This is a genomic window from Flavobacterium hercynium (assembly GCF_002217285.1).
GTDB classification, from domain to species: domain Bacteria; phylum Bacteroidota; class Bacteroidia; order Flavobacteriales; family Flavobacteriaceae; genus Flavobacterium; species Flavobacterium hercynium.
The window spans coordinates 1-57,671 of record NZ_MUGW01000037.1 but is presented as its reverse complement, the minus strand read 5'-3'; the positions used below and the strand labels follow the sequence as shown (position 1 = coordinate 57,671).

At 33.8% G+C, this 57,671-nt stretch carries 52 protein-coding genes, 1 pseudogene and 1 riboswitch (1 of these 54 running past the window's edge); of the genes and pseudogenes, 21 read left to right on the top strand and 32 right to left on the bottom strand.

Features of this window, described 5'->3' with window-relative positions; genetic code table 11:
* Together map and B0A66_RS17245 are read left to right on the top strand one after the other, a co-directional pair.
* Nucleotides 1-623 carry the 3' portion of a type I methionyl aminopeptidase gene (gene map / locus B0A66_RS17250; RefSeq protein WP_089051104.1) on the top strand. It extends 142 nt beyond the left edge of the window, so the window shows 623 of its 765 coding nt (coding positions 143-765); the start codon falls outside the window, past its left edge; it ends in the stop codon at nt 621-623.
* A 219-nt stretch (nt 624-842) separates the two neighbouring features.
* The gene (locus B0A66_RS17245) at nt 843-2,309 is read left to right on the top strand and encodes a glycoside hydrolase family 130 protein (protein WP_089051103.1); all 1,467 of its coding nucleotides are present in this window, start codon (nt 843-845) and stop codon (nt 2,307-2,309) included.
* 102 nt (nt 2,310-2,411) lie between these two features.
* Here B0A66_RS17245 and B0A66_RS17240 read toward each other — a convergent pair whose 3' ends face one another.
* The 3 genes from B0A66_RS17240 to B0A66_RS17230 form a co-directional block, all read right to left on the bottom strand.
* Nucleotides 2,412-3,923 carry a glycoside hydrolase family protein gene (locus B0A66_RS17240; protein WP_089051102.1) on the bottom strand — a complete coding sequence of 504 codons (1,512 nt, stop codon included), beginning with the start codon at nt 3,921-3,923 and terminating at the stop codon, nt 2,412-2,414.
* Between the two features lies 1 nt (nt 3,924).
* Complete coding sequence (locus tag B0A66_RS17235) at nt 3,925-6,102, bottom strand: HAD-IIB family hydrolase (protein WP_089051101.1); 2,178 nt, start codon at nt 6,100-6,102, stop codon at nt 3,925-3,927.
* Between the two features lie 215 nt (nt 6,103-6,317).
* Entirely contained in the window at nt 6,318-6,665 is a 348-nt protein-coding gene (locus B0A66_RS17230; RefSeq protein WP_089051100.1) for a hypothetical protein, read from the bottom strand.
* A gap of 197 nt (nt 6,666-6,862) precedes the next feature.
* Between B0A66_RS17230 and B0A66_RS17225 the strand changes: the two genes are divergently transcribed.
* A complete protein-coding gene (locus B0A66_RS17225) occupies nt 6,863-7,465 on the top strand; it encodes a hypothetical protein (RefSeq protein ID WP_089051099.1) in 603 nt (200 codons plus the stop codon).
* 321 nt (nt 7,466-7,786) lie between these two features.
* Here B0A66_RS17225 and B0A66_RS17220 read toward each other — a convergent pair whose 3' ends face one another.
* The gene (locus tag B0A66_RS17220; RefSeq protein ID WP_089051098.1) at nt 7,787-8,113 is read right to left on the bottom strand and encodes a nuclear transport factor 2 family protein; all 327 of its coding nucleotides are present in this window, start codon (nt 8,111-8,113) and stop codon (nt 7,787-7,789) included.
* A 160-nt stretch (nt 8,114-8,273) separates the two neighbouring features.
* Between B0A66_RS17220 and B0A66_RS17215 the strand changes: the two genes are divergently transcribed.
* A complete protein-coding gene (locus B0A66_RS17215; protein WP_089051097.1) occupies nt 8,274-9,371 on the top strand; it encodes a hypothetical protein in 1,098 nt (365 codons plus the stop codon).
* A gap of 63 nt (nt 9,372-9,434) precedes the next feature.
* On the opposite strand, the gene B0A66_RS17210 is transcribed toward B0A66_RS17215, so the two are convergent.
* From B0A66_RS17210 to B0A66_RS17195, 4 genes are read right to left on the bottom strand one after another with little or no spacing between them, the layout of a single operon-like run.
* Nucleotides 9,435-9,962 (bottom strand): PPC domain-containing DNA-binding protein, encoded by a 528-nt coding sequence (locus tag B0A66_RS17210; protein ID WP_089051096.1) that lies wholly within the window; start codon nt 9,960-9,962, stop codon nt 9,435-9,437.
* A 28-nt stretch (nt 9,963-9,990) separates the two neighbouring features.
* Entirely contained in the window at nt 9,991-12,228 is a 2,238-nt protein-coding gene (locus tag B0A66_RS17205) for a xanthine dehydrogenase family protein molybdopterin-binding subunit (RefSeq protein WP_089051095.1), read from the bottom strand.
* A 20-nt stretch (nt 12,229-12,248) separates the two neighbouring features.
* Nucleotides 12,249-13,268 carry an FAD binding domain-containing protein gene (locus B0A66_RS17200; RefSeq protein WP_089051094.1) on the bottom strand — a complete coding sequence of 340 codons (1,020 nt, stop codon included), beginning with the start codon at nt 13,266-13,268 and terminating at the stop codon, nt 12,249-12,251.
* Nucleotides 13,261-13,746, bottom strand: coding sequence for a (2Fe-2S)-binding protein (locus tag B0A66_RS17195; protein ID WP_089051093.1), 486 nt, complete (start codon nt 13,744-13,746; stop codon nt 13,261-13,263). The genes B0A66_RS17200 and B0A66_RS17195 overlap by 8 nt, the downstream gene beginning before the upstream one ends.
* Nucleotides 13,747-14,047: 301 nt before the next feature.
* Here B0A66_RS17195 and B0A66_RS17190 point away from each other — a divergent pair, with 301 nt between their 5' ends.
* Together B0A66_RS17190 and ligD are read left to right on the top strand one after the other, a co-directional pair.
* On the top strand, nt 14,048-14,332 hold the full coding sequence (locus B0A66_RS17190; protein WP_089051092.1) for a hypothetical protein: 285 nt from the start codon (nt 14,048-14,050) through the stop codon (nt 14,330-14,332).
* 30 nt (nt 14,333-14,362) lie between these two features.
* Complete coding sequence (gene ligD / locus B0A66_RS17185; RefSeq protein ID WP_089051091.1) at nt 14,363-16,912, top strand: DNA ligase D; 2,550 nt, start codon at nt 14,363-14,365, stop codon at nt 16,910-16,912.
* Here the strand turns inward: ligD and ku are convergent.
* The 6 genes from ku to B0A66_RS17160 form a co-directional block, all read right to left on the bottom strand.
* Nucleotides 16,909-17,679 (bottom strand): non-homologous end joining protein Ku, encoded by a 771-nt coding sequence (gene ku / locus B0A66_RS17180; protein WP_089051090.1) that lies wholly within the window; start codon nt 17,677-17,679, stop codon nt 16,909-16,911. The genes ligD and ku overlap by 4 nt on opposite strands.
* Nucleotides 17,680-17,690: 11 nt before the next feature.
* The gene (locus B0A66_RS17175) at nt 17,691-18,059 is read right to left on the bottom strand and encodes an STAS/SEC14 domain-containing protein (protein WP_089051089.1); all 369 of its coding nucleotides are present in this window, start codon (nt 18,057-18,059) and stop codon (nt 17,691-17,693) included.
* Nucleotides 18,060-18,168: 109 nt separating this feature from the next.
* Nucleotides 18,169-18,447 carry an MDR/zinc-dependent alcohol dehydrogenase-like family protein gene (locus tag B0A66_RS23225; RefSeq protein ID WP_317044367.1) on the bottom strand — a complete coding sequence of 93 codons (279 nt, stop codon included), beginning with the start codon at nt 18,445-18,447 and terminating at the stop codon, nt 18,169-18,171.
* Nucleotides 18,414-19,271, bottom strand: a complete 858-nt coding sequence (locus tag B0A66_RS17170; protein ID WP_317044366.1) for an NAD(P)-dependent alcohol dehydrogenase — start codon at nt 19,269-19,271, stop codon at nt 18,414-18,416. The genes B0A66_RS23225 and B0A66_RS17170 overlap by 34 nt, the downstream gene beginning before the upstream one ends.
* 135 nt (nt 19,272-19,406) lie before the next feature.
* The gene (locus B0A66_RS17165; protein WP_089051088.1) at nt 19,407-20,903 is read right to left on the bottom strand and encodes an aminotransferase class V-fold PLP-dependent enzyme; all 1,497 of its coding nucleotides are present in this window, start codon (nt 20,901-20,903) and stop codon (nt 19,407-19,409) included.
* A gap of 65 nt (nt 20,904-20,968) precedes the next feature.
* Entirely contained in the window at nt 20,969-21,961 is a 993-nt protein-coding gene (locus B0A66_RS17160) for a TlpA disulfide reductase family protein (RefSeq protein ID WP_089051107.1), read from the bottom strand.
* A gap of 274 nt (nt 21,962-22,235) precedes the next feature.
* A riboswitch (SAM riboswitch) is annotated at nt 22,236-22,336 on the bottom strand.
* Nucleotides 22,337-22,727: 391 nt separating this feature from the next.
* Here B0A66_RS17160 and B0A66_RS17155 point away from each other — a divergent pair.
* The 3 genes from B0A66_RS17155 to B0A66_RS17145 all read left to right on the top strand — a co-directional run bounded on the left by B0A66_RS17155 (nt 22,728) and on the right by B0A66_RS17145 (nt 24,402).
* Nucleotides 22,728-23,108, top strand: coding sequence for a response regulator (locus B0A66_RS17155; RefSeq protein ID WP_089051087.1), 381 nt, complete (start codon nt 22,728-22,730; stop codon nt 23,106-23,108).
* Between the two features lie 180 nt (nt 23,109-23,288).
* The gene (locus B0A66_RS17150) at nt 23,289-23,747 is read left to right on the top strand and encodes a DUF1810 domain-containing protein (protein ID WP_089051086.1); all 459 of its coding nucleotides are present in this window, start codon (nt 23,289-23,291) and stop codon (nt 23,745-23,747) included.
* Between the two features lie 121 nt (nt 23,748-23,868).
* The gene (locus B0A66_RS17145; RefSeq protein ID WP_089051085.1) at nt 23,869-24,402 is read left to right on the top strand and encodes a GNAT family N-acetyltransferase; all 534 of its coding nucleotides are present in this window, start codon (nt 23,869-23,871) and stop codon (nt 24,400-24,402) included.
* A gap of 199 nt (nt 24,403-24,601) precedes the next feature.
* Here the strand turns inward: B0A66_RS17145 and B0A66_RS17140 are convergent, their stop codons facing one another.
* The 3 genes and pseudogenes from B0A66_RS17140 to B0A66_RS17130 form a co-directional block, all read right to left on the bottom strand.
* On the bottom strand, nt 24,602-26,842 hold the full coding sequence (locus B0A66_RS17140) for a DUF6055 domain-containing protein (protein ID WP_089051084.1): 2,241 nt from the start codon (nt 26,840-26,842) through the stop codon (nt 24,602-24,604).
* A 455-nt stretch (nt 26,843-27,297) separates the two neighbouring features.
* Nucleotides 27,298-27,762, bottom strand: a pseudogene (locus B0A66_RS17135) (transposase); the annotation flags it as partial.
* A gap of 135 nt (nt 27,763-27,897) precedes the next feature.
* Entirely contained in the window at nt 27,898-28,275 is a 378-nt protein-coding gene (locus B0A66_RS17130) for a hypothetical protein (RefSeq protein WP_089051082.1), read from the bottom strand.
* Nucleotides 28,276-28,718: 443 nt separating this feature from the next.
* Here B0A66_RS17130 and B0A66_RS17125 point away from each other — a divergent pair, with 443 nt between their 5' ends.
* From B0A66_RS17125 to B0A66_RS17100, 7 genes are all read left to right on the top strand, one after another.
* The gene (locus tag B0A66_RS17125; protein WP_089051081.1) at nt 28,719-30,572 is read left to right on the top strand and encodes a type VI secretion system Vgr family protein; all 1,854 of its coding nucleotides are present in this window, start codon (nt 28,719-28,721) and stop codon (nt 30,570-30,572) included.
* A gap of 12 nt (nt 30,573-30,584) precedes the next feature.
* Nucleotides 30,585-30,755 carry a hypothetical protein gene (locus B0A66_RS22940; protein WP_165766636.1) on the top strand — a complete coding sequence of 57 codons (171 nt, stop codon included), beginning with the start codon at nt 30,585-30,587 and terminating at the stop codon, nt 30,753-30,755.
* Nucleotides 30,739-31,611, top strand: a complete 873-nt coding sequence (locus B0A66_RS17120) for a hypothetical protein (RefSeq protein ID WP_089051080.1) — start codon at nt 30,739-30,741, stop codon at nt 31,609-31,611. The genes B0A66_RS22940 and B0A66_RS17120 overlap by 17 nt, the downstream gene beginning before the upstream one ends.
* Nucleotides 31,612-31,615: 4 nt before the next feature.
* Nucleotides 31,616-32,287: a hypothetical protein gene (locus tag B0A66_RS17115; protein ID WP_089051079.1), complete on the top strand. Its 672-nt coding sequence runs from the start codon at nt 31,616-31,618 to the stop codon at nt 32,285-32,287.
* Nucleotides 32,288-32,300: 13 nt separating this feature from the next.
* The gene (locus tag B0A66_RS17110) at nt 32,301-32,978 is read left to right on the top strand and encodes a hypothetical protein (protein WP_089051078.1); all 678 of its coding nucleotides are present in this window, start codon (nt 32,301-32,303) and stop codon (nt 32,976-32,978) included.
* A gap of 113 nt (nt 32,979-33,091) precedes the next feature.
* Nucleotides 33,092-34,231 (top strand): DUF2931 family protein, encoded by a 1,140-nt coding sequence (locus B0A66_RS17105; RefSeq protein ID WP_165766635.1) that lies wholly within the window; start codon nt 33,092-33,094, stop codon nt 34,229-34,231.
* A gap of 6 nt (nt 34,232-34,237) precedes the next feature.
* Nucleotides 34,238-35,053 (top strand): hypothetical protein, encoded by an 816-nt coding sequence (locus B0A66_RS17100; RefSeq protein ID WP_089051076.1) that lies wholly within the window; start codon nt 34,238-34,240, stop codon nt 35,051-35,053.
* A 188-nt stretch (nt 35,054-35,241) separates the two neighbouring features.
* Here B0A66_RS17100 and B0A66_RS17095 read toward each other — a convergent pair whose 3' ends face one another.
* The 11 genes from B0A66_RS17095 to B0A66_RS17045 all read right to left on the bottom strand — a co-directional run bounded on the left by B0A66_RS17095 (nt 35,242) and on the right by B0A66_RS17045 (nt 49,478).
* On the bottom strand, nt 35,242-36,639 hold the full coding sequence (locus B0A66_RS17095) for an MATE family efflux transporter (protein WP_244283523.1): 1,398 nt from the start codon (nt 36,637-36,639) through the stop codon (nt 35,242-35,244).
* A gap of 63 nt (nt 36,640-36,702) precedes the next feature.
* Complete coding sequence (locus B0A66_RS17090) at nt 36,703-38,505, bottom strand: IucA/IucC family protein (RefSeq protein ID WP_089051075.1); 1,803 nt, start codon at nt 38,503-38,505, stop codon at nt 36,703-36,705.
* A 10-nt stretch (nt 38,506-38,515) separates the two neighbouring features.
* A complete protein-coding gene (locus B0A66_RS17085; RefSeq protein ID WP_089051074.1) occupies nt 38,516-39,115 on the bottom strand; it encodes a GNAT family N-acetyltransferase in 600 nt (199 codons plus the stop codon).
* Nucleotides 39,116-39,127: 12 nt separating this feature from the next.
* Nucleotides 39,128-41,527 carry a GNAT family N-acetyltransferase gene (locus tag B0A66_RS17080; RefSeq protein WP_089051073.1) on the bottom strand — a complete coding sequence of 800 codons (2,400 nt, stop codon included), beginning with the start codon at nt 41,525-41,527 and terminating at the stop codon, nt 39,128-39,130.
* 57 nt (nt 41,528-41,584) lie between these two features.
* Nucleotides 41,585-42,703 carry a heparan-alpha-glucosaminide N-acetyltransferase domain-containing protein gene (locus B0A66_RS17075; RefSeq protein ID WP_089051072.1) on the bottom strand — a complete coding sequence of 373 codons (1,119 nt, stop codon included), beginning with the start codon at nt 42,701-42,703 and terminating at the stop codon, nt 41,585-41,587.
* A 2-nt stretch (nt 42,704-42,705) separates the two neighbouring features.
* Nucleotides 42,706-44,037, bottom strand: a complete 1,332-nt coding sequence (locus tag B0A66_RS17070) for a lysine N(6)-hydroxylase/L-ornithine N(5)-oxygenase family protein (protein ID WP_208862599.1) — start codon at nt 44,035-44,037, stop codon at nt 42,706-42,708.
* A gap of 11 nt (nt 44,038-44,048) precedes the next feature.
* A complete protein-coding gene (locus tag B0A66_RS17065) occupies nt 44,049-45,581 on the bottom strand; it encodes a pyridoxal phosphate-dependent decarboxylase family protein (RefSeq protein ID WP_089051070.1) in 1,533 nt (510 codons plus the stop codon).
* Between the two features lie 172 nt (nt 45,582-45,753).
* Complete coding sequence (locus tag B0A66_RS17060) at nt 45,754-46,380, bottom strand: LuxR C-terminal-related transcriptional regulator (RefSeq protein ID WP_089051069.1); 627 nt, start codon at nt 46,378-46,380, stop codon at nt 45,754-45,756.
* Nucleotides 46,381-46,608: 228 nt separating this feature from the next.
* Nucleotides 46,609-47,217, bottom strand: coding sequence for a thioredoxin family protein (locus B0A66_RS17055; protein ID WP_089051068.1), 609 nt, complete (start codon nt 47,215-47,217; stop codon nt 46,609-46,611).
* A gap of 2 nt (nt 47,218-47,219) precedes the next feature.
* A complete protein-coding gene (locus B0A66_RS17050; protein ID WP_089051067.1) occupies nt 47,220-47,702 on the bottom strand; it encodes a TlpA disulfide reductase family protein in 483 nt (160 codons plus the stop codon).
* Between the two features lie 189 nt (nt 47,703-47,891).
* Nucleotides 47,892-49,478, bottom strand: coding sequence for a S8 family peptidase (locus B0A66_RS17045; protein ID WP_165766634.1), 1,587 nt, complete (start codon nt 49,476-49,478; stop codon nt 47,892-47,894).
* Nucleotides 49,479-49,739: 261 nt separating this feature from the next.
* On the opposite strand from B0A66_RS17045, the gene pdxR reads away from it, so the two are divergent.
* On the top strand, nt 49,740-51,152 hold the full coding sequence (gene pdxR / locus B0A66_RS17040; protein ID WP_089051065.1) for a MocR-like pyridoxine biosynthesis transcription factor PdxR: 1,413 nt from the start codon (nt 49,740-49,742) through the stop codon (nt 51,150-51,152).
* Nucleotides 51,153-51,190: 38 nt separating this feature from the next.
* On the opposite strand, the gene B0A66_RS17035 is transcribed toward pdxR, so the two are convergent.
* Nucleotides 51,191-51,454 carry a DUF2024 family protein gene (locus B0A66_RS17035; RefSeq protein WP_089051064.1) on the bottom strand — a complete coding sequence of 88 codons (264 nt, stop codon included), beginning with the start codon at nt 51,452-51,454 and terminating at the stop codon, nt 51,191-51,193.
* A gap of 86 nt (nt 51,455-51,540) precedes the next feature.
* Entirely contained in the window at nt 51,541-51,768 is a 228-nt protein-coding gene (locus B0A66_RS17030; RefSeq protein WP_089051063.1) for a thioredoxin family protein, read from the bottom strand.
* Between the two features lie 213 nt (nt 51,769-51,981).
* Between B0A66_RS17030 and B0A66_RS17025 the strand changes: the two genes are divergently transcribed.
* From B0A66_RS17025 to B0A66_RS17010, 4 genes are all read left to right on the top strand, one after another.
* Nucleotides 51,982-52,713: a YggS family pyridoxal phosphate-dependent enzyme gene (locus B0A66_RS17025; RefSeq protein WP_089051062.1), complete on the top strand. Its 732-nt coding sequence runs from the start codon at nt 51,982-51,984 to the stop codon at nt 52,711-52,713.
* A gap of 30 nt (nt 52,714-52,743) precedes the next feature.
* A complete protein-coding gene (locus B0A66_RS17020; RefSeq protein ID WP_089051061.1) occupies nt 52,744-53,454 on the top strand; it encodes an AAA family ATPase in 711 nt (236 codons plus the stop codon).
* A 6-nt stretch (nt 53,455-53,460) separates the two neighbouring features.
* A complete protein-coding gene (locus B0A66_RS17015; protein WP_089051060.1) occupies nt 53,461-54,096 on the top strand; it encodes a hypothetical protein in 636 nt (211 codons plus the stop codon).
* A gap of 259 nt (nt 54,097-54,355) precedes the next feature.
* Nucleotides 54,356-54,571: a hypothetical protein gene (locus B0A66_RS17010; protein WP_089051059.1), complete on the top strand. Its 216-nt coding sequence runs from the start codon at nt 54,356-54,358 to the stop codon at nt 54,569-54,571.
* 83 nt (nt 54,572-54,654) lie between these two features.
* Here the strand turns inward: B0A66_RS17010 and B0A66_RS17005 are convergent, their stop codons facing one another.
* Nucleotides 54,655-55,236: a Crp/Fnr family transcriptional regulator gene (locus B0A66_RS17005; protein WP_089051058.1), complete on the bottom strand. Its 582-nt coding sequence runs from the start codon at nt 55,234-55,236 to the stop codon at nt 54,655-54,657.
* Between the two features lie 56 nt (nt 55,237-55,292).
* A complete protein-coding gene (locus tag B0A66_RS17000; RefSeq protein ID WP_089051057.1) occupies nt 55,293-56,603 on the bottom strand; it encodes an alpha/beta fold hydrolase in 1,311 nt (436 codons plus the stop codon).
* Nucleotides 56,604-57,671 lie beyond the last annotated feature (1,068 nt).

The following is a 57,671-nucleotide window of genomic DNA, read 5'->3' as shown; positions in this document are numbered from 1 at the left end:
AAGATCTGGGAGCAAAATCAGCTCCATACGAAACATACGGTTTTCCGGGATGGACTTGTATTAGCATGAATAATGAATTTTGCCATGGCATTCCTTCTGATAAAACGATTCTAAAAGATGGTGATTTAATAAATATTGATGTTTCAGCAGAATTAAATGGTTTTTGGTCAGATAATGGAGGATCTTTTGTAATTGGGCAAGATATCAATCAACATCAAAAATTAATAGAAGCTTCAAAACAAATTCTTCAAAAAGCAATTTATAGTATAAAAGGCGGTGTTCGCATTTCGGATATTGGATTTCTTATAGAAAACGAAGCTAAGAAGAAGGGATACAAAGTCATTAAAAATCTTACCGGACATGGTACAGGCAGAAGTTTACATGAAGAACCGCATGAAATTGCCAATTACAGAGATCGATTTAATCTTACCCGATTCAAGAAAAACTCTGTTGTTGCTATCGAAACGTTTATTTCTACAACTTCTACAATTGCAGAAACTTTACAAGATGGCTGGACAATGGTTGGAAACAAAGGTGGTTTTATGGCACAACACGAACATACAATAGTCGTTACTGATGGAAAACCAATTATACTTACTGAGATGAATGAAATATGGAATTAAGTTTTTTTTCAATTGTGAGTTGTGAATTGTGAATTGTGAATTGTGAATTGCGAAATTATCAGCTTGGAACTCGAAACTTCAAACCATAAACTACAAACAACAAAACCGTATACACTATCGCAATTTTGAAAAAATAAGTTTTTTTTCTTTAACAAAATCATTAACTTGTATAGAAATAATTAAAATACAGGATTTTATCTTGTTTAAAAAAAGAAAACTATGCGATTATCAGTCCTCCGTAAAAATATAAAATTCACTCCCGATTCTAAAAGAGTAGTTACACGCTATTTTATGAACGGTGAAGAACGGACTCAGCAAATGGTTAAGCGCATAATGACGCTTGACGAAAAACAGGTGTCTGAAACACTGGAACAAACACTTCGCGAATTTGCCAGACGCCACAGAAACATATCTTCGATATTCTTTAAACACTGCGAAAAAATAAGGGATGTAATTGAAGGCATGCAGATTGATTATGAAAATATGTCTCTTAATCGTAAAATGCTTATTGGTTCTTATTGTACCATGGAATATGCGATAGAATCTGCAGCTATTTTTAACCCTTCGATTGTTGAAGATTTTGACCAATCCGGTCTTGAAGCGGGAGAAAAACGTGTTATCATTTCATTTAGGGCTACCGGTGAAGGTCATATTTCGTCAATTGTCTTTAGAAGAGGAATTCTTGATAAGAATAACAATCTTCAGGTAATGAAAAATGGTCACCATATTGATAAGGCTGAGATTTTACACAAAACGTTTTTCAATAAGGAACGTTTTTTATTAAAATTATCTGAAATGCATACGACCGACAAGTATATTACGCAAATCATGGATAATTTGCCTGAAGAATTTGAGTATGCAGTACTGAAAAATATTGTAAATAATACCTTAAGTGATCCTACTATACGCGAAGAAAGAAGAGTTGCGCTAAATGAAATTTTATGGTTGGCAAAATCTTTTTATGATCTAGAATTTAAACATGATTCTGACATTACAGAACGTGTTATATTTCCAATTTCTGAATCTGAAAGCCGCGGTATCGAAGATGCTCGTTTTGTGCGCTTCATTGATGATGATGATTCCGTTAGAGTTATGGCAACTTATACAGCCTACAATGGTCACACCATTCTACCTAAACTGATTTCAACCGAAGATTTTTATACTTTTAGAGTAATGCCTTTGCATGGTGCAGGAGCTCAAAATAAAAATCTGGCTTTGTTTCCAAGAAAGATTAAAGGAAAATATGCAATGCTTGCCCGAATTGATGGGGTAAACAATTACATTATGTTTTCTGACCGCGTAACACAATGGAATACGCCTATCCTGCTTCAGGAACCACGTTATACCTGGGAGTTTACACAAATAGGAAACTGTGGATCTCCTCTTTGGACAAAAGAAGGCTGGCTGATCATTACGCATGGTGTGGGTACGATGCGTCGTTATTGTATTGGAGCGTCATTACTTGACCTGGAAGACCCAACTAAAGAAATTGGAAGACTAAGCGAACCTTTGCTTTCTCCGCTAGAAGACGAACGTGAAGGTTATGTTCCGAATGTTGTTTATTCTTGTGGTGCAATTATACACAACGACAGCTTAATACTTCCTTACGCTGTATCTGATTATTCTTCTACTTATGCTATAGTAGATTTGGCTGAATTATTAGATGCTTTAAAGAAAAGTAAATAAAACCAAATAACTATAAAACTAAAAATGATTTTTGCATTATAAACGGTTACTAAACCTGCTATAACGCAAAAATCATTTTTTATTATCTAACAAACAGCACTTTTACATTGGTGTTTTCTTAAGATATTCATCAAAAGATTTATTAGGATCTGATGTTGCATATTCATTTTCTGGTTCTGGAATAACATGAATTTTAGAATCTGTTACGGATACAACCGCTGAACAAACGTAAACTCCAATTTTACCATCACTGTATTTAAAATCCAGTAACGTCAATTTTACAAAATCATTGATCGATAATTCATAATAATTTCCATAACGAATGATCTTGAAATAAACTTCTTTGTTTTCTACTATTTCAAATAGATTGGTTTGAATGTTTTCAAAGACAAAATTATTTTTTACGTCTTTTTCATTAAATCCCCATGCTCTAAACTGCACAAAACCATTAACAAAATCAAGTGAAATGTAGTAAGCGGTTCCTTCTTCGTCACACTCTATAACAAAACCTGTTTTGCCCATTCCTTCTACTGCAAGCGTACCTTCCCATACAAAATCGCTTGACGGTTTATCAAAGCAAAAAACTTCGTAACCGCTTCTACAGCCAAATACCCATCTGCTTTCGTTCTCTAATGTAAAACTTGCCGAAGGATTACATAAAATAGGTACTGGAAGCGGTAAGTGTTTCTGCAGAATAGTTCGCCTGTACAGCGTATTCCAATGATGATATGATTTTAATAAAAGTCTTCCGTTTTTGTCTACATCTAATTGTTTTGGAGGTGGTATAACACGATGTGTATTTACATTTCCACCAATGAAATAAAAATTATAAACCAGATAATAATCGCCTTCTTTCACAATTCTGGCGGCATAATTACCTTGTGGCATCAATACATTATTATGAAAAGCATGATATTCGCCCATAAAATCAGGAGCAAACCAATAGCGTACTTTTATATCTTCGCGAATTGAACCTAGCAAATAATGCATTCCGTTTATTTCTATAACGCAAGGACATTCTACATCATCATACACATAAGGCATGTGTAACGGTTTTTGCAGTACATAAGTATCATTCTTTCTTTTTGCCACGCCAATACAGCCTCTTCTGTACGTTGGTCCAACAGCGCTGCGCGCACAGATTAATAAATAATCATCTCCTTCGAACTGGTATTTAAAAGGATCTCTGAAACTTAGCCATTCTCTGGGATTGTTTTCGTAACTTTCATAATAAGGCGCCTCACTCTCAAACGGAAGTCCGTACTGGTTTTCTTTTTCCCAATGCACTAAATCTAATGATACTGCTCTTCCTATTTTTTGGATAATTCCTTTATCCTGCCTTTTTAAACCTGTATAATACATTTCGTAACCTTCTCCTTCAGAATTTTTACTAACATGCATTGTCCAAAGCATATCATCATCCCATTCTCCGGGATCGCCTACCCATAAGGCATTTTTTACCCTTTTCCATGAAAGACCATCCTTTGAAATTGCATGCGCAATATAATCGTGATTTGGAATAATCAAATGAAATAAATGATGAACACCATACTCGTCTATAAATACATCTACATCACCTATCTCCCAATTACTAAATCCTGAACCTGAATACATACTATTTTATAATTTTATAATGTTTTAATCCTTCTAAAATACCCGCTGAAGCAGCATCTTTTGCCATAAAAATACTTTTGGATGTTTCGTAGTGATCGAGTTCAGCACTTCGATTCCCTACGATAATTCCTCTGATAGGTCCTCTGAACATATCGATATCATTTCCTGAATCTCCTGCTGCAATAACATTTGATAAAGGAATTGACCATTTACGGCATAAAAATTTAATAGCATTACCTTTTGATGCTCTTTTGGGAATGATATCAATAAATTTTCCGTGACTCGGAATAATATTTACCTTATACCATCCTGTTCCTAATGCTTTAATTATCTGATCGTAATTGTATTTTTCTATATCATAATAATACGAAATTTTTAATGGATTTTGCCCTGCTTCTTCCTGTAATCTCAACCAGGGAATATCTTTTAGGCGGTTTACAATATCATCTCTCTTCCACTGTCCTGCCAGAAACTTTGCCCAGCCTTTGTCTAAAATATACTCTTTCCCGTTGGTGTAATAGATTTCGGTACCTACGGAACAAATAACAAAATCGGGTGAAGGAAAGTCTTCTTCTTCTATAACTTGTTTGACCAAATCTAAATTTCTTCCCGATGCCATTGCAAAAGCCATTTTATCTGTCCGATTTACTAAATGTGCTTTTAATTCCTGTAAACCCGGATTATTTAATTTGGGTTCAATCAGTGTTCCATCTATATCTGAAACTAAAAGATGCTCCACTTTTCTTTTTAATCGTTCAATATTGATATTAGGATAATGTTGCTTTTTGATCCCTGAACCAGATGACATTGTCAAATTTTCCTTTACTAATTCAATATAATGATTAACATGCGTTAACCAGCTGTAATGTTTTTGAATATTGATTGCTCCGTTATTGGAATAATATCGCCATTGATTTTCATCTGTCAGAATATTTCGCAATGCTTTCTTGATTTCTTTTTCATCCTGTGGATCAACCAATTCTCCATTTTGACAGGTGGGAAGAATTTCTGAAGGACCTCCGTTCTTAGTTACCACTACCGGTAATCCTGAACTTGCTGATTCAATAACCGTAAGACCAAAATTTTCATGAAGTGCCAGATTTACAAATACACCCCGCTTTTCTGCTGCATAACGGTAAATAATAGAAACTTCATTTTCTACATCATGCTTTTTTGGAATCGCCATTTTACCGTACAAATCATACTTATCCATCAAAAGCAGTAAATCAGTTAGAACATCTTTTTCAGATTCCGGCATTTTCGAAATATCTCTTCGAATTCCTGCAAAAATAACCAGGTTGGCAATACTTTGTAGTTCTTTATCTTTTCCATAAACCTCAATTAGAGTATGAAGATTTTTATGGCGATCTGGCCTCGAAAGGGCTAAGATAAAGGGTTTGTGTGGATTTATTAAAAATTTAGAAATCGATTCGGCGACCCAGTATTTTCGTTGCTCTTCTTCCATTTGTTTGTTTGAATCCTGTTCGACATGATAATAAGGAACAAACTTTCGAGTATCAATTCCGGGTGAAATAGCATGGTATTTACCTACATCAAAATTTTTATAAGGCTGATAGGTTTCAATTTCCTGCTCTGTCGAAGTAACGATGAATTCAGAGAGTTCAAGTGTCTTTTCTTCTGCTGCTATCCTTTGCCTAAACTTAAATTTCTTTTCGAGTTCTTCGTCCGGGATTCCGGCTTCAATAAGTTTTTTCTTTTTGTAATATCCTAAAGAATGTCCGGTATGCGCAAAAGGAATATTTAGAATTGCTGAAAGTTCTGCCGCTGCATAACCGGCGTCTCCGTAGTGAGAGTGAATCCAATCCGGAAATATATTATAAAACTTAATGTGTTGTACCACACCGTTTACAAAAGTATCCAAACCTTCCCATAATTGTTCTTTTGCTTTGTATTTTTTTCCCAGAAACGGAATTCTTCTAATATCAAATTTGTCATTTACTTTTTCAACCGCTACCGCATATTCGGGAGAGAGATTAGGATCGTCTATTAATCGTGTAAATAAATCAACGTGTTCTACATCCTCGTGCTGTGATAAAAACTCTGCGAGCTCATAAACATATTTGGTTTGTCCTCCATTATCGGCATCTCTGCCTATTTCGAGTCCGGAACCCTTTAAAAGTCCGTGAATATTAATTATCGATATCCGTAATTTTGTCATTTTGCTGTTACTGTTTGAATTTTTAAGGTACAAAAAAATACCCGTTTTACCCTTGATTATATAAATTTTGAAGTTTTATTAACATTATTCACATGGTGAATATTAATGTTTTACATCTTTTGGGTGTCACTTTTAGACACACAAAAACCTGAAATGATAGTCATTACAGGTTTTATTTTTTAAGTGAAAAAGCAAAATTTCACTTTAGTACTATTTTATTTGTTTTTAGTAGTCTTCTTTGATGTTTTTGAAGTGTTGATACTGTCTTTTGAATGTTTTTCTGATGGACCTGAATCTGTAGCACCGTCGTTCGGACTTTCACCTGGACCAATTCCTGTACCGGTTCCGCCATCCTCTGTTCCAACTGCTTCATTAGCATTAGCACTATTCGTTGTACTAAAACCACTTACACCCGCTGTATCTGATACTGTTGTGGTAGTATCAGCAGGAAGTTGTCCTGTTTGGACTTCATCGCTGTAACCATCTTTATTATCTTTACAAGAAAATAATATTCCGGTCAGGACAAGTACCATTATGACTTTAGTTTTTAATAGCATTTTCATAATAATTTCTTTTTTGTTTGTACTATCTCAAATTTAAAATTATGAATACCAAAAATTTTACATAATTATCCTTTTCTTTTACAGATACTTCCGGAATATATCATTTTTAATAATACTTCTCTCTTCATGCAATAAATGCGACAATTACAATGTTTATGTACATACGGAATGCCGTTTTTAAATTAAATATAAAGTATATGAAAAGAATATTGTTTTTAACTATAATGATAACTGTTTCTCTGCAAGGATTTGCACAAGAAGAATTGAATAATAAGTTTACTCCAATTCCGCCTAAAGATGCAAATGCTAAAAAAGAAGTTGTTCCTCCAAAGGAAGTTGCACCTCCAAAAAATGATCCGCCAACAATTGTAGAAAAGCCGGATCCTTTAAAAATTAATCCTGAGGAACTTTTTAGAGATACAAATTTGTATAAACCAGAGGCGAATGTTGAAGGTATCTATTACAGACGTAATCAATATTTAGGAGGATTTAGAACTAAAGCCATTACTTCGACAATTCGTTATCGTGATGCTGCTTTTGTAGATGGTGATAAGATTAGAATATTACTTAATGATGAAGTAGTTGAAGCCGAAGTTAGTTTAGTGGGTGAATTTAAAGATTTTAAAATTAAGCTAAAACCGGGTATTAATAAAATTGACTTCGAAGCTTTAAACGAAGGTTCTGCATCACCAAATACTGCAGAATTTCAAGTTTTTGATGATAAAGGTACTGTTATCGAATCCAGTCAATGGAATGTGGGTACAGGGTATAAAGCTGCTATTATTTTGTTTAAGGAATAGATTTTAGACTTACTTAGACTTGCTTAGACTTACTTAGACTTACTTAGATTTCTTAGATTTCTTAGATTTCTTAGATTCTTAGATTCTTAGATTTTTGGATTGAAAGATTATAAGATTGAAGGATTTAAAAAATTAAAATGAATTTACTAGATAAATTATATTGAATGATGAACCTCCAGTTTTTAGCTGGAGGTTTTATTTTAAATAAGCAAAACATCATCCTAAAATGATTACACGTTTAAACAGTTAAACAATCCAACACGATTAAACAAATAAACAAATAAACAGTTAAACAGTTAAACAATCCAACGAATAAACAACTCACTCTAAATAGGCATCAATCCTCACTATAAACCCTTCGTTGTTGAAGGTAAAATCCAGGCCTCCTTTTTCGTGACCGAAATTGCCTTTAAAATCAACTTTTGCTTTACTGCTGAAACTATTTACAATTTCAATATTTTCTAGTTTTGTATTTGTATTATAGCCTACAAAATAGGTTTTAAGGTATTTTTCTACACCACTTTTTCCAGTAAACTTTTCCCCTACTGAGACATCGTCTATTATCGCATTTTCTGCAAATAATTGTAATGTCTGTTCTACATCAAAAGTATTTATCGTTTCTATAAATCCTTGTATACGTTTTTCCATTTTTAAATTATTAAAGATTTAAATTATAATGCAAAATTGCCTGAAAAAAAAGGCTGTAAAGTAGCCAAAATGATTTAAAATGTAGTCAAAATGACAATGTCTGCCTAAGGTATTGGTATAATTTGTACTTTCGGAAACCAAAACCAAATCAACCTTCTAAATGGATCATTTTAACTCACGACCAACCTCAGCTAAGGAGGTCGTTATTTCTTATTCTCTTAATTATGCTTTGGCCAGAATAGCGGCATATTCTATTCTCGTATTTGCAGGTTTTTATTTGATTTCTACCATCAAATTTGATTACGCCAATTATAAAAGAGCTGATTATGCTTATTTAGCGATAGCGATAGGAATGATTTTTTATTTCGGAAATGATATTATAAAAGAAATTTCAAAACTAAAAAAGAAACTTATACTCTCAGACAAAGGAATTACTGTCGAAAATATTTTCCATTCCTGGAAAAGCATTCGCAAAGAAACCGTGACCAAAAAAGAAGAACATTCTAAAAGTGCAGGATTTGATTATGTAGGTGCAATATTGCAGTTTACCAGTTCTAAAGGAACAGTAGAAGTTAATCTCTTTGCTTATAAAACCGATGAGGAGACTGTTACAAAACTTATAAAAAGCTTCCGTAATCAGTACAATCAAGCCAACAGAGTTGAAACGGTTTCCAGCAATAATGTTTTTAATAACCTAATTGGTTTTGATGCGTACTTAGATCTTAAGGAAAAAGAGGCCATTAAAAAAGAAGAAGAAATTCTTAGGCTTGCAGAAGCAAACGAAAATGATTTAATAGAATACTGCCGAACTGATGTTTATAACAAACTCGATCAGTTAGAGTTTCTCTATTATGTTTTATCTGAAGATTATAAACGTTGGGAAAGCTTTCTGGTTGCCGAATTCATCCGAATGTTTGAAATGTCTAAAAAAAGCGATGACGCTACAGCATTAATTGAATTGATTGAAACCATCACTCAAGATGATAACGAGACGCTGGAATCTCAAAAAATAGCGCAATATCTTAGCAAAGAATTAGATAATAAAAATCCGAAAATTCAATTGAATGCTTTGTTTTTAATAGAATATTGGATCGATGAAAACACAGATCAGACAATTATTTCTAAAATCAAATCGAAATTACAGGATCCTGACAGAAATGTTAGATGGAATGCCTACAGACTAATAAAAGACTGTGCTTTTATAGAAAGCAGCGACATCAAACTTTCATTTATGGATAAGATAAAAGGCAGATTCTAAGAACAAGAAAAAGCTCCGATTTAAGAGAATTGGAGCTTTTTCTATGTTTTTCTTTAATGACTTCTAGAGTTTTGCGCAAGGAAGCTGTAATACGTTTGCGTTGAGTGGCTGCTCGATTTTTCGTTCTAATTTTTCCTGATGCTGCGTAATATAAATTTCCATTGATCCTGTACCAACATGCAATTCCAAAATGTGTCCGCCATAAGCATCAAATTTATCATCTGTTGCGACACCATGCACGTGTATAGAAGGTTTTCCATCACTCCACGCAATTGATCCTGTCAGACTTCCCATTTCCACTTTTGAAAAGGTTTTAGGATTAAACTTCTTTTGACTAAAATCATAAAAACCAAATGTAACCTCGCGTGCAAAACCGATTCCGGTAAAATTTGCAGATGGAATTTGTTGTTCCTTAACCAAATTTTCAATAGCAGCAAGTACATTATCATTTTCACGCAACACCATCAAATATCCTGAAGCCGTTTTGATATAACGACACTTTGAATCCTTATTTTTTTCCTGTGCCTGTACTAAACTTGTTGCTAAACATAGAAACAATAGTGCTGTTGTTTTTTTTACTAATCTGATCATGCGTATTAATTTTTAAATTATTTCTTTTCTAAAGTAATTTGTCAAAATGTATCGGGAGATCATTTATGCGTTTTCCTGTGGCATGAAAAATGGCATTCGAAATCGCAGGCGCCATTCCCACTATACCAATTTCTCCAATTCCTTTTACCCCTAAATCATTTACAAAGTCGTCTTGTTCATCAACAAATAATACTCCTAATTCTGGAATATCAGCATGAACCGGAATATGATATTCTGCTAAGTTGGCGTTCATGTATTTCCCAAATCTGTGATCAGTAATCGTTTCTTCATGAAGCGCCTTGCCTATTCCCCAAATCATACCTCCTAAAATCTGACTTTCTGCTGTTTTAGGATTAATAATTTTTCCAGCTGCAACTGCTGTTACAGCTCTCTTTACTTCTATAATTCCTAATGTTTCATCTACTTCTACTTCTACAAAAACAGCGCTATGAACCGCTCTTGCTTTTTTCCTGTATTGTAAAGGATTGGGCATTGAAGTATTGGTTGTTTTTATTTCTTTACCATCATTGGTTTTAAAAACATCTTGTACCGTACATTTTAATTTAGGATCATTTGTGACAATAATGCAACCATCACTAAACGTTACTTCTTCAAATTTAACTTTTTCTAAAGGAGAACCTTCTATCTTTTTGGCTTTTTTAAATATTTTTTTGTTCAGTGCTTTACATGCCGCTTTTACTGCCGGACCTACAGTTGCAACGGTAAAAGAACCGCCTTGTATGGGTGCAAAAGGCATTTTACTGTCGGCATATAAAAAAGTGACATCCTCTATCGAAAGACCTAATTCATCTGCTGCAATCTGTGTCATTACAGTTAAAGTTCCGGTTCCTATATCAGTAACAGCACTTTTAATTGTAACTTTTCCGTCACTTGTCATTATTGCCTGTGCACGTGCTAAAAGTCTGTTGGCATCCCAAATACCAGTAGCCATACCGTAGCCAACCAGCTTATTGCCCCGTTTCATACTTAACGGTTTTGGATTTCTCTCTTTCCATCCAAATTTTTCAGCGCCTTTTAGATAACAGGCTCTTAATTCTTTACTGGAATATTCTTTACCTGTAGTCTTATCTATTTCCGAATAATTAATCAGCCTTAACTCAAGAGGATCTAAATTTAGCTGGTATGCCAATTCATCCATTGTTATTTCGATTGCGTGCATACCTGTACTTCCTCCTGGAGCTCGCATATCTAGTGGGGTATATACATCCAGCGGAACTAATTTATGTTCCAAAAGTGTATTTTCTGCAGGATAAAGCATAGCAGACCAATTGACTACTACTTCTACATAATCCTCAAATTGCGATGTTTCTCCTATTGCTTTATGATTTATGGCGTTGACCTTTCCGTTAGCATTGGCACCGAATTTTGTGTATTGCAATGTTGGAGGGCGATGTCCAAAAGTATACATTTGAGCTCTGTCTAAAGTAACCCTTACATTTCGTTTTAGTTTTAATGATGCCATTACAGCCATAAACAATTGATATTGTGGTCGCAAACCAGATCCAAAGGCACCACCAACAAAAGGTGCTATAACCTGAACATTTTTCATTTTCAAACCAAAAACATTGGCAACATAAAGCTGAGAATTTATAGTTCCCTGTGTTTTATCGTAAATTTTTAATTTATTTTTTCCTTCATAAATCACTGTTGTTGCAAACATTTCCAACGGATTATGATTTTCTGTACCATGGTTAAATATTCCTTCATGATGCACAAATGAGGTCTTGTACGCTTTTTCAAAATCACCGGTTGGTTTTGGAGGCGGTGGTTTTAGCATCGATGCAAGTCCTTTTTTAGGTTCTCTTGCCAACTTATAATTTGCTTTTAAATCGGTTGTGAATTCTTCTTCTTTATAAGTAACTTTAATTAAATATGCGGCATATCGGGCCATTTCAAAAGTAGTTGCTACCACCAGTGCAATAGGCTGTCCATTATATTTTATATCATTATCTTTTAGGGGTTTAAAAACGGTTCCCGGGGGTGCATCCATATCAGCGTACTGAAAATCAAACCATCCCGTTGACGGACGGTTTTCATGTGTAAAAATCTCTACTATTCCTTCTAACTTATTCGCTTCACTTTTATCTATCGAAATGATTTTACCTTTGGTAATGGTGCTGTTTACTACATATCCGTATAATAAATCTTCTGCTTCGTATTCGCCTGCATATTTTGCACTTCCGGTCACTTTTTGATGACCTTCTAAACGACTTAAAGGTTTTCCTGTAAATGGCTGTTTATTCATAATTAAAGTTTAAAAGGTTATTACAAAGACGGTTTAGCTCCTGCTCGTTGCTTTTCCGGCTCAAGTGCCATAAGACTATTTCTCACAATTGCTTTTTTTGCTAATTCAATTTTGAATTTATTGTGCTCAAAACCAAATGCTCCTTCAAGAATAAGATCTGCTGCAGCGACAAAATTTATTGCGGTAGGTTCTTTCCCTTTCAAAAAATCTTCAGCTTTAGGAACACGCCACGGTTTATGGGCTACACCGCCAAGTGCAATTCTGGCTTCGGTAATAGTACCATTTTCGATAATGAGTCCGGTTGCTACAGAGACCAGCGCAAAGGAGTACGAACTTCTGTCTCTCAATTTTAAGTATGAATAATTATTTTGAAATCCTTTTTCAGGAAGGTCGATGCTGGTAATAATTTCTCCCTTTCGAAGATTATTATCTATTTCGGGAGTTTCATCTGGGAGTTTATGAAAATCTGCAAAGTCAATTGTTCTCTCCCCTTCACTACCACTAATATTTATAGTAGCTTCCAATGCTGCCAGAGCCACACACATATCAGATGGAAATACAGCAATGCAGTTTTCGCTATGTCCTAAAATAGCATGAATTCTATTGTATCCTCCTAAAGCAGAACAGCCTGAACCTGGCTCTCGTTTGTTGCATGGCGTCTTATTATCATAAAAATAATAACATCTGGTGCGCTGCAATATGTTACCACCATTTGTCGCCATATTTCTAATTTGAGCCGATGCTCCGGCTAATATTGCTTTTGATAATAATGGATATCGTTCTTCAATAATAGGATGATAAGCAGTATCAGCGTTAGTCACCAACGCTCCAATTCTAATTCCGCCATTATTAATCTTTGTAATGTCGTGGTTGTCTTTTATCGAATTAATATCTACCAGCTTATCTGCTTTTGTGATAAAATATTTAAGAAGATCATTGATATTAGTTCCTCCAGCAATAAACTTATTATTTTGACCATCAATAATCTGCGATATTGCCTGATTAATATCTGTAGCTTTAGAGTATAAAAAATTATTCATAACCTTCTCCTTCCTTCACTTCCATAATGGCATCAATTATACCTTTATGAGCACCACATCTGCATAAGTTACCACTCATTAGTTCCTGAACATCTACTCTGCTTTGTGCTTTTCCTTCCTGCAACATACCAATTGCACTACAAATTTGTCCGGGTGTACAATATCCACACTGAAAAGCATCATTTTCGATAAAAGCTTTTTGTAAGGGATGTAGTTCCTCGCCATTTGCAATTCCTTCGATAGTAGTAATTGAAGAACCATCTTTCATTACGCCTAAAATTAAACAACTTAATACTCTTTTACCATCTACTAGAACGGTACATGCGCCACATTGTCCATGATCGCATCCCTTTTTGGAGCCTGTAAGATGAATTTCTTCTCGTAGTACATCCAGTAGAGATATCCAGGGCATTAGGTTCAGATTATATCGGGTATCATTAATCAATAGTGATACCGGATGAGTTTGATTTGTTTGCATAAGTTTATTGTTTTATCACAATTAAATATTGTTATTGGAGTAGTGAAAAAAATAAAAACCCTTAACTCTTCACTAAACCACCTAACTAATTAATTTTCAATTGATTTAACAACAAAATTAGACTAGTTTCCCTTCCTCTATTTATATTAAAGCCATCAAAATTTACATGATTCAAACCTATTTGTTATAAATTTATTAATAACATCAACCTTTAAATTATACAAATCCTAACCTATTCATCTATAATCTTTTAATTACAAGATACGAGTACATTTGTCTAATAATAATTAAGTTACATCTCATGGAAATCATTTACAAAAATCCAAAAAGCTCGGGCAGTATTACAAATTACCATACTATCTTAAGACTTATAAAAGAAAAAGATTCTACTGACAAGCGCATACCCGAAAAGCAACCTCATTTTCTATTTTTAGTTTCGGGAGATTATGAGGAAGATGAAAGTTCGAATGAAGATGATACAAATGAATTGCCTGCTGATTCTGATGTACTGATTGATATTGATCAGGATTTAGAAGAGGTGGATCCTGTAAATCATCCTAGAAATTTTGAAAATGATCCGGATTAATATATTGTATTTCCACTAAAAAAAATAGGTATGTCACTATCCAAATACAATCAAAAACGAGATTTTAAGCAGACAAAGGAGCCTAAGGGTAAAATTGCTAAATCAGAAAATGAATTGCAGTTTGTAGTTCAAAAACATGCTGCCTCACATCTGCATTATGATTTTCGATTAGAGTTAAACGGCGTTCTTAAAAGCTGGGCTATACCCAAAGGACCATCAATGGATCCTGAAATAAAACGACTGGCCATGATGGTCGAAGATCATCCTTACAGTTACAAAGATTTTGAAGGATCTATACCGGAAGGAAATTATGGTGCCGGAAACGTAATTGTATGGGACAACGGAACTTATGCTCCTGAAGATGTAACTGATACTCCAACAAAAACATTGAACGAGCAGTTAAAAAAAGGGCATTTAAGTTTTATTTTAAAAGGAGAAAAACTCAAAGGAGAATTTTCATTAATTAAACTGAAAGGAAAACAGGAAAATGCCTGGTTATTAATTAAAAAAAAGGATGGTTTCTCCTCTGACATAGATATATTGAAAAAAAATAAGTCGGTTATTTCTAAAACTACCTTAGAAGCGATGATAAAGGATTCGGCTAAAACATCAACTTCTAAAACTAAAAAAGTTGCGGAGAAAGAAACAGCGGAATTGGAAAAAGCAGTTTTTATAAAACCAATGCTTGCCGCTACGATAACAGAACCATTTGAAGATCCTGAATGGGTTTTTGAAAACAAATACGACGGTTATCGTGCTATTGCGGTTCTCAATGAAGACGATACAAAATTATGGAGCCGAAATAAACTTCCCTTTACAAACAATTTTGAGGCTATTGTAAAAGAGCTAAAAAAAATAGAACACACTGCTGTACTTGATGGTGAAATTGTTATTGAAGATGATAATGGAAATGCTAATTTTCAGTTGCTTCAAAATTATCTTAAAACCGGTGAAGGAAAACTAAAATATTATGTTTTTGATTTGCTTAATTTAGATGGAAACCTGACTACAAATTTAATATTACCGGAACGAAAAGAATTACTGCGCTTATTACTTGAAAAGTATAAACTTTCTAATATTATTTATTCTGAACATGTAAAAAATGGTCTTCAACTTTATGAGAACGCTTTAAAAAATAAAAGTGAAGGGATTATTGCAAAAAAAATAAGCAGCAACTATGTTATTGGAAAAAGAAGTAATGACTGGCTAAAAATAAAAATAATTCAGCAAGAAGAAGCTATTATAATTGGAATTACAGCGCCTAAAAAATCACGAAGTTATTTTGGAGCCGTTTTACTTGCACAATATTACGGCAAGAGTTTAAAGTTTATTGGCAAATGCGGAACGGGTTTTACAGATGAAACTTTAAAAGATTTGTATAACACTTTAAAACCTCATTTTACAGAAAACAGCCCGCTTACTGAAAATACAGGTTTGCGCGACACAATTCAATGGGTAAAGCCAAAGTTTGTTTGCCAGGTTAAATTTTCAGAATGGACAAATGATAAACATTTAAGACATCCCGTTTTTCTTGGCATACGAACTGATAAAAAATTCAATGAAGTTTTTATGCCTTCGACTACAAATAAGCAAAGAAATAAAACTGTTGAAATGGAAAAAGAAGATATAAAAGAAAATAAAAAAGGAGAAAAAAATGAAGAAAATGATTATGATGTAAAGATTGGTAAAACCACCGTTCATCTTACAAATCAAAATAAAATTTATTTCCCTAAAGACGGCATCACCAAAGGCGATATCGTACAATATTATGCGGAAGTCTCAGCACTGATTTTACCTTATCTTAAGGATCGCCCACAATCTATGAATCGTTTTCCTAATGGTATTGATGGTTCGAGTTTTTACCAGAAAGATGTTGCAATTGATAAAATTCCGACTTGGTTAAAAACGAAAAAAGTATATTCTGAATCGAATGAAGAATATTTAAATTACCTGATTTGCAACGATAAACAAACGTTACTATACATGGCTAATTTAGGTTGTATCGATATCAATCCTTGGAATTCGACTATAAAACATATCGAAAATCCGGATTGGCTGGTAATTGACATTGATCCTGCCAAAGACAATTTTGAAGAAGTGATTAGAACCGCTTTGACTGTAAAAGAAGTTCTTGACGAATGGGAAACAGATTGTTATTGTAAAACGTCCGGAGCTACTGGTTTACATGTTTATATTCCGCTTGGCGCTAAATACGATTATGATTCTATTAAAATTTTCAGTGAATTACTGGCTCAGGAAATACATGCCAGAATACCCGAAATTACCTCTCTAGAAAGAAGTATTAAAAAACGAAATAATAAAATCTATATTGATTATCTGCAAAACAGACGCGGACAAACTCTCGCCGCGCCTTATTCTGTAAGACCTGTACCCGGAGCCACTGTGTCAACTCCACTAGAATGGAATGAAGTAACTAAAAAACTGCATCCGTCACAATTTACTATCAACAATGTTATGAAACGTTTTGAGAAAAAGGGCGATTTATGGCAACCCGTTTTAAAAAAGGGAGCTAATATTAAAAAGATTTTACAAAGGCTGGAAAATAGGGAAAATCACTAAGATGATTTTTTCTTTTCCAGACTCGCTTTGAGCATCGCCATCAAATCATCACTTTGTTTGTGAACCACTTTTAATTTTGGTGGAGCTTGTTTCTTTCCTTTGGCTTTGTTTTTTATAATCTTTAAAAGTTTAGCTGTATATTCATCTTTGTACGAACTAATATCAAATTTTTCAGTAAGCTGATCAATTAGTTTATTCGCCATATCCATTTCTTTGGTTGCTTTTTTTGAAACTGCCGGAAGCTTTAGCTCGTCAGTTGTTCTGATTTCCTGCTCAAAACGAATTCTGTTTAAAAGAATAACATTTTTATACGGTTTCAAAATAGCCAGACTTTCTTTGTTTCGCAAAACAAAACTTGTTACGCCTACTTTACCAGAAGCTTCCAGTGAATCTCTAAGCAATGCATAAGCATTCATAGCACCTTTGTCGGGTTCTAAATAGTACGGCTGCTCATAATAAATACTATTGATTTCTTTTTCGAAAGCAAAACTCTGTATATCAATTGTTTTTGTCTTCGCTGCATCTGCTACTTCAAAATCTTCGTCATCAAGAACCACATATTTTTCATCTACTTTATACCCTTTAACGATATTGGCATAAGGTACTTCCTTGCCTGTTTTTTCGTTTACACGTATAAATTTAATATTAGCATGATCTTTTTGATCGAGCATATCCATATCCAGACTACTTTCCTGCACTGCGGACATTATTTTTATGGGAATATTGATTAGTCCAAAACTTATAGATCCTGTCCAAATTGCTCTCATGACTTACTTATTTAAACATTGTTGGTACTTCCTTCAACCCATTTTAGAGCTTTATTGAAAGCTTGTTTTTTAAACCCGCGAAATTCTCCACTTTCATTAAAAGTAAAGCCGTTACTTATGCTAACTTCATCATCTGAAACGATGGCAAATCTTTTCCAGTTTGCAAATTGCTTTAAACCCGTTAGAGAATCCTGCAACCAGGAATTATTTGTAAGGTCTTGAGAATCGGTGTCCAGGGCAAACAAAAAATTAATTCCATTTATTCCTTTAGACAAACCTTCCAATTCTGGTAAAACAACCATTTTAAAATCATCTGTCGTTACCTGACCAAGTGCTCTGAAAGCTACTATATTTTCTGCTGTTTCTATTTTATGTATCATATTGAGGAATGTTTTCGTTAAACTTAAGAGACTCAAAATTAGAGAGGAAGTGCAATAATTATTTTATATCATCTTGTCATTATATTATAAAATAACTATTTATAAAAAATTATTGCAGGGACTTCATGTCAATAACATATCGAAATCGAACCTCATCTTTTTTAATTTTCTCAAAGGCTTTGTTTATATCTTCAATATTGATCATTTCTACATGAGGAAGTATATGATGCTCGGCACAAAAATCTAAAGTCTCCTGCGTTTCTGCCACTCCTCCAATTAAAGAACCAGCCACAGAACGGCCAAATTTTGCGACTTCCATATTGTTGGTTGGCGATTTATAAGGTCCAAGTAAACCTACGGTAACGATAGTAGCTCTTGGAGCGAGCAAGCAGATATAAGGGGTAATATCAAAACTTTCAGGAATAGTACAAAGCAAAAAGTCAAACTATTTTCTTTGGCTGTCATTGCTTCTTTATCTTCCGATAATAAAATTTCATCGGCACCTAATTCATGTGCTGCCTGACGTTTATCTTCATTAGTTGTTATCGCAGTAACTCTTGCTCCCATTGCTTTTGCGATCATAATTCCCATATGCCCCAAACCGCCAACACCAATTATTCCAACAGAATCTCCAGATTTAATTCCCCAATGTTTTAAAGGTGAATACGTAGTTACTCCAGCACACAAAATAGGTGCAGCTGCAGCGTATCGTAATGTTTTAGGAATGCGTAGGACAAAAGAATCTTTGACCACAATATGAGTAGAAAAACCTCCGAAAGTATTGTAACCGGAACCATCGGGCTTAAAATAACCATTATAAGTCATGGTTTGAGCAACCGGGCCAAGACAGAATTGCTCCTCGCCATTCATGCAAGGCTTACAATTTTGACAGGAATCGATCATACAGCCTACACCAACAATTTCATCTATGTGAAAAGCAGAAACTTCTGTTCCTGCTTCAATTATCTTTCCAATAATCTCGTGTCCTGGAACACAAGGGTAAATTGTGTTTTTCCAATCGTTATTAACCTGATGAATATCTGAATGACAAACACCGCAATACAAAATTTCAATTAAAACCTCATCTGCTTTAGGTTTGTATCTTTCAATTTGCATAGGTTCTAGAATTTTACCTCCTAAAAAACCTCCTGAAGCTCCATAAGCTTTTGTGATGAACTTTTTTGAATCATCATATATAATAGTATTTACCATAACTAAAGTTTTATATTGTGAATTATTAAATCTTGAAATCAGAATATAATACTGATTTACAATAACTTAAAATTAGTCACAACTTATATTAAAACTTTATACTATTAGCTGTTCTTATTACAAAACTTCAACAAACTATTGTAATTCAAACCATTGCTGTACTTCTTCCAGAATATTTTCTTCTTTATGACGATTTTCGAATTCGTTTGTAGTAGCATTATATTGATATTCTTTTTGCCATTCTTTATAATTTAAAACAATTTCCTTCAAGGCATCAATTATCAACAAAAGTTCGGCATTAGTGGTTATAGGATGTAATGATAAGCGTACCCATCCCGGTTTATTGTTTTGATTTTTTTCAAGTAACTCGTTTGTAATTGATTTCGTTTCATCAATGTCAAATAAATAATGGGCATACGTACTCGCACACGACCATCCGCCACGAACCTGAATACCATAACGATCATTTAAAAGTCTAACAATCAAATTGTAATGAATGTCTTCGATAATAAAAGAAACACAGCCTATTCGATCTGTTTTAGTATCCCCTAAAATAACTAATCCAGGAATTTTTTGAAATTCAGCATAACAAAGATCCAGCAGTTCTTTTTCTCGATTGGCAATGTTTTTGGTTCCCATTTGGTCTTTTAGCTGAATGGCCAGAGCGGCTCTTATTACCTGCAAAAAGCCCGGCGTTCCTCCATCCTCTTTTACTTCGATATTATCACTGTATTGGTATTTTCCCCACGGATTAGTCCATTTTACATTTCCTCCTCCCGGATTATCAGGAATTGCAGCTTTGTACAATACTTCGTTAAAAACCAGCACACCACAAGTTCCGGGTCCGCCCAAAAATTTATGAGGCGAAAAGAAAACAGCATCTAATTGCTCTTGTGGATCTTTTGGATGCAAATCGATTGTAACGTAAGGTGCAGAGGCTGCAAAATCTACAAAGCAAAATCCATTGTTTTGATGCATGATTTTTGCCAGTTCATAATATGGTGTGATAATTCCCGTAACATTGGAAGCTGCTGTAAACGAACCAATTTTTAGTTTTCGGTCAGCATATTTTTTTATGAGTTCTGAAAGCTTTTTAGGATCTACCAGATTATTTTCATCTGCCGGCAATACCACAACATCAGCATTGATTTCGTACCACGGAACCTGATTCGAATGATGCTCCATGTGGGTTATAAAAACGACCGGTTTATCATTTGGATTTTGCCATTTGATTTTGCCTTCGGTACGCAATCCCATAATACGTTGTAGCTTAGACAAGGCTGCTGTCATTCCGGTTCCTGTTGTAACCAGACAATCTGATGCATTTGCGTTTACATGATCTTTTATAACTTGTCTGGCATGCTGATAAGCATACGTTGATGCTTTTCCTGTTTGACTGGAAAATGAATGCGTATTTGCAATCATTGGTCCTATTTTATTGAGCATAATCTCCTCAATCGGACGATATAATCTTCCGCTGGCAACCCAATCCGCATATAAAAGCGTTTGTTTTCCATTAACTGATTCAAAAATATGTTTTACACCAATTGTATTTTCTCTGAATTTACAAAAATAATCTTCTAACTGACTTGGTAGTGTACTGTTCTCAATAGCATTCATTTCCTTTATCATTTTTTTATTTATAATTTTAATTGAATTCTTTAAAGAACTCAAATATTTATTAGCAACTTATCGGTTTATAATTTAGTATCTAAAAGCGATTTAAGTGTAGTTTGTAACTCTTCCTCATGAAGATTTTTAGCTACAATTATACCTTTGGAGTCTACCAGATAATTAGACGGAATCGCTCTTACACCATATAGTTTAGCAATTTCACTGTTCCAAAAAGCCAAATCAGAAACGTGTAACCAATTTAGTTTGTCATCATTGATTCCTTTAATCCAATTTTCTTTTTTCTTGTCTAAAGAAACTCCAATAATATTGAATCCTTTATCATGATAAGCCTGATATGCCGCTACAATATTTGGATTTTCTTTTCGGCAAGGACCACACCATGATGCCCAGAAATCAATAAGCGTATATCCTTTAAGATTGTCTGAGAGACGCGCCGGTTTTCCCTCAGGTGTTAAAGCTGTAAAATCCGGAGCTTTTTTTCCAACAGCTAATCCGTTTAGTACTTTTACCAGTTCCTTTAATTCTTTCACGTAAGTGGTATTTAATAAACTTTTATCTAACAATGCAATATTTGCTGTTATTTGTTCCGGACTTAATCTGTACGACCAATTTCTATACAATACATAAGCAGAAACTAACGAAGAAGGATTCTCTTTTATGAAAGTACTGATTTCTACATCATGATTTTTTCTATAACTATTAAACAAATCCTGTTGTACTGAACCTTCTACCACAGAACCACTGTAATATTTTAGCGGACTCAATTTAACAGAAACAGGCGCTTTGTCCAGAAAAATATACAATGGACTATTTTTGGTGTTAACACTTAAACCATACAATTCCGGAAGTGCCACTTTTGTTTTAAAACTAAATTTCCCGTCTACGACCTTAACTGAATCGACAGTTTTAAACATTTTATTATAAAATTTCTGAAGATATACATATTGCGCTACTGTATCTGTAACCGTTCCGTTAAGTTGTATATTATCTTCTTTTTGCGCCTGAACTCCTGTTATACCAAGGCATAATGCCAGAATTACTACTATTTTTTTCATTTGTTGCATCGTTTAAATTTATTATTTTGATTTTTAAAATTGAACATTGAAATTCCGTGACCTTTTATAAAATGGTCTTAAAAAATGTTATAAGATGGGATTACGATTAAAAACTCCAAATGCTGTGCATTCGAAAATCTAATTGTTTCTGATCGCTAAAATAAAAGTTAGGTAATCTTAAATTGGCATGTAAACGGAATAGCTCTATTTTCATTTTAATAATTAAATGGTTAAAAATGTATTGTAGCTTATTCAGAATTTCCACGGAAATATCTTCTTATCTGTCCCGCAAAGCGGGAAGGATTTAGCACCTTATTTGGCAACAGGTTGCTAAGACATCATCGGGCCTATTCCCTCAGTCTTTCTGGATAAGTTAAGCAGAATTTGTGTTCTGCTGATGCAAATATACATAAATTCTATAAAACTAGTATAGTTTTGAAAAATATTTTTTAAAAATTGTTTAATCGGTTAGTTGTTGAACCGTGTAATCGTTAAACTGTTTAATTGTTGAAGCGTGTAATTGTTGAACTGTTTAATCGTAAATTTTCGCCCAATCCAACAATCCTTCAATCCTTCAATCTTAAAATCCTTCAATTTAAAAATCTTAAAATCCTTCAATTTAAAAATCTAAAAATCCAACAATCTTAAAATCCAACAATCTTAAAATCTAAAATCAGAAATCTAAAATTAAAAAAAGGGGTAATTATATAACACCACTCTAAAATTATATAACTCTTATGCCTCTTCCGTGCAATAATTTTAAAAAATGAAAAAGAAGAATATTTTATTAATAGATGACGACCCGGATGATACCGAAATATTCGTTGAAGCTATTAAAACACTGGACAAAGAAATTGAAATTACGATTTCGAATAATTCACTTGAAGCATTACAAAATTTGAAAGCAGCGAGTGATATACCTGATTACATCTTTCTTGATATGCAAATGCCTTATTTAAGCGGAATAGAATTTTGTCAGGAAATTGCAAAACAACCAAATCTAAGCAAAATAAAAGTTGTTATTTATTCGTCACATTCAGCTAACCGACTGAAGGAAATGACAAAAGACATAAACACAGCTCATTTTTTATCTAAGCCAAACAGTTTTACTGAATTAGTCGAATTACTGGATACTATTTTACAATAAGTCCTTTTATAGTCAAATAACGAAGAAGCTAAAAATTATATAACAAAGCATGAAAATTATATAATTTTTAAAACGCAATCAGAAGTAGTTTTGACTAACTTTTTTAGGGATAGATTTTGAATTGAATTGAAAGCAAGAAGAACCAAAACCACGTATAAACTTTTTTAAATTTTTAATCAGATGGCTTACGCAAATAATGATATTACCCGTTTTTTAGATGCACAAAATAAACTTTATCTTACTGCTTTTTCAGAAATTAAAAAAGGAAAAACAGAAACACACTGGATGTGGTTTATCTTTCCTCAGTTAAAAGGGCTTGGAAAAAGCGGAATCGCTGATTACTATGGTATTGCTGATTTAAATGAGGCAAGAGAATTTCTTCAGCACCCAATTTTATCTAAACATCTTGTGGAAATATGTGCACTATTACTAACCTATAAAAGAAAATCAGCAGAAGCAATTTTGGGCGATTTAGGAGCTAGAAAACTACGTTCTTCTATGAGCCTTTTTGCTCAGGTAGAAAACGCAAATCCTATTTTTCAGGAATTACTGGATACTTTTTTCTCTGGTAGTTTAGATCCGCTGACTGTTTCACTGACTACATCAAAAATAGAATCGACTATTAAATTATCGGCATAAAAAACAGTTTTCTGTATACAGAACTGAAGTTATAGTTACAAAAGGTTTTTACAATTAAGCATTGCATTGTCTGAAAATTAGTATATTTGGATAACACTTTGTTTTACTCTAATTGATTACTATGCCTTTTACAAGTCGTCTTGCTACATTAAACGATGTCGAAACTTTACAACAACTTATTGCTGCTTCCGTTCGTGGTTTGAGCATTGGTTATTATACCGAAGAACAGATTGAAAGTTCTATCAAATATATTTTTGGTATTGATACCCAGCTTATAGCAGACGGTACGTATTATGTTATCGAAAGTGGCAGCACCATTGTCGCTTGTGGAGGATGGAGCAAACGCAATACGCTTTATGGCGGCGATCAGTTTAAGGAAGAAGCTGATCCATTATTAGATCCAAACGTTGATTCGGCAAGAATTCGTGCATTTTTTGTACATCCGGACTGGTCACGACAAGGAATAGGAAAAATGATGATTACGCTTTGTGAAGAAACAGCAATACAAGCTGGTTTTAAATCATTCGAATTGGGTTCTACCCTTCCCGGTCAACCGCTTTACATTGCTATGGGTTATCATGCTACAGAACAAGTCAATGCTCCTTTAGAAGATGGTACTTTTTTGGAAATTATTAAAATGAAAAAAACCTTGTAGATGCTTTAGGCATTAAGTTTTAAGCTATAAGCTTTTAATTTCTGACTTTAGATTTTTACTTTCGGCTTTTTACAATTCATATTTCACAGTCCACATTTCACATTTTACACATTTTACACTTAAAAAAAAAAAGCCCCATCAAGTCTAAAGACTGACAGGGCTAAAACTAAAAAAAAAATCTATTCAAAAAAAAATCAAATTATTGTTTGATAAATGACTTATTCACTACACTTTTTCCTGTTTGAATACGTAACAAATAAACGCCCGGAAGCAATTTACTGCTATTGTATGGTACTTCTGCGCGACCTGTTTCATACGTTTTATCTGTAACTACATCTATTTTGCGTCCGTTGATATTGTACAATGAAATTGTAACTTTTTCACGCTCTGTCTGCATAAATGAAATCGTCAGATTACCCGCTGTTGGATTAGGAAAAACATTTACACTAAAATCCTCATCATCTAAAATAGATGAATCTGAACCAAGTGTATTTACTGTAGTAGTACAGGTTGGTGTTGTACTAAAAGCCATTGTTGCTGGTGAAAAAGTTGTAAATGTTGCATTGATATCCACATTCGAAGCATCATTTGCACCTTTACCGTCGCATTCTGATCTGCCATTTCTCCAATATGGAAATTGCAAGTATACGCCAGATGTAGAACAGCTTCCTATTTCTGCATCACCTCCTACTACAACTGAATTGCCAAAACTTCCTGCAAACAACATCGCATTACCTTTGATGTTAGCACTTCCTGTTACCGAACCGCCTTCCATCCAGCCATTTCCTTCTACTATTGCATTATTTGATAATGTCGCATTGTAAACACAAGCATTGTCTCTTACTATCGCATTTCCGCTAATATTACCACCTTCTACCATTGCTGTACCTTCGATACGGGCATTTCCAGAAATAGTTCCGCCACGTACAATAGCATAAGGTCCTACATAAACAGATGATGCTACGTTGGCATTACTTGAAATCCATCCACCTCCATTGGTGTGAATACGTCCGTTTGTTTTAAGCACTTTTCTAAAATCTGCTGCTGCCTGAAATCCTTCCGGATTAGCATTCGCAATTTTTACTTCATAAGGATATCTTCTTTGTTTTGGATAACCAACATCCATATTGTAATTAATATGAACTTTTGGAGCAGCGAAAACTACCAGAAAAATTCCTGTTTCAGTAGCAGAATTAAGTGCAAAAGAAGCTTCACCATCTGTATTGTACATTGGGCTGTAACGAGATACTGTTCCGTCTGCCTTTGTCGTTACAAAACCATAACGCCATCCTGCCTGAGCTGTATTTACTTCTGTATGTCCTTTGAACTTAATTGTTACTTTTTTCTCTGTTCCCGAACAAGTTGGATACAACGGAATAATATTCATTCCGTAATCTTGCGGAGCCCAGTCGTTATTCGTGTAATATTGATCTGTCGTTCCGGTAACTTTCGTCAGCAATGTATATTGTCTGCTTGTATAGCGGGGCATTCTGCTTTGAATAAGCTTATACGTATCTCTAATTTTTTTACCAAAATTACTAGTAGTATTAACTTGAGAATTCCATTGAATTGGATAATCAAATGCAGGTTGTCTTTGTGCATATCCCCACAGATAATCGTTAAGCTGTTCCTGAGAAAAACCTTTTAATCGTTTGATCGTTTCTAAAGGATGTTCCTGATTTTTAGATTCAGCCCACATACGTCTGGTAAAATCAAAACCATCTTTTTCCTGCACATAATACATCAAGTGAAAATTGGTATAATGATGACGGTTAGAAGACCACATAAAATGTCTGGTTTGTATCCATCGGGTCAATGTTCCGTCGATTTCAGCCAAGTGTGGATATACTTGTCCGCGCATAAAATTAGCATGACCTTCAAAAAATGGTCCGGCCCAATCGTATCCTGCAAATGCAGTTCCGTTACCCGGATTTTCCTGAATGCGCATCATCATTTGCAAAGCATGCGCAAATTCATGAGACAAAGCACCACCATCTCGGGTTGCTTCCGGATGCACAAACATAGCACCAATCGTGTTACTAAATGAGCTGGCATGTGCAAAAGCCAGCAACCTATCGTCTGTGGCATTCCAGGTATTCATGACCATGATAATCATTTTGTACTTTCCAACATTGGTTGTTGGCGCGTTGCTCACAAATTTTAAATCTGTTACCATACGCTTAAAACTAGTTTCTAATGTATCTGCTACTGATTTCGGGGTAAATCGTAACGAAGCATCAGCGTAAGCAGCAGGATTCGTTCCTACTTTATCTCCCCAATACAATACAAAGTTTGTAGACTCGTACTTTCTGGAATCTGAGATTCTATTATAAAATTCGTTGTTGGGATTGCTCCATTCCGTGGGTATAAAGAGCGTTTTCTGTCCTATTGCAGCATAACTGCAAAGAAAAAGGACAACTTGTAATAAAAGTGTTTTCATATATTAAATGATTTGGGGTTTAATCTCATTTTAAATCATTAGATATACTCATTTCTTCAAACGATTCAGATGTACCCCCCACACATTTTCAAACTCTTCATCTACTAACTTATAATCAAATTGACTATAAGATACATTCAAAAAACAATAATAAATATTGATCAGTATAGTACTACTTTAATGATTTAAATTTACCACGAATATATGTATTAATCTTTTATAAAAACAAACAAATAATCGATAAAATGTTCATTTTAACCGATGAAATGCATTTTTAAAGATTTCGTAACAAAAATTTAATTTAGCCTGAAAAATGATGAAATAAAAGAAAATACTCTTCAACTAAACGTCAAACAGTATAAATAATATGAATAAAAAACAATCTGATTTTTCGTTGCAGACTAATAATGAAAACAATTGGAAAATAAAAAAACGAGATTGCTGTTTTAAACCATCTCATTCGTATTTTTTTTATCTTTTTTTGGGAGTATAAGGCCGTCTAATTCTTTTAAAAATTCTGAATCAAATTCTGAATACGCTCTTAGTGTGTATTTTTCATCTCTTTTGCGCATGACCAGTTTAATTTTCTGCACCATCAGCCAAATAGGTTCATAACGTTTATGACCTAACAAATATTGAAGTTTAAGTACTGAGATTTTTTTTCTGGATAAGGTCATGATTTCGATACAAATCATCCAGTATTTCACAGGTAAATTGGAATTTTCCATTACTGTTCCGGAGCGCAGACTTATTCTGTTCTGACACCTTTTACATTGAAATTTTAAGTCAATTTTCCGGAAAGAATGTTCGTCATGTCCGCATTTTTTGCACAACAAACCATTTTTAAGACGCTTGTTTTTGAAGTCTTCAATGCAAGTTGCTTCATCGGGATATTTTTCGAAAAACTCACGTAATTCCATATATGCGACACTACCTTTATATTTTGAGTACAAATATAAAGTAATAGTCAATCCCGATTACGAAAGTTTCATTAAAAAAAAAGAGAATATCCTTTTCAGAATATCCTCTCTTTCCAATTAATTACTAAAGTATTATTACAATTTTCCAACAATTTCTTTCTTGTATTTATTTAAGATTGATTTTGTCATTCCTAAATTTGCTTTTGTAGCATCTACCGCTAAGTAAATAAAGTATTCTCCGTTCTCAGAAACATCGATAATGTGAATTTGAGATGTTAACGTAATCATTACGTTATCAATTTCCTGACCTATTAAGTTTAATGCTTTAATGGCATTCATTTTTGCTTTAATAACTTCAAGATTAAATGCAGATGCTAATTCAGGATCAAAATCAGCTAATGCAGATTCTGAATAATAAGACATTCCACTTTTAATTTCAGCTACAGAAACTGCGATGAAACCAGGTACATTTTTTTTAAGATCTTCTCCGAATTGTTTTAAAAAATCAGACATATAATTAGGTATTTATTTAAACTTGTTTTTCAAATCCTTCTTTTGAATTTGATGCAAAAATATAGATAGATTCCCATTTAATTATCCGCTATTAGTACCTAATTAAATATTTTTTCCAATATATATTAATTTTTTAATAGAATTAAGCTTCTTTAAGAAAATCCTCTAACCGAAAATGAGAATTTTATAATAAAATACTACAATTGAATATGCATTTATTATCATTATTGTTTCGTTCCTGTTAAAATGATATGAGAAATCTTTTTGCTTTTGTTAAACTGAAATATTTTTCTCTCAAATAAAACAAATTGTAGTACGTTTGCAGCAAACAAATGTAATCTAAAACCAAAAATAGTATTATATCTGCTTTTTGAATACCACTCAATTATTGACTTAAAGTTTGAATATATGTTAGTAACAAAAACTTTAAATCATTATACGCCGTGGCTTTACAAACCAACTCCATTATTAAAATTGGTGACATCACCATTTCCAATTTCAGCAACTTAAAAATTGTTCAGGACATTCATGCTCACAATACCTTTTCGGTAGAAGTGAGACAAGACTTGTTAGTCTCTGAATTCAAAAGTGTCATGCCACTATCTCAACGATTGTATGGCGAAAAAATTAACATCGAGATCAAACCCATCGAAGGAGTAGACGATCTGATGGTATTTACACACCGCAGTGATTATATCCTGCATTTCTCGGGAATTGTTACCAAAGTCAAAACCCAAAAATCCCGTCATCAGGATCTGGAAGAAACGCTTTTCATTTCAGGGCACAGCTGTTCTATACTACTCGATGACGGCTTGAAATGCAACTCTTTTACGGATAAAACATTAATTGATATCGTCACAGAAGTAAAAGAAGGTTATGATATAGATCTGAATATTTTTCCGTTCTACAAATATCAGTTGCCGTACACCGTACAATACAACCAAAGTACATTCGATTTTCTAAACAATCTTGCCAAACGAAACGGACATTGGTTTTATGACAACGGGCGTACGATGGTTTTTGGTATGCCGGGTTCCGCAGGAGGAGAACCAAAGTTAGTTTATGCCACCAACATGCAGGAGTTCAGTTATGAAATGAAAGTGTTGCCTGCTCAGTTTCAGGTAATCGAAAATGATAATCGTCTGGGAGATTATTGGAAAGATCAAACGATAAATTACCGCAACGAATGTGATGGTTTTCAGCAGAACTTCATCAATAAGTCCAATACTGTTTTCAGCCAGACTACAGAAATGCAGCTCAATCAGAATCCTATTGGTGCACGCGGAAAAACAACGCTCGAAGAATACACCAAAAATAAAATGCGTTCTGTTTTAGCCAATCTAATGATAGTAACGGCTAAAAGCGAAGTTCCCGGAATTACATTGGGCAATAGTGTACGCATAACAGGTGTAGATGTACAGCTCGAAAGTTCTTATTTTGTAACCAGCATTACACACCTGTGCGAAGACGAAGGATGTTATGAAAACAATTTTACAGCAGTAAACTTCAACGGTTCTGTATTTTCACCCCAAACCAATCCTGATTTAATTACTATATGCAAAAGTCAAACTGCTATTGTAACGGCCAATGCAGATCCGAACGGACATAGTGCTGTACAGGTACAAATGCCTTGGCAGGAAAGTAAAAATAAAACAACACCTTATATTCCGATGCTTCAAAACTACGGAGGCAATGGCAGAGGTTCTCATATCCTCCCCGAAATTGGCGATACTGTTTTAGTAGACTTTCAGGGTGACAATGCCGAGCTTCCTTTTGTAATAGGAACCATGAGTAATAAAAAAGAAATAAGTGGTTTCAGCACGCCCAACAACGATCTCAAAGTACTGGCGACGAGAAGTGGTAACAAGCTCCTTTTAAATGATGAAACGGGCGATATCACCATTGAAAGCCAAAAAGGACAAACCATAGCAGTGCTCTGTGGTGATGGCAACATTCGATTTAAAGCTCCCAAAAACATAGAATTTGAAGCCGGAGAAGATATTACGATTAAGGCAGGAAAGAATTTTACAGTCGAAGCAGAGAAGAATTTTACAGTTGAAGCGGAGAATAATATTATCCTTTCTGGTAGGAATAATGTAGAGATAAACACAGAAGGAACTTTATCAGAGCGAGGTGATCAGCGAATCCTGCATGTTACAGAAAAAAGTATGTTGCAAGCGGGAGAGCAGATTGAAATGGCAGAGCAAATAAAAATAAATTCAACTCAGGGAGATATCACACTCAAAGCATCACAAATAATTCGTGGTAATAGTCAGGAAGGCAGCTTTTTTAATTAAAATTTTAATAATATGGCAATTATAAAACGAGCAAAAAACAGCATTGTAGAAGTAAACAAGAAAAATGTGGTTATAGCAAAAGAAATAGAAAAAACAGCAGAAACGATAACACTTGAAGCAACTTACGGAGATTTAGAAATAAACAGCGCAAATAAAATTATAATAAATGGGAACATCAATTAGTTTTGGAGATTACGAACCAACAAGAATATCTGAACCTTGGAAAAAACATCAAAGAGTAGCATTAAAATGGGCTTACTACACCCAAAGTGCAGCTATGCAAATAAATAATTTACAACATTGTGTAACAATTTTAACATCATTAAAAATCTATTCCGGTTACAATGATGAAAAATTTGATGGATATCCGTATCAACAAGATAAGAATATATATGCAAGTGCCTTAAACATTTATATCAGTAATACTGGAGACATAATTGGAGGAGATTGTGTAGTTACTTATTATAAAACAATAGGAAGTAAGTCTGGATTTGAAGAATTAGATAAAAATTATGAAGTAAGAAGAAAAAAGAAAAGTGCAATAGATGGTTCGACATTGCATAACCTTATAATAAATGAAGGAAGAGTTAAATTTAGAGATGGCTCCGAATTTAAATTAGGTACATTTCAAAACTATATAAAAGAAGCTACTATAGTTAATAGAAAACTTGATCAGAACTACACAAGAATAATGATCTCAAAAGATAAATCTGAAATAGAAAAAATCTTAACTCGTCTTTCGATATTTGGAGGAATTATAGGTTTTATTCCTGTCTCCGAAGCAGCTGGTGCCTTTGTATTAACCAAAGAAGTAATTGGAATATTTTGTTTTTTTCTTGGTCTAGAATCTGAATTTAAAACATTGGATTTAGCTTATCCAATGTATGATATATATCAAATAGGAAGAAAATCATATCATCAAGATTATGGTTTATATCAAGGTCAAGATGGAGAATTTTATCAACAAAAAATAGGTAAACAAGAACAAAGAGAAGAAAATATTCTGAAAGGTATTGTGCCAATTGTAGAAAAAAAATAAAGTAATGCATAAATTATATATTCTGTTAGTTTTTATTGTTTTAACAATAATATCATGTACAAAAAAAGACACAATTAATCATTATTTAAACAATACTGTCACGCAAAAAGAATTATTAGATAATGGGTTCTACAAATATTCTATGACATATCTGGAAGGAGAATCACCTGAAAAAGATATTCATGATTATGAACCAACAAATCCGTCACATTATGATACTGTAAGAGTCGAAGTTTTTTCAAATATTAAACCAAAAAAAATTAATGGCATTCCAAAAGGACCTTTACCTATATTTAATGATAGTTGCAAAATTGAGAATAGGAATAAAATTATAACCTATTTTTTTAGAAATAATTCTTTAGAATTTAAAAGCATAATGAATCCTATTTGTAGTGATACTAAGACAAAAGATTCTTTCAAAACACAAATTGATATAAAAAAATATTATGACAGCTTAAAAATTTCATACAAAAAAATGCCTCTTGAAAGATTACGAAATCACAATGATAGTATTGGATTGAGAGTAAGATTTATAATTAATAATTTCGAGTCTTATTTTTATTTAACAGAGAGAAAAGAAATGATAACATATTACAAAACTAAAAAAAGAGGAAATGAAGATATGTTAGTATGGAATTTTTACAAAGAAGATTCGTCTTATGAATTTATAGAATAAAATGTAATAATAAATGAAAACAGCAAGTATTATAATTTTGATATTTACTATCATATCATGTGCAAAAAAAGACAGAATCAATCACTATTTAAATATCCCAGTAACACAAAAAGAATTAGTAGATAATGGGTTTTATAGGTATTCTTATACAGACACTATTTATGATTGGGATAAAGGTGATTACATTATAAAGGATTTGGTGAAATATGATATGTGTTCAAACGTAAAGCCTGAAAAAAACAAAGAAGGAGAAGTAGGTCCTACTCAGTTAAGAGGAATTTTTAAATTAGATTCACTACAGGAAAAGAGAAATTGGGATTATTTCAAAAATGATTTAGACAGTAGGGTTATAACTTATTTCTTTAGAAATGATATTCTTTCATATAAAAGTATAATAGTAGATACTGTAAGTAATTATCATAAAAAAACAGCTGATTTTACAAGTAAAGAAAAAATTTTGAAATATTATGATAGTCTTAATGTTCCTTTAAATATAATTTTAGAGGGTAACTTAAGTTCTGAAAAACGTCCGACATTATTTATGATTAATAATTACAACACTAGTATACAATATGCCAGTAAAGACCCAGGTTACGACATGTTTGTAAATTATTTAGATGATTTTATTGATAGAAATATTTTACAAACATGGTATTTTGGAGGTATGAATAAAGTTTATTATGATTTCTAGTTTTTATTGCAGATCAATCTATTAGAAGTAGAATTATTTATATATAATCACATAATATATCTTACTCCTGATGTTGCTAAATTGAAATGTTGTTTCAAAACAAAAGAGCATGCATGAGCGAGATTTTTTTATTACTTAGAATTGAAAAATGGGATTATAAAAAAATGGCAAATAATATGAAAATTACAACAATACTATTTATGGCACTTTCATTATTCTCCTGTCAAAACAATAAGAAACAAAAGAAATATTCGTGGACAGCTTCAGTCTGCACTCCAAGAAATTACCCTGCAGAAATATTTTCTGGACATTTAATCGTCGGCAAAACATTGCAAAGTGGCTATGTATATATGCCATTCGATCTTGTTATAAATAGTAATAATTTAGGTGATAATGATGGCTCTCCAACTGAGTGGGCAACTGAAATAGCACCTAAATTTTTAGATATTACCTGGTTATCTTTTACCGAGAAAAAAAGTTATTCTGGAGTTTTTGAGCTCGATTCTGAAAAAATTGAAAGTTTAATGATCAACGGTAGTGACAGGCCTTATTGGGACCCTGAAACAAAAAAAAAAGGAATAGCAAATGATCGAAACTTTGCAATAAACACCGGTTTATTTCCTGGAGGGATGGTCGTTTTATATGTTTTTAGCCAATCAAATATGACAATTGTAGGACGTTACCAAGCACATGAAGATAAAAATGTCGAATGGGGAATTGCACATGAAATAATGAAAACTAAAGCAGGATTTGATAGAGTAATTGATGCTAATATCAAAGAATTACCACAAGAAATACTAGACCAAATTGCTAATGGTACAATACCATTTGGTTATTGGGAAACCCTTTTTAGAGAATATCATATAATGCCGCTAATCAAAGCAGAAGATAAAGTAGAGACTATTAGGCTAAAATACATTAATGGTGAAGCGGAATCTATTTTCTTGAGTTTAAATGGCAATTCAATGCCTATTAAAAAACGTGCCATTCCAAGAAAAATAAATATTGTCTGGCACGATGTAAACGATGTACGCATGGAAACGGATATATTCTTTGATGAAAAAAAATCAAAAGCCATTTTTGAACGTATTGGAACAGCAGAACCTATTGGTTTTGTTATTGATATTGACCGTAACACCAAGCCAAGAGAAACCCAAGGACTTTCTATAAAACTAAAAATCAGTTCTGGTGTAATTGATATGAATGAAGCAATAGAATCGCAGGAATCCTTTACAAAACCAAAACCGTATTGATAAGAAATGAAAAAGATAAAAAAATACAAAAAGACAATTTTAATTGTAATACTCGCTCCATTTGTAATGCTATTTATTAATAGAATTATTGCTTTATATTATGATCAAACCTATTTTGATATTGACAAAGGAATTGAATCAGGAAAATATGAAATGAAAAAAATTAAAATTAGCGGATACTTGAATTATTGTGGAAGTGATGACCATTTAATACCAAAATACGATGCCGACGGTATTCTCGAATTAATTGATTCCAACAATGCTTATCAGGGACATGTTTATTTAGATACAATTCATTTAAATTTCATTATCGATATAAAGGAACATATATCTGGTTCTGAAATAAATGACGATCTAGTTCAAAGTGATAATTATGTAGTAATAGACAAAAAAGGACAAATTATTCAAAGAATAGTAATTGACAGTCTTACATATAATTTAAAAAATTGTCTTCTATTAGAAAACAAAATAGATAAAGTACAATATACAAGTATGCCTCCCGTAATTACCATGAAACATTTTCTAAAAAAAAGTTTTACCCCCTGTTTTATTCCTAAAATGACTTTAGGTATTTCTAATGTAAATGGAATTTGCTATACCTGGTCAGGCACTGCATATTGGGAACTTATTGCTAAAAATGAAAAGTTTAAATTCACATTTGAAGACGAGTTACAAGATTTGTTTTCTTACGATTGGTTTTTTGTTAGTAAACTTGGTTATTATGAGATTCCTAAGAAATATGAAGATTTATTTGATATAAGTTTTTTTGTTAAAAAAAATGATTTATATATCATAAAAAGAAAAGGACCATATAAGGATTAATCTTTTTTTTACTTCCTTTATACATCAAAATTTCAACACGTTAATAACTTTATATACCTAACAGGTCTTGAAGACCTGTTAGGATAATTATTAAACTTAGTACTGTACTTCCCTAAGAGTTTTTCAACTTTTTAGAAATCTAAAAAATCATTTTCTATAAAAACAATTTTAATAAAATCACAGAAAAACTAAACCAAAACCCGCTTCCAATTTCCTCTTCTGTACATCATCAGGCTTAATAGGGTAATTAAAGTTTCTGCAACGGGAATGGCGATAAAAACACCTGTTGGTCCCATTTCGTAGTAATGTACAAGCAAGTAAGCAAATGGAATCTGGAATATCCAAAAACCAAATACGTTAATCCATGTTGGTGTCCAGGTATCTCCTGCTCCATTAAAAGCATTGTTCAAAACCATTCCGAGACCATAAAAAATAAAGCCTACACTCATAATCTGCAAGGCATTTACAGCAATTCTAATGATAATTTCGTCGTTTGTAAAAAATGATATGAGATAATGCGCACTGCAAAAACAAACAATCATAATCGATCCCATAAAAATCATATTGTATTTCGCTGTTTTATACACGGCCTTCTCTGCCCTTCCAATTTCGTCTGCACCCAGATTTTGCCCGACCAAAGTTGCAACAGCATTGCTAAGTCCCCAAGCTGGAAGGACAAAAAACATCATGATTCTGATGGCAGTCTGATAACCCGATGAAGCATAATCACCTCCTGTTGTAGCAACAAGATTGGCTAAGAAAATCCAGCTGCACGATGCAATTACGTATTGTAAAACGCCCGGTGTAGCCAATTTCAAAATCGATTGTATTAAAGAATAATCCGGTACGAAATAATTCCACTTTATTTTTAGAATACCCCGACCATAAAAAAGAAAATAACATTGGTACACTACACCAATACCACGTCCAATCGTGGTTGCAATTGCAGCTCCCGTCACACCCATTGCAGGAATGAACCAAAAACCGTTAATCAAAACGGGACAAAGTATAATATTGGAAATATTAGCAATCCAAAGGCTTTTCATCGCAATTATTGCATTGCCCGCTCCTCTGAAAATTCCGTTTATCAGGAAAATCAGCATTACAAAAACACTGCCCGCCATCATAATTTTAGTATACAAAACACCATAGTCTACAGATGCTTCTGAAGCGCCCATTAAAAGCAGAATCTCTCTGGCGTAAACAAATCCCAAAATACTAATAACAAGATTAATACCGATTGCAATAACAATCGCCTGCACACCCGATTTTGCTGCCTGAGTATTTTCTTTTTCGCCAATTCTACGCGCAACAATAGCGGTTGTGGCAATACTTATTCCAATTGCAATCGAATAAATAATAGCAAAAACAGATTCGGTTAAACCAACGATCTGAATCGCATGATTACTTTCTTTTAAATGACCAACAAAATACAAATCGACCAAGGCAAAAACAGATTCCATTGCCATTTCTAAAACCATCGGAATAGACAAGATCAGAATTCCTTTTCGGATACTGCCTCTCGTAAAATCAAACGACTCGGCTTTTTCCAGCACTTTACTTAAACTTTTGAACATAATAATCATTGTGCTTTCTTTTACCAATAATAAAGACAGCAACTAATTTTTTAATGAATAAAAAGATAATGACTAAACTGAAGTCACTAAATTGGAGTTATGACGAAACGCCGCAACAGGATTTTTGAGTTTCCCCACAAACTGAAGACTTTCTATCGGGTCAGCTAAATCGAGCATTTGTTTGTTGTTTCGCAATTGCAGGCGATTCAGACAGCAGGAATCAAATTCAGGCTGAAACAAGTTGAATTTCTTAAATTGCGCAGCTAAATGGGGCTGATCCTGCTGGTAATTATGAATACAATTGGCTACCAATGACCAGAAATCTTCTTCTGAAAGTGTACCATTTTCTGCTAATATTGCGGAAAGGAAACGGAAATAGAACTGAAAAACATCATTAAAAATGCATAAAATTTTCAGCGGTTCTTTCATTTCAATATGAATGCGCTTCACTTTTTCCGGCAACGGAATTTCTCCATTAAATAACATTACTTCTTCCGTGATGTCTTTCATAATTGCTTTTACCGGAATATGATTTTCTAAAACTAAAATCAGGTTTTCGCCATGAGGCATAAAAACCATTTCATGCTGGTAAAAACAATGCAACAAAGGCGACAAATAAGCATCTAAATAATTGCTAATCCAGGCTTCGGCGCTGATTCCTGATTTTTTGATTAAGGCAGAGACAAAAGTTTTTCCGGACTGATCGACATGTAATAATGCCGCCATCGTCATGATGCTTTGTCCTTTTGCTAATTTTGGAATTGGGCTTTCTCTCCATAAAGTGGCCAGCATTTTGTTGTGCGGAATACTTCTTCCTAAGGGTTCGTAAAGGAAATTTCGATACCCAATTGTAGCGACTTCACCTAATAATGTAAATCCTTTTTGCTGTAAATAAGCATCATTTTCTACAAGATCGGCAACCCATTTTGTAATGGCTGGCGTACTTTCCATATAATAAGGAGAAAGTCCGCGCATGAAACCCATATTGATTACAGAAAGTGCTGTTTTAGCATAAAATTTTTCCGGTGACGATGTATTAAAAAAAGTGCGTATCGATTGCTGAGGACAATAATCATCTTCTCCGTATCCTAAGCAAACCAAATCACCTTCGGCAATATCAGGAGCAAAAATCAAAGCCAGTTTATTGAACCATTGCCACGGATGCACAGGAAAAAAATAATACGCATCGACTTGTAATTCCTGTGATTCTATAATACTTTCAAACTTTGCAATCGTCTCAGCAGACAATTCCTGTTGCAATACTTTTTGATAGTCTAAACTTTCAATTGCCGTAAAAGTAGCTTTGCTTTTGTGCCCTGCAATCCATAATAATTTTACAGGCGCATTGGCTTCCGGAGAATAGGTGGCAAAGTCATCGATATTAAAACCATTTTTACCGCTGTTGGCCACAAAACACGGATGTCCTTCGGTCATGGCATGTTCGATAATCTGATAATCTAAGGCTAATAAATCATCTGAAGTATATTTTTCGTTTGCAATTTTATATGCTGTGCTGTACAAAGTACTAGTAATTTCTTCTAAATACGTTGGTAAAAGATTTTCACTAATACCTAGCACCTCTTTGAATTCAATGATGAAAGCTAATAAACGCAAGGGAGCTGTCGCTCCCTCTATTGTTTTTTTGATTGTATCTACTGGAATTGACCAATGATTTAAAGTTAAAACCGAAGCCTTAAATGCATACTGAACATTGGCATCCGGTGCTTGAATGGTGTAGTAACCAGAACTGCTTTCGACCGGTGTAATCAATAATTCGTGAGCAAATTCGCTTATTGTTTTTTTAAGTAAAATTGCGTTTGCCTTATCCCAATTCTGTTTTGTTAAATGCTGTATATTTTGGGTTGGTATTTCCATTTTTATATTTTTAAACCGATTGTAATGCCTTGTAATAATCTGTGCGGGTGCAAAACTCTAAATGTGCTTTTTTGTGCGGTAACTCCAGTATGCGCTGAAAAACAAATCCCGCTCTTTTATTCAACAAGTGAATTTTATGATTTCGGGCATCAGGTTCTACTACAACACGTTGCGTAGCGGCATCTGAAAAAATAAAATCTAGAATGACCGTAAAGATCGTCCAGGTAAAATTTGGAATCGATTTTTCGAAGGGCGCTACCAGAATGTGCATGCCTTTGTCACCCTTTTTAGCATCATAGTATTTTCCAACAAGATCATTTTGAGGATCATAACATTCTAATAAAAAAGCAACATCATGATTAAAAATTCCAATGTAAACCTGCGCTTTTTCGAGAATGTTGTAATAGGTATTTTTTACTTCCTCAACAGAAAAGCCTTTCATTTCCCAATACACGGCGTAATCTCTATTTATCCAATTATGAATCAACGGAATATCGGCTTCCATATCAAGCGGACGCAGTTCGAAAACGCCTAAACCCGGAATCGTTTTTACAAAAACAACATCAGAAGCAACATCATTTTCGGGATGAGTTATTAAACTGTTCATCATTTGTTTAAGGTATTAAGCGATTATTTTTTTATACGGAGCGATCGGATTTTGTAATTTTCCTTGAAATTGCAGCAATGCCACAGGATCATCTAAATCGATCATAGTTTTGTTATTGTTCAGTTGCAAACGGTTTAAGCAAGACAACTGAAACTCATTCGCAAACAAATCATATTTGGCGAATTTAGCCTCCAAATGCGGATTTTGATCCTGATAATCAGAGATACAATCTGCAACAAGTTCCCAATAACGTTCTTCCTGATATTCATCCGACGAAACTAAAATTGCCGACATGAAACGGAAAAATCCATCAAAAACATCAATAAAAATCGAAAGCAGTTTTACATCCTCAGGAACTTCAGCATAAATTCTTTCGATATTTTTAGGAACCACAACATCAGGGTTTAAAATCACCGCTTCTTCGGTAATATCTTTCATGAAAGAACGTACCGGAACATGATTTTCTAAACCTAGGATAATATTTTCACCATGAGGCATAAAGACCAAATCATATTCATAGAAACAATGCAACAAAGGACTTAGGTAAACTTTGAAGTATTCTGTAAGCCAATTGTCTATTGATAAAGGTGATGCTTTGATAATTTCTGACAGCAATGATTTTCCGTCTTTATCAAGATGCAAAAGCGCTGCCATCGTCATTAATTGTTCATCGTTTTTTAACTTCGCGACCGGACTTTCTCTCCATAAAGAAGCAATCATTTTGTTGTATGGATTGTGTTTTCCAAAGCTTTCAAAATATGGATTGATGTAACTTACAGAAGCCACCTCGCCTAACATTCCAAAACCAACTTTTTGTAAATACGCATCACCGCTTAATAACTGATCCAGCCATTCTGCCATTTCAGGAGCTGTTCCTAAATAGAAAACCGGTAATCCACGCATAAAGCCCATATTCAGAATAGACAATGATGTTTTAGTATAAAACTTTTTAGGATTACTTAAATTAAAAAGTGTTCTAATCGACTGTTGTGCCTGATACAAATCTGGTCCGTAGCCTACACAAATCAATTTTCCTTTGGCTACTTCCGGTGAAAATAAATTGGCAAGCTTGTTAAACCATTGCCACGGATGAACGGGAATAAAGAAATAATCGTTTGGATTCTCCCCTTTCTCTACTATTGTTGCATTGAATTTTGAAATGGTTTCTGTGCCTAATTCTTGTTGAATTAAAACATCATAATCCAATTTTTTAGTTCCTGCATATACCGTTCTGTCGCGATGTCCAGCCAGCCATAAAATCTTAAACGGATTTCCGGCTTCTGGTGCATACGCTTTGTAATCCATGCTATTATACCCTATTCGTCCGTTGTTTGCCACAAATCCCGGATGTCCTTCCATCATGGCTTGCTCAATGGTTTGAAAATCAGAATTAGCAAGTGATTTTGAAGTTGAATTTTCCTTTAATAATTTGTAACAGCTTCCGTAAAGCGTGCTGATAATTTCTTCTATATACGATGGAAGCAATTGTTCTGAGATACCTAAACTGGTTCTGAATTCCTGAATAAAGTCGACTGCATCCAGAGGTAAAACAACATCGTTTTGATGCTTTTGTATCGTATCTGCTTCGATATTCAGGTGATTCATTTCGAGCAATTGTGCTTTAAACGTATACTTAATAGTATTATCATCTGCGAATAAAGAATACTTATTTCTGTTTTGTACACCCAGTTCTAAAACAGGTTCGATCAAATGTTCGTGTGTGAACTCACAGATTGCTTTTTTTACCAATAAACGATTGGCTTTTTCCCAAACTTCGGGTTGTATGTGCGTGATCGCTTTTTCTGGAAATTCTAATTGATTTTCGGTATTCATTTCAGTATAATTGAGGTTAAATGAATCTATTTTTTTGATGAATTGCTCTCGCGTACAGAAAGCTAGCAAGGCTGTTTTATGCGGTAAATGCACGACATCGGCATCTTCAAAACCAACGCGATGACAGATGTCAAACATCTTTTTGTTTCTGATGTCCGGCTCTACCACTATTCTCTGAATCTTGAGATCACCGAATACAAATTTCATGATACTCGAAAAAATATGCCACGTAAACTGATGCACGGGCTTAAGTGACGGCGCTACAATAATATGGATACCACAATCGTAATCCTGAACCGGATAGTAGGCTCCGATACTATCTAATTTTGGATTATAACGCTCTAATAAAAACGAAACTTCTCCATTTACAAGTCCAATAAAAACATCTGATTCTTTGTTGATTTTTTCATATTCAAGACGAACTTCTTCCAGATTTTTTCCCTGCATACCCCAATATTGCGCATAATCGCGATTGACCCAATCATGAATAATTTGGGTATCAACATCCAATTGCAACGGACGAAAATCTATCGTTCCGAAATTTGGAATTGTGGTGGTATAAATAGGATTATATGCATTCATTTTTTACACTATTTAAATTAATATTTACTTCATTTTTCTTTATGAAATAATACGATTCTAATTGTTTACAATTAATTCGTTGGTATTGGCTGTTGTTTTTCTTGCTCGTAATTGTGTTTTGATTTCGCTGTAGGCAAACTGAATACTGATGCTCAAGATAATAACAGCAGGAACTAAACATAAAACAGCCAGCTGATCCTGATTCCAAAAACCAACTACATACATGCCCCAATTGATTAAAACCCACTGAATAACATATAAACTTGTTACGTGCTTACTGCAAAAAATAAGAAAATTAAAGACTCCATTATTTTCTTTAAATAACTGAACTACAATATTAATTAGCCAATACAACACTAAATTTGTTCCAAGCAATAAAATGCTTCCTCCTGGTCCTAAATGGTAATAGTCGCCAAAATGATATTCAGGATTAGAGAAATTCAGAATTCCGCCAACGGCAATAAAAGCCAAGCCAACCCAAAGCATTTTCTTAAAAAACAATTCCTGATTTTCGTTGAGCTCTTTGTACCATCTTCCTAAAAACATACCAATCAATATAAATGCACTCCATGGAAATACAGGGAAATAGACATTGAACTGATTGCTAAAAAGTAAATCACAGCAATAATCCAGTCCCGGAATTCCAATTCTGTAACCGCTTAGTTCCTTTGATACTGCGATGATTAATAATGCCACCGCAAGCGGTACATATTTACTTTTGCTGTAATGATTTATTACGCCCATTATAAACAAGGTAAGTCCCGCCAATTGTAGAATATCTCCCAAAAGCAGGAAGAAAATCCCTGTTTCTAATGTGCCTGATTTTAAGCCGTACGCAGAAACAAATGTTTCCGGAAGTCCGCCAAAAATAAACTCAGGAACCAGAAACTTTAGAAGATTCATTCCGTAACCAATCGCCAAAATGTATAACGCTCTTTTGCAAACTGCTAAAAAACTCTGTCTTCTGGATAAAACAAACGAAATTCCCATACTCACCAAAAACATAGTCGTTCCGCGGCCTAACCATAAAGTGATTTCACCTAAAATGCTTTTAGTCTGGGTTTCAATCGTACCGTAAATCAGCATCGTGTGAATCATCATCATCAAAACCACACTCATTCCTCTGGCAATATCAATCGCCAGAACTCTCTTTTTTTGTTGTTGTACTGCTTCCATAATTATGCGATAGTTTCAAATGCCGGAGATTCCACAACTTCTGTTACAGGAGCACCAAATTCCTGAAATGCAATTTTCTTTTCGATAGCGTAATGCTCAACTCCGGTAATTTCTTTAATGATGTATGAGTTTCTGTAACAAACCATTCCTAAATCCGGAGTTACAAATCCGTGTGTGTGTAATTCTGCATTCTGAACAAAAATTTCATTTGCATTGTAGTCAATCGTATAATTTCTATTGGCTGCAAAACGTCCTTTTTCGTCCCAAAGAATTCGATCGGCAATTCCTTCTAAAAACTGTGGCAATTTATATCCGTATCCGGTTGCTAAAACCAATGCAGATGTTTTATGGCGGTAACGCTGATCTTGTTCTAACTGATGCAATTCTAATTCAAATTCCTGATTATCTTCATTGTACGAAGCTTTTGTGCAGGCTGCATTTGTTCTAAGATTAACATCAATTTCTGTAATTACTTTTTTACTGTAAATAGTATCAAAAATGGTCTCGATCAGGTCTTTATTAATTCCTTTGTAAAGTAATTTTTGGCTTTCAAGCAAGCTGTCACGTTTCTCAGCTGGCAAATTATAGAAATAATCTACATATTCCGGTGACGTCATTTCGAGTGTTAGTTTGCTGTAATCCATTGGGAAAAAGCGAGATGATCTCGTAATCCAGTTCAATTGGTAACCGTACACATCAATTTCCTGCAATAAATCATTAAAAACTTCGGCAGCACTTTGTCCGCTTCCTAAAACGGTAATGGCTTTTTGTTGCTGTAATGCTGCTTTATTCGAAACATAAGACGAGGAGTGAATCGCTTTTCCTTGCAATCCTTGACACGCTTTTGGTATATGAGGCGCTGTTCCTGTTCCTAAAACAATCTTTTTTGTTTTGTAAATCGACGTTACATCCGTGTTTGTACAAAGTGTTTTTACGATGTAAAGCTCCTGATTTTCATCAAATTCAATTGACGTTACTTCAGTATTAAAAAAGATATTAGGTAATTTTTTGATTGCCCATTGACAATATTGATTGTATTCATTACGAAGCAGTAAAAAGTTTTCGCGTATGTAAAACGAATACATTTTGCCTTGTTCTTTGATATAATTTAAAAAACTAAAAGGGCTTGTTGGATCTGCTAAGGTTACTAAATCTGCCATAAACGGAATTTGCAGCGTAGTGTCTTGTAACAACATTCCAGGATGCCAGTTAAAAGATTCGTTTTTGTCAAAAAACAAACCGTGAAGATTTTCGATAGGTGCCGTAAGACAAGCCAGACTAAGGTTAAAAGGTCCCACACCAACGGCAATGAAATCGTATGTTTTATTTTGCATGATTCTAATTTTTAATTTTTTAATGAATATTCCTGACCGTGATGCACGATTAGTGCAATAACTTCTTCCAGATCTTTGCGTGTTGTTAACGGATTTAATAATGTGAATTTCAAAAAGACTTCGTTGTAAACTTTTGTACTTGTTATGATCGCTTTTCCTTCGTTGAAAATTGCTTTACGAATATGGCTGTTTAGCGCACAATATGAAGCGCCATTTTCCTGAAAAGGCGTATAACGGAAAACAACTGTACTGATTTCAGGCTGATGAATGATTTCAAAATCATTGCGGTTTCTCAGTACATCTGCCGTGAACAAAGCATTATCCATTGCTTTTTCTATATAAGTACTCAAACCTTCTGTACCTATCATACGGAGTGTAAACCATAATTTTAAGGCATCGAATCTGCGTGTGGTTTGAATCGATTTTTTTACCATATTTGGAATTCCTTCGTCTTCCTGCTCTTTTGAATTAAGATAATCAGCATGGTATTTTATGTAATCCACAAAGGATTTGTTTCTCATAAAAAAACCGCTTGAACTTACCGGCTGATAAAATGTTTTATGATAATCGATAGTTACAGAATCTGATAATTCAATTCCTTCTAATTTGCCTTTGTACTGTTCACTAATCAGTAAACCACCGCCATACGCCGCATCAACGTGAAACCAGATATCATTTTGATGCGCAATAGAAGCAATTTCTGTTAGCGGATCGATAGAACCAAAATCAGTTGTTCCAGCTGTACCCACAATGGCAATTGGAATATTTCCTAAGTCTTTTTGTTGCTGAATTACCTTTTTCAGTGCATTGATATTCATTTTAAAATCGGTGTCAACCGCAACCGGAATCACAGCATTTTGTCCCAATCCTAAAAGACTTAAGTTCTTTTTTAAACTAAAGTGACTCACTTCTGAACATAAAACTCTAAATTTTGAAGCTTCAGGAGGAAGACCGTCCATTTTTGGATCAATTCCGTAGTGTTTTTTTATGTAATGATCTCTTGCCAAAAGCAATCCCATCATATTTGACTGCGTTCCGCCACTGGTAAAAATTCCGTCTGCGTTTTTAGGATAGCCCAGTTTTTCGATCGTCCAGTCGATCAATTTTAATTCGATAAAAGTTCCTCCCGTACTTTGGTCATACGTATCCATTGAAGAATTTAATGACGATACAAATGCTTCTGCTACAAGGGTTGGCGTTAAAATAGGACAATTAAGATGTGCTATGTATTTTGGATCATGAAAATGAATACAATCATTCAAATAAATATCCTTTAATTCTTCAAGAACAAAATCTAAACTCTTTCCGCTACTATTATTCTCAAGATGAATAGCATCAATTCTTGATTTAATAGTCGAAATGCCTGTACCTGTAAATGGAGTATTCCGTCCTTGTAAGTGATTGCCAATTGTCTTAATGGCCTTTTTCATACTTTTTCTATAAATCTCGAGCGATTTTTTGTTATTAGAAAAAATATGCTTGTTGTGCTTCTTCTCTCCTACACTTTCTTGCTGTAACAGCGTGCTTTTTTCTTGTGCCTCCATTTGCTTATTTTATTTAGATTGATTCTAAAGAATAGTTTTAGCAAATGTAGATTTGAAGGAAAATTAAATCAATACCATAAAAAAGTGAAAATTATTTCTACAAATGAGGTATTCAAAATACCTCATGTATAGTAGGAAATAAAACATAAAATAAGATTAAAAAATACGAAAATTACATAATTTTCTTTTCTAACGCGTACAATATCAGCTCAGAAGTAGTATGTCGGCCAGTTTTTTTCATTATATTTTTACGATGAGTTCTAAAAGTATGAATACTGATAAAAAGGTCAGATGCGATACTCTTGCCGTTATTTCCCTGTGCGATTTGCTTTAGAATTTCAAACTCTCTTAGCGTTAGTTTTTCATCGATATTTTCATTTGGTAAAGCAAAAACATCAATCAGCGCATTCAGCGTTTTGGGGCATAAATAACGTTCTCCATTATTTATTTTGTAAAGTGCGTCGTAGATGGTTTGCTCTTCGCAGTCTTTCGAAATAAATCCGTTGATATTATCTTTTAAAAAACTGTCGATTGTTTGCTTGTTTTTGAAGTACGATAAGATTATGATTTTGCATTTTGGATATTTTGCTCTAAGTACCTTTAAATCATCATCATAAAACAAAAAAATATTATTAGGGTCAATAATAAGGCAATCGATATCATTCTTATGCAAACACTTAAACAGTTCTTCTCCAGAGTTAACGACCTTTAAGTTGGGGGTTTTCACCAACTTTTTAAGTGTATGTTGCAAGCCAATTATGTGTAGGTTTTCAGAATCGGCAATAAGAAAATTTTTCATTGTTATTTAGATTAGTTCTAAACAAAATTAATAGATTAAATTCAATTATGAAATAATCTAGTTTAAAAAATAGTTATTTTCTTATAGATTGCAGTGACAGCAAGAAAAGTCATAGTGACAATATCATTTTTCTAATCTTAAAATGCTACTAATACCCTGATTATAGTATAAAAAAAACGCCTCAAATGAATGAAGCGTTTCTCAAATTGTGCTGTAAAACAGTTGAATTTATGCTTTGGCTTTTCGTTTTACGGTACAACCTATTTCTTTTGTTTCTGTAATGGCTGGTTTCTGATTGTTCTTTAATGCAGTAATTACATCTTCGACATATTTAGTTTTATCTGCCTTTAGACCTTCAGGATCATTATCGATAGCTCCGGTATATTCAATTGCTGTTCCTGTTTTAGATTTTGACACTACAAAAAGATGCGGTGTGTGTTTCGCCCCATACTGATCTGTAACCACTTGTCCCGGATCAAACAAGTACGGAAAAGCATATTTCTTTGCTTTCGCCAGTTCCTGCATTTTTACAAAAGTATCTGCTTTAGAAGCTTCCGGATCGTTTGGATTAATAGCAATTACAGGATATCCCTGAGGTTTAAACTTTGCATTCAATTCTATAATTCTTTTTTCGTAGCCTATTGCATAAGGACATGTATTACAAGTAAATACAACAATAAAACCTTTTGCATCAGGAAAATTAGCAAAAGAAACTTCTTTATTATCAACGTTTTTCAGTTTAAAGTCCGGTGCAGCTTCTCCTGCTTTGAGTGTTTTGCTTTGTGCCTGCGCTATTAGTACGCTAAATAACAATAAAATGGTGATGTGTTTTTTCATAATTATATTTTTTTATATTCTGTAAGTAATTGTTCGTAAGTGAATTCTGTTTCTGAAAAGACTCGTTTTTCATTTTTTATAAAAAGCGTTGCGGGAATACTTCCTGACCACGAAGGATCAATACGATCGATATACTCCTGCGGATTAGATTCATTCAGTAAAAATACTTGGTTTTGCAGTTTTTTCTTTTTCGCAAACGGAACAACAGCGGAAGTAAGTTTCGATTTAAAGTCAACACTTACTAGCAACACAGCCAGTTTTTCTGATTTGTATTCCTGTCCCAGCTTTTCAAAATGAGGCAATTCTTTAATACATGGTGCGCACCAGGTCGCCCAAAAATTGACAACATACGTACTGTCTTTTCCGTTTTTTATTCTTTCCTGAAGCTGATCTACCGTAATTAGTTTTACTTTTTGACTGTAACCAGTAAATGAAATTGCTAAAAACAAGAAAACGAATACTTTAAGGATTCTATATTTCTTCATACAATAAATTGAAAATGAATTATTTAAACATGGTTTTTATTACAAATATAAACTAATCTCATTATATGATTGCTATATCAGCTTTATAAAAGTAGTTCTTTATTCTATACCTTTTCTTTACAAAGCACACAAAAAAAAGCCGATTTTCAGCATTTTGAAAATCGGCTATTATCAATATTAATTAAAATTTTATTGTACTGCTTTTAAAACGTCTACATTTCCGTAGCCAAATTGAGCATCTTTTGACGGATAAAGAGAAGCCGATCGTTGTAACTTATCTAAAACCTGCTGTCTTGTCCATGTTGGATTTTTAGACCAAACCAAAGCTGCAACACCTGCCATTGTTGCTGTCGCAACAGAAGATCCGCCAACATATTCTTCTGTGTTATTGACAGAACCAAGAACTGGAACTGTTTTTTTAGTCCCTGTTCTTTGCATAACAACTGTAAAATCTACCTCTTTTCCGCTATGGCAATTATCACAGCGTTTAAATTCCGCTCCTTCTTGTATACCAGTTACAGCAACGACTTCGTCCATTGTGGCAGGGAAAATAACACCGTAAAAATTATTGATTACCTGAACAGAAGTACCAGCAGCAGAAAAGATCAGTTTGTTTTTGGAGTACGCATATTTTATAGCATCTCTTATTTTTGTCTGCGGAATTATACCTTCTGTTCCCATCGACATCGAAATAATCTTAACCTTATTATTATCAGCCAATTTCATAAATGCCTTTTCTACACCTCTCGAAGCCTGATAAAATCCAATGTAAACACCAGAAGAAGCTTTGTAACTAATTAAATTGGCATTGTACGCCACACCAACCGGAAATCCTTTGTTATTTCTTGGCGCTGCAGCAACAGCATTCATTGTCGTACCATGTCCGCATGCATCATTTGGACTAGTAACGGTTGTTGCCCATGGCCAAAAACTATCGACATACGTGCTATACTTTTCAACGGTTCTTCCCTGTGAAAGTCCATTATTAAAATCACTTCCCATTAACGATTGCTGATCTGCAATTCCTGTATCAACCACCGCAATAGTTACACCGGCACCTGTACTATATTCCCATGCCTGCGGAATATTGTGTATATAAAAGTTCCAAGGTACTTTGGCATTGGGTGCTACAACAGTATAATCTCCTGCCGTCAGCGTTTCAGCAGCAGCTCCGCATCCTGATTCATATATAGAAGATGCTGATTTCATGATATTCTTTTGTTCGATTTCATAAGCATAATTAGAAGGCTCTATGTAGCGAATGTTGTTTTCTTTCAAAAGATTAACAAAGGTTTCTCTGTTATGAATAAAAACATCAATAAACTTAATAGTATCATTTTCACCTAAAAACAACTTGTCTTCTTCTGCTTTTTTACTTGCGATTCCTTTCATTTCTGAAGTCAAAACCATCTTTTTCAATCGCGTTTTAATTTCCTGATCTTCTGAGGTTCCTTTATTTGTAGCGCCCGAAAGATCTCCCTGATAACCAATGGTTACCACATTTTCGCTATGTACAATGGCGCTCCATATCATTTGATTCGTAGCATCTGACCAATTAAATTCACCTTTTGCCTGCCTGATAACATCAATTCTTGAATTAATTTCTGAAACCGACAAGGTGTCTCTTTCAAACACCTCTCCATTAGAAGATACCGTATTTACTGTTCCTTCTTCGTCCTTCGCACAAGAAAATAACATTCCAATAATAAGCACACTTATTATCCCAAATTTACCTCCTCTTACACTGCCACTTTTCATTTTGTTCTTTTCTTTCATGTTCATTTAGATTTTACATTGCTATTTTTTTTACCACAATTTAAGAATATAATTACGAATAAAAATAAAAAACAACATCTAAATCTTACTTTTAACAAAAAAGACCCTTTAAATATAATGTAACTATAATTGAAGGTTAAATTATATGCTTATTTTTTAAGATTAAAAAGAACCAAACCGCACAAAACCAGCTACACATTGTAAATTAATGTATATTTGGACTAGCTAAAATTACTATTTTACAAACAATAAATAGTCCAGATGTTACGACCTTGGCAATTAGAAATTCAATTAGATAAAAAATCCAATACAGCAATTTACCTGCAAATTGCAGATGCCATAATCAGTGCAATAAAATCAGGAAAATTAACCTCCGGAAATGCTTTGCCTGGCAGCAGACAATTGGCCGTTTTACTAAACGTAAACCGAAATACAGTAATCGAAGCCTTAGATGTATTACTGGCTGAAGGCTGGTTGATTACCATTAACCGAAAAGGAACTTTTGTTGCTGCTATTTTACCACAAAACAGTACTAATACCAAACCAAAACCGGATTTCGACAGCATTGATGAAGAACCAAAAGCACATCTTATTTTTGATGATGGACTTCCGGATAGCCGTCTTGCTCCTATGGCAGATCTGGCGAGAGCATATCGCGAGATTTTCAACAGAAAGTCGCGCTGGCAAATTATGGGCTACAGTAATGAATTAGGCGCTGCCGAATTCAGAAAAGCAATTGCTCAAATGTTGAATTTTAAACGCGGAATGAATGTTGCCGCGGATCAAATATGCATTACACGCGGAAGCCAAATGGCGATGTACCTTACTGCACATTGCCTCTTTTCAGAAGGAGATTTTGTTATGATCGAAAATCCTGGGTATCAGCCAGCATGGAAAGCATTTGAAAATGCCGGCGCGAAACTGCTTCCTGTAACTATTTCACATGATGGTCTGAATTTAGACGAAGTCGAAACGTATCTAAAGAAATACAATACTATAAAAGCCATATACGTTACGCCACACCATCAATTTCCGACAACAGTAACGCTCAGTCTCAAAAAAAGACTGCAACTCATTGCATTATCCAATCAATACGGATTTACGATTATCGAAGATGATTACGATCATGAGTTTCATTTTGGGCAACGTCCTATTTTACCAATTTCAAGTTATGAAAATGCCAAGAACTTCGTATACATTGGTACCTTAAGTAAAATTGTTGCTCCTGCATTACGTATTGGTTATCTGGTTACTACGCCACAAAATATTCAGAAAGTAGGCAACCATCGTAAAATTATTGATGTACAAGGCGATAATATCATGGAAGAGGCCGTTTTGCATCTTATAAATGAAGGTATCATTAAGAGGTATCTCAAAAAAAACAATCACATTTACAAAGCAAAAAGGGATTATTTTGAAGGGCTTTGCCAACAATTTCTCAAAGACAAAGCCACATTTACAAAGCCCGAAGGCGGTTTAGCCTTTTGGATTGTACCTAATTCCAAGGTCGACACGGTATTCGTTTACGAACAGTTACAAGCAAGAGGCATTCAAATCATGAATCCTGAAAAATTCAGTTTTGAAGCCCCAATTTCCGGCTTCCGACTAGGATATGCTTCTCTTACAGAAAAGCAAATGGAGGAGGGAATTACCGCACTTTCAGAATATTTGTAAAAGCATTCAGTTCAAATCATGCTTGATTTTACTGTAAATTAATAACAGTTTTCCATTTCAATAATCGAAAAACCATGCTCCTTTATCTGATTTTCAACTTCTTCAGGTGCTTTATCAATATGGCAAAATTGACATTCTTCTGAGGTTAAAGCCTGACCTTCCTGCATCACTGTTTTAAGGTACTTTCTGCCAAATTCAAAAACCGCATTGGCATCTGCTGTATTCTCGTCTACAAGAATATCAAAATGCATCACTTTTCCGTCTTTTCGGGTTACATAAGTATCCCATACTGCTACTTTCATCGTATTTTATATTAGTTGATTTGAAAATTATTTGTTTTAAAAAATTTATAAAACCTCTTCAAAATACTTCGAAGAGGTTGTTATATTTACCCAATTACATCTTCCATAGAAGCTCCAAAGTTTATGTGTAATACATTCCCGTTTGGCGTTACCAAAGCCGGAACAGATAATACACCTGCTTTTTGAGCATCGGAAATTCTGGTTCTGTCTGTACCAATATTTACTACTTCTACATCCTGAACTAAATTCAAAATGTCATGTTCTGCACTTACGCAAACTGGGCATCCTGCATGATAAAAAATAGATTTACTCATCACAATTAATTTTTAAGTTGACTTTATTGTCAGGACAAAATTACTCCGAAAGACAAATCCTCCCATAATCCAGTTTTTTGATTTATCACCGTATACTGGTCCAGTTCTCTTCTCAATACACTATTTACAACTTATTGATTAACATCTGGACTACTTAGCAATAGCAAAAACTGGATCTTTTGCACACTACAAACATCAGCTAACTTTGCTGCTATGAAAGAACTTATAATTTCGAATCTAAAGCAGGTGCATCAGCGTATCGAAAATGCCTGCAGTATTTCCGGCAGAGACGTATCAGATGTACAGTTATTGCTCGCTACAAAAACAGTTTCTGCAGAATCTATTAAGATTGCTGTTGAAGCTGGAGAAACCTTAATTGGTGAGAACAAAATGCAGGAACTTCGAGATAAAAATCAGATTTTAAAAGAGTTACCAATAGAACGCCATTTTATTGGACATTTACAAACCAATAAAGTAAAAGATGTTTTAAAGTACGCTAACTGCATTCAATCCTTAGACCGATTAAGTCTGGCGCAGGAATTAGACAAGCAATTACAAAGAGAAAACCGCCAATTAGATGTTTACATACAGGTAAACACCTCATTTGAAGAAAGCAAATTCGGTTTAGCGCCAAACGATGTATTACCATTTCTTCATCAAATCAAAAAAATCAAAACCTTAAATATCAAAGGTTTAATGACCATTGGTTTATTGGATGTCGAAAAAGAAAAAATGAAACCCTCTTTGCGTTTATTACGAGAAATAAGAGATGAAATTTACACTGACAACACCTTAGAATTAAACGATTTAAAACTTTCTATGGGAATGTCACAAGATCTGGAACTGGCCATAGCCGAAGGTTCTAATGTAGTGAGAATAGGAACATCGATATTTGGAAACCGCTTTTTAGGAAAAGAAATCTGGAACGAAAATATTACAGAATAAAATCTACTTTTGCACCAAATAAAAATGCACATGAATCTCTACGAACTTACCGTACAGGATACTGAAAAAATAGCGTTGAGCGACTTACTTTTTAGTGATGAAAACTTGGCTGCTCTCACACAAATTATTAAAGAACATCGCTATTTAGAAGAGCTAAAAAAGTACAATCTTAATGTAGATAACAAAATTTTACTGCACGGACACTCCGGCTGTGGCAAGACTTCTACAGCAAAAGCAATTGCTGCGGCTCTCAATAAAAACATTGTAATCATTAATTTGAGCACGCTGATTAATGCACGAATTGGGGAAACTTCGAGGAATGTAAAAGCAATTTTTGACAAAGCGAGCAGAGAAAATGCCGTTTTATTTCTGGATGAATTCGATCAGATTGGCAAGAGCCGCGATTCTGATGATAAGGATGTCGGCGAAATGCGACGTCTTGTCAACACTATTATTCAGTTAATCGACTATTTTCCAGACAATAGCCTGCTAATTTGTGCTACCAATCATTACCACACCATTGATACCGCATTATTAAGACGATTTCAAATTCGGTTACCTTTCGAAATGCCCGACGAAGATCAGTTAAACACTTATTATGATACTTTACTAACAACATTTCCTGTTCATTTACAACAAATTACGCGTAAATACAATATTTCGTATGCCGAAACAAAAGACTATATTCATACTCTAATGAAAAAACAAATTATCGAAGAGCTCGAAAATTCCAATATTTAAAATTGTATGAAAAAAATAATACTGATTACCATACTTGTTTTAATCATGCTGTACGTGCTAAAACAAAAAGTTTACAAACCTTACGCCTGGAAAAAAGCCATCAACAGCAAAGAACACCAGTTGCAATTAGGCAGTTTTATCTTCAGCAAACAAAGAGGATCAAACGGGAGCCAAAGTTATGAAAATCATTATTTTGTATTTAAAGTAATCGAAATCAATGGCGATTATGTGCGTCTTTCAGTAGTGCGACAATTATCTCAAAATAAAACCATTCAAAAAGGTGATTTCAGTACCACTTCCGAGGCTTACAAAGAATTAAAAAAGACCATTACCACCTTAACCATTACACCAATTCAGTCCACAGATTTATATCACGGAGATGGTCCTTCCATGACCGTAAACCCTTATTTATTAAGCAAATATCCCAAAATAGCAACATCAAGATATTACTACGAAGAGGTATCACAAAAAAACAAACCAATTCCAACCGATATAGCGGATCTAAGTTATTATTTGAGTCTGGTTTATTCTAAAAAAGAAATTCTGGAACGCGGAAAACTAACACCTTGGGGATTAAACAATAGCGAAACACCTGAATTACTTACCCGACTATCAAAAGATATCGACCTGATTATCAACTAAAACAAGTCAATTTTTGCGAAATAGTTTTATTAGGAGCTATTCCGGCCATACACTATATCTTTGCTTGCTTAAAGAAAGCAAGCAAAGGATGCTGTTTCTGTCCGGGCTAGGAAATTGGTTTTCAAAAGAAATAAACCAAAACAATTAAAACACTGTAAATGAATATTTTATAAAACAAATTATAAAATCATGTAATTATTTTTAGCCGTAACAAGCTAATTTTGAGAAACACATAATTAGTAACTAAAAAATCAAAACCATGAAAACAGTAATCAAATCAAAAATCGCATTCCTTTTCATAATCATAGGATTATCATTTTCTTGCAAAAAAAATGATACAATTCCGGTAGATTCTGACCTATATGTTGATTCCACAGTAACTACAGTCGATAGCGTAAACGCTACCGTCGATACTCTTGGTATCGCTACCGATACGACGATGGTAAGCGATACGATCGCAAAACCAATAAAATAAGAACAAATTGCTGTACAAAAAAGAAACTCTATCATTATGAATAGAGTTTTTTTATATCATTTTTTCAGCGTAAAATAGAACTTCTATCCTAGTCTTTTTCTAATTCTGCTCAACGATTGACTCGTAATTCCTAAGTAAGAAGCGACATGAAATAAAGGAATACGCTTAACGATTTCGGGCTGTTCTTTTTGCAATTTTAAGTAACGTTGTTCCACTGTATTAAACAACAAAGCCTCCATTCTAAGCTGTGCATAAATAAAAAACAGTTCAGCCAAACGTCTTCCAGTATTTGCCCAGCCATTGTTTACATCGTACAAATGATACAAATCTTTATACTTTATAGCATAAAGTTCGGCATCTTCAAGCGCTTCGATATAGTAAATACAAGGATATTGATAAATAAAACTAGCAAAAGAAACGATAAATTGCCCCTCAGAAAAGAAGAACATATTGCGCTCTTCTCTGGCTTCTTCATCGAAATAATAGATTCTAAAAAGCCCGCTTCGTATAAAACCTAAGTCAGAACAAACGAAGCTTTGCATATTAAAAAACTCCCCTTTTTTTATTGTTCTGCTATACCAGCATGCACTTCCTTTTCCAAAATCTTCTTGCGAAAGTCCTGAAAAATTATGCAAAAAATCAACTAATTCCTTCTTATCTTCCATAGTAAAATAGTAAAACCCAGCCGTTATAGACTGGGTTAAAATTATAAAATAAAATATTACTTTACCGGCTTCAGAAACTGCAAGACTTCCTTAGCATGTGCTTCTCCTTTAAAGAAATCTCTAAATTTATGCACTACAATACCTTTATCATTCACTACAAAAGTTTCCCTTCCGGTCAGGAATAAGGCATTTTTTACCCCAAATTGCTTGATCACTTTGTTACCGGGATCACTCAAAAGTCTAAAAGGAAGGTTGTTTTTCTCTGCAAACTGTTTGTGGCTTTCAATTCCTGCCGAATTTATACCGATCACTTGTATTCCTGCAGCTGTAAAGTCCTGATAACTATCGCGAAAGGCACAGGCTTCTTTAGTACAAACACCACTTTCATCTTTTGGATAAAAATAAATCACACTCGTAACTCCTTCTAAATCAGTTACACTATTAAAAGTCTTTCCGTTATGATCCTGTAGGGAAAAATTAGGTATTTTGTCTCCAATTTTTAGTTCATTCTTCATTGCTAAATCGTTTATTGTTGTTAAACCGTTTAAAATCGTGTATACTTCTTTGGGTTGCGACACAAACGGACTGTGACCTGATTGTATCGAAAATGTATTTGTAATTCCGGCTTCCTGCACCATTTTTTGCTGAAAAGCATAACTTATTGCACGATCTTCAGTGGTGTAGATATAGTATTTTTCTAAGCTTTCGAATACCATTTTATCATATTGAAGTGGTGTTCCATGAGGTGCCAGAGGCTCCGGTTTTAAGTTCTTAATCAGTAAGTCATTTTGCTTTTGTGTTCCGTCCTGGCAAAAGATTTTAGGAATAGTAACGTCCGGATTTTTAAAAGTGGCTGTAGTTCCATCTGTTGAAAATAGCAATACATCAGGTGTAATTGATGAACTTTTATCTTGCGACGAAAGCTCAAAAACCGACTTTCCACTTGGTGGAACAAAGCCCGCAATGTATACCAGTTTTTCGATTTTGTTTGGAATTTCTGTTGCCGTTTGGGTAATAATGGCGCCTCCAAAACTATGTCCCACTAATATAACTTTACCATTTACAGCATTTATTGCCGTCTTTACACGGCTTACATAATTGGCTAAAGTTGCTTCTGCAAGTGGTGAATTATCTGTTCCGTGTGCCTGAAGTTCTACAGCAATAACCTGATGTCCTTGGTTTTCTAATTGCTGTTTCACATCATCCCAAACAAAAGAAGTTTGCCAGGAACCGTGAACTAATACAAATGTTTTGGGGTCTGTTTTATTATCATCACTGGCATTACATGATGTTATGCCTGCAAAAAGGAATGAAAGGAATACTATTTTCAATACAATACCTTTAATTTTTTCGGTTGTCTTTCTCATATCTGAATTTTTAATAGAGCAAAATTCATCTAAAAGAGAACCTCTAAGATTACCTTAAGGTAATTGCAGTTAAAAAAATTTAACGTATTCAGAATAGAAATCAATCCTAAAAATGAATCTAAAAGATAGAAACTAATGGCTAAAAATTCAGAAAATAGTACCCTAAAATATTTTCAAAGAACAGGTTTTAACAGAAGAAAAAAAGTGTAATTTCGGCTCAAAAAAAGCATTCATTTTTCAACCTCTAAAATGATGAAAATTTAAAGATTTTAGACTTTTTAAAAGTCTTAGAAGTCAAAATTAACAACAAAATACGCTAGTAATCGTCTCTAAATAACACATCATTTTAAACTTTACATTAATTAACTTAAATCACTGGTAATTAAATAGTAAAATATAAATTTTAACACGCACTGACATTGTGTCATATACCCAAAAAACTTAATAATAGTTCGTTTTTCACATAATTCACGAATCTTTAATTTCAAAAAAAAAGCAACATTATTTTTTGTTCCTTATCAACATGAATTTAGCACCAATTTCGCGCTATTTTTTTCTTCGCTTGAAGTATCTAATTTTAATATTTTTTTGTTACCACTTTTTCAAAAAAAGACAAACTTCTTAACTCCCACTTTACCTGCCTTTTTAAACTTTATTTTATAATTTCTTTTTCAAAAAATCTAAGTTTAAAATGCAATATTTATGAAGAAACCAAATAAACCGTGTTATTTAAATGTTTTCAATGTAATCCACATAAGAATACCACTTTTAAACAAAAGCGTCTTAAAACGGCTTTAAATTGAGTTAAAAACACTCTGGTTAACCAAATCTCAATTTGAAGTTGTTACGAGAATTTTAGAAGTTAATAAAACCTGAAACGGAACAAAATTACTTGCTTGATTTGGACTTAATTTTCATCAATACAATAAAAAACACCAACTTCAAAAAAATAAGTGATTAATTTACAATATATTAAACACAAACTACTAAACTAAAACATTAATAAAAGCATTTAAAAACGCTTCAATTTTTTTAAATAATCTTTGAGTTTTAAATATTTTGTTAATC

Coding starts and splice junctions, on each gene's coding strand:
- B0A66_RS17245 (WP_089051103.1), top strand. CDS start 843: ATGCGATTATCAGTCCTCCGTAAAAATATAAAATTCACTCCCGATTCT.
- B0A66_RS17240 (WP_089051102.1), bottom strand. CDS start 3,923: ATGTATTCAGGTTCAGGATTTAGTAATTGGGAGATAGGTGATGTAGAT.
- B0A66_RS17235 (WP_089051101.1), bottom strand. CDS start 6,102: ATGACAAAATTACGGATATCGATAATTAATATTCACGGACTTTTAAAG.
- B0A66_RS17230 (WP_089051100.1), bottom strand. CDS start 6,665: ATGAAAATGCTATTAAAAACTAAAGTCATAATGGTACTTGTCCTGACC.
- B0A66_RS17225 (WP_089051099.1), top strand. CDS start 6,863: ATGAAAAGAATATTGTTTTTAACTATAATGATAACTGTTTCTCTGCAA.
- B0A66_RS17220 (WP_089051098.1), bottom strand. CDS start 8,113: ATGGAAAAACGTATACAAGGATTTATAGAAACGATAAATACTTTTGAT.
- B0A66_RS17215 (WP_089051097.1), top strand. CDS start 8,274: ATGGATCATTTTAACTCACGACCAACCTCAGCTAAGGAGGTCGTTATT.
- B0A66_RS17210 (WP_089051096.1), bottom strand. CDS start 9,962: ATGATCAGATTAGTAAAAAAAACAACAGCACTATTGTTTCTATGTTTA.
- B0A66_RS17205 (WP_089051095.1), bottom strand. CDS start 12,228: ATGAATAAACAGCCATTTACAGGAAAACCTTTAAGTCGTTTAGAAGGT.
- B0A66_RS17200 (WP_089051094.1), bottom strand. CDS start 13,268: ATGAATAATTTTTTATACTCTAAAGCTACAGATATTAATCAGGCAATA.
- B0A66_RS17195 (WP_089051093.1), bottom strand. CDS start 13,746: ATGCAAACAAATCAAACTCATCCGGTATCACTATTGATTAATGATACC.
- B0A66_RS17190 (WP_089051092.1), top strand. CDS start 14,048: ATGGAAATCATTTACAAAAATCCAAAAAGCTCGGGCAGTATTACAAAT.
- ligD (WP_089051091.1), top strand. CDS start 14,363: ATGTCACTATCCAAATACAATCAAAAACGAGATTTTAAGCAGACAAAG.
- ku (WP_089051090.1), bottom strand. CDS start 17,679: ATGAGAGCAATTTGGACAGGATCTATAAGTTTTGGACTAATCAATATT.
- B0A66_RS17175 (WP_089051089.1), bottom strand. CDS start 18,059: ATGATACATAAAATAGAAACAGCAGAAAATATAGTAGCTTTCAGAGCA.
- B0A66_RS17170 (WP_317044366.1), bottom strand. CDS start 19,271: ATGGTAAATACTATTATATATGATGATTCAAAAAAGTTCATCACAAAA.
- B0A66_RS17165 (WP_089051088.1), bottom strand. CDS start 20,903: ATGATAAAGGAAATGAATGCTATTGAGAACAGTACACTACCAAGTCAG.
- B0A66_RS17160 (WP_089051107.1), bottom strand. CDS start 21,961: ATGAAAAAAATAGTAGTAATTCTGGCATTATGCCTTGGTATAACAGGA.
- B0A66_RS17155 (WP_089051087.1), top strand. CDS start 22,728: ATGAAAAAGAAGAATATTTTATTAATAGATGACGACCCGGATGATACC.
- B0A66_RS17150 (WP_089051086.1), top strand. CDS start 23,289: ATGGCTTACGCAAATAATGATATTACCCGTTTTTTAGATGCACAAAAT.
- B0A66_RS17145 (WP_089051085.1), top strand. CDS start 23,869: ATGCCTTTTACAAGTCGTCTTGCTACATTAAACGATGTCGAAACTTTA.
- B0A66_RS17140 (WP_089051084.1), bottom strand. CDS start 26,842: ATGAAAACACTTTTATTACAAGTTGTCCTTTTTCTTTGCAGTTATGCT.
- B0A66_RS17130 (WP_089051082.1), bottom strand. CDS start 28,275: ATGTCTGATTTTTTAAAACAATTCGGAGAAGATCTTAAAAAAAATGTA.
- B0A66_RS22940 (WP_165766636.1), top strand. CDS start 30,585: ATGGCAATTATAAAACGAGCAAAAAACAGCATTGTAGAAGTAAACAAG.
- B0A66_RS17120 (WP_089051080.1), top strand. CDS start 30,739: ATGGGAACATCAATTAGTTTTGGAGATTACGAACCAACAAGAATATCT.
- B0A66_RS17115 (WP_089051079.1), top strand. CDS start 31,616: ATGCATAAATTATATATTCTGTTAGTTTTTATTGTTTTAACAATAATA.
- B0A66_RS17110 (WP_089051078.1), top strand. CDS start 32,301: ATGAAAACAGCAAGTATTATAATTTTGATATTTACTATCATATCATGT.
- B0A66_RS17105 (WP_165766635.1), top strand. CDS start 33,092: ATGAGCGAGATTTTTTTATTACTTAGAATTGAAAAATGGGATTATAAA.
- B0A66_RS17100 (WP_089051076.1), top strand. CDS start 34,238: ATGAAAAAGATAAAAAAATACAAAAAGACAATTTTAATTGTAATACTC.
- B0A66_RS17095 (WP_244283523.1), bottom strand. CDS start 36,639: ATGATTATTATGTTCAAAAGTTTAAGTAAAGTGCTGGAAAAAGCCGAG.
- B0A66_RS17090 (WP_089051075.1), bottom strand. CDS start 38,505: ATGGAAATACCAACCCAAAATATACAGCATTTAACAAAACAGAATTGG.
- B0A66_RS17085 (WP_089051074.1), bottom strand. CDS start 39,115: ATGATGAACAGTTTAATAACTCATCCCGAAAATGATGTTGCTTCTGAT.
- B0A66_RS17080 (WP_089051073.1), bottom strand. CDS start 41,527: ATGAATGCATATAATCCTATTTATACCACCACAATTCCAAATTTCGGA.
- B0A66_RS17075 (WP_089051072.1), bottom strand. CDS start 42,703: ATGGAAGCAGTACAACAACAAAAAAAGAGAGTTCTGGCGATTGATATT.
- B0A66_RS17070 (WP_208862599.1), bottom strand. CDS start 44,037: ATGCAAAATAAAACATACGATTTCATTGCCGTTGGTGTGGGACCTTTT.
- B0A66_RS17065 (WP_089051070.1), bottom strand. CDS start 45,581: ATGGAGGCACAAGAAAAAAGCACGCTGTTACAGCAAGAAAGTGTAGGA.
- B0A66_RS17060 (WP_089051069.1), bottom strand. CDS start 46,380: ATGAAAAATTTTCTTATTGCCGATTCTGAAAACCTACACATAATTGGC.
- B0A66_RS17055 (WP_089051068.1), bottom strand. CDS start 47,217: ATGAAAAAACACATCACCATTTTATTGTTATTTAGCGTACTAATAGCG.
- B0A66_RS17050 (WP_089051067.1), bottom strand. CDS start 47,702: ATGAAGAAATATAGAATCCTTAAAGTATTCGTTTTCTTGTTTTTAGCA.
- B0A66_RS17045 (WP_165766634.1), bottom strand. CDS start 49,478: ATGAAAGAAAAGAACAAAATGAAAAGTGGCAGTGTAAGAGGAGGTAAA.
- pdxR (WP_089051065.1), top strand. CDS start 49,740: ATGTTACGACCTTGGCAATTAGAAATTCAATTAGATAAAAAATCCAAT.
- B0A66_RS17035 (WP_089051064.1), bottom strand. CDS start 51,454: ATGAAAGTAGCAGTATGGGATACTTATGTAACCCGAAAAGACGGAAAA.
- B0A66_RS17030 (WP_089051063.1), bottom strand. CDS start 51,768: ATGAGTAAATCTATTTTTTATCATGCAGGATGCCCAGTTTGCGTAAGT.
- B0A66_RS17025 (WP_089051062.1), top strand. CDS start 51,982: ATGAAAGAACTTATAATTTCGAATCTAAAGCAGGTGCATCAGCGTATC.
- B0A66_RS17020 (WP_089051061.1), top strand. CDS start 52,744: ATGAATCTCTACGAACTTACCGTACAGGATACTGAAAAAATAGCGTTG.
- B0A66_RS17015 (WP_089051060.1), top strand. CDS start 53,461: ATGAAAAAAATAATACTGATTACCATACTTGTTTTAATCATGCTGTAC.
- B0A66_RS17010 (WP_089051059.1), top strand. CDS start 54,356: ATGAAAACAGTAATCAAATCAAAAATCGCATTCCTTTTCATAATCATA.
- B0A66_RS17005 (WP_089051058.1), bottom strand. CDS start 55,236: ATGGAAGATAAGAAGGAATTAGTTGATTTTTTGCATAATTTTTCAGGA.
- B0A66_RS17000 (WP_089051057.1), bottom strand. CDS start 56,603: ATGAGAAAGACAACCGAAAAAATTAAAGGTATTGTATTGAAAATAGTA.